This window comes from Enterobacter sp. CPE_E863 (assembly GCF_046521465.1).
GTDB classification, from domain to species: domain Bacteria; phylum Pseudomonadota; class Gammaproteobacteria; order Enterobacterales; family Enterobacteriaceae; genus Enterobacter; species Enterobacter adelaidei.
The window spans coordinates 3,845,984-3,901,266 of record NZ_JBKFZX010000001.1 but is presented as its reverse complement, the minus strand read 5'-3'; the positions used below and the strand labels follow the sequence as shown (position 1 = coordinate 3,901,266).

The window sequence follows — 55,283 nt, the reverse complement described above, 5'->3', positions numbered from 1 at the left end:
AGATCTTTTTCTTTATCCGTTCGCGTTTCAGCAACTGGAAAAAGCTTTCTGCAACCGCATTATCATGGCAGTTACCGCGACGGCTCATGCTGCCCTCCAGACCGTGTGATTTCAGGAACGACTGCCACTCATGGCTTGTGTACTGACTGCCCTGATCCGAATGAACCAGCACCTGTTTTTGGGGATTACGCCGCCATACAGCCATTAGCAGAGCGTTCAGGACAATGTCCTTTGTCATCCGGGATTGCATGGACCAGCCGATAATTTTGCGTGAGAACAGATCAACCACCACGGCAAGATACAGCCAGCCTTCGTGGGTCCTGAGTAGAGTAAGAGGCAGGGCGTAGTCGGACTATTTCCCTGCCTCTCCTCCCCGAACCGGACGTGCACCTTTCAGCGCATCCGGCTCTCCATTTAAATGCTGGCGAACGCCATTGCCACTTCTGTAAAGCGCGATGTATACGTGTTTCTGGTCTCTGTCCTCAGATAGGGATTACCTTCGGGTAGCCGCCAGCGGAACAGCTTCTTGCCTTGCCCCACCAACCGGTACAGTATTTCGCCGCTGAGCTTGCCGTGATTGGTTTTACCAAATAAAACCCACGTTTTGCTCTGACCCGGTTTCGGTGATTTACACCACCACCTCATCAGGGAAGCGATACCTGTACGGTATTTGCGGGCCAGCCAGTGAGCCAGCTTCCAGAACACGACACGGTCGATATAACTGAAGACTTTGGCCTTAAAATCAACGAACTTATAGAACATGGCCCAGCCTTTCAGTTTTCGGTTGAGTTGTTCAGCCATATCGACTTTGCTTTCACTGTAGTTGCCTGATAACAGTGCTGTCAGCGATGCGGCGAAGTTTCTGGCTTTCTCCTGCGGGATCGTTGAGACCACTCGCATCTCGCCATAACGACTGCGTTTGCGAATGATCCTGTGCCCCAGAAAGATAAAGCCGTCATTAACATGGGTGATTTTAGTCTTATCCATGTTCAGCCTGAGTTTCAGACTGCCTTCGAGCACACCCCGACACTCCTCCCTGATGGCTTCCGCCTGTGCTTTGGTGCCTTTGACGATGAGGACAAAATCATCGGCATAGCGGCAGTACGCCACCGCGGGTTTCCACTGCCAGTTTTCTCTGACCGCCGTACTTCGGCCCCGTTGGATACTGTTATTCCAGTACCACCGATCTTTTCTGGCTTTCCCGCTCAGGTAGCGCTCATGCAGGTATTGATCGAACTCATTCAGCATGATGTTCGATAATAGCGGCGATATAACACCGCCCTGTGGTACACCTTCACTGGCCGCCCGAAAGAGACCGACATCGATATGTCCCGCCTTGATGGTTTTCCACAGCAGAGTCATGAAACGTGCGTCACTGATCCTGCGGCGTACAGCCTTCATCAGCAGTCGATGATGTACGGTGTCGAAGTAACTGGACAGGTCGCCTTCAATCACCCAGCGTCCCCGGGTTTCACCACAGTCTGTGAGCTGTAATTTCACCGTGCGGATCGCGTGGTGGACACTGCGCTCAGGCCGGAAGCCATATGAGAGCGTATGAAAATCACTCTCCCATATCGGCTCCATCGCCATCAGCATGGCCCGCTGAACAATACGATCCCGCAACGCGGGGATACCCAGTGGTCGCAGTTTGCCGTTGCTTTTAGGGATGTAAACCCGTCTGGCGGGCAAGGGCTGGTAGTGGCCTGAGAGTAATTCATCCCTGAGGATTTGCAGCTCAACAGCCAGTCTGGCCTGTAGCATTGTTTTATTCACGCCATCAACGCCGGGGGTATGGGCCCCCTTTGATGAAAGCGTGATCCGCGCCGCTTCAGCCAGCCATTCTGGTTGTGTTATCAGACGCAGCAGCCGTTGAATCCGTAGGGACGGATCGGTGGCTGCCCATGTGGCAAGCTTGCGTTGCATTTCGCTGATTATCAAAGGTCTTCACCTCGTTAGGTCAGTTAATTCACGTCGCAAACACATTCAAACTGCTTCCCTTCGCCATGTAATGGGCTTTCCCCATCGCGGACTACTACGGAAGCTCCGCCAGCCAGCGCGTCATCGGAGCCATGCCCCCTTAACATCCGTCGCTGACCTTCCCCGGTTTACCTGCCTGGACTCAGGCATACTGAGGAGGCTGCCCGTCGCACTCTTTATCCTTGCTTGCCGCAAGTTGGCAGAAGTCAGCAACGCAAGCGTGATAGACGCTGCTGCCCCGGTGTTTCGCATACATGTCAAAACACCTTCGACCGGCAGTGCTTACGTATCACTGCCAGTTCCTCCTGCACGGCCTGTCAGATCACGTAGGCCGTGGTGACGTTTTCAACCCACAGAGGCGGATTAACGGGTTCATGTTCTTCAGCCTTTCAGTACTTAACCTTGAGGATCATCTCGGCTTAGTGATCTCGCCTCAATCCCCGTTGTCAGCGGGTTACATCACCCTGCGGGCATGCCGCAGGTCACTGCCGCTCAGGTTGCCGAACAGGAGGCGCTGAACCGTGCCCTTCTGGAAAAACTGAACGAGCGTGAACGCGAAATAGATCACCTGCAGGCGCAACTGGATAAGCTGCGCCGGATGAACTTCGGCAGCCGCTCCGAAAAAGTCTCCCGCCGTATCGCGCAGATGGAAGCCGACCTTAAGCAGTTGCAGAAAGAAAGCGATACCCTTACCGGCCGGGTGGATGACCCGGCCGTGCAGCGCCCGCTGCGGCAGACCCGTACCCGCAAACCGTTCCCTGAATCACTTCCCCGTGACGAAAAACGGCTGCTGCCGGCAGCGTCATGCTGCCCGGAATGTGGTGGTGCGCTGAGTTACCTGGGTGAAGATGCCGCCGAACAGCTGGAGCTGATGCGCAGCGCCTTCCGGGTTATCCGGACAGTACGTGAAAAGCATGCCTGTACTCAGTGCGATGCCATCGTGCAGGCCCCCGCGCCTTCACGGCCCATCGAGCGGGGTATCGCAGGACCGGGGCTGCTGGCCCGCGTGCTGAGTTCAAAGTATGCAGAGCACACCCCGCTGTACCGCCAGTCTGAAATATACGGCCGCCAGGGTGTGGAGCTGAGCCGCTCACTGCTGTCGGGCTGGGTGGATGCGTGTTGCCGGCTACTGTCACCGCTGGAAGGGGCGCTTCAGGACTATGTGCTGACTGACGGTAAGCTCCATGCTGATGACACGCCTGTCCCGGTGCTGTTGCCAGGTAATAAGAAAACGAAGACCGGGCGGTTATGGACCTACGTTCGTGACGACCGTAACGCCGGGTCAGAGCTGGCGCCGGCAGTGTGGTTCGCTTACAGCCCGGACAGAAAAGGTATCCACCCGCAGAGCCATCTCGCTGGCTTCAGCGGTGTTCTGCAGGCGGATGCGTACGCCGGGTTCAACGAACTGTACCGCAATGGACAGATAACGGAAGCTGCCTGCTGGGCTCATGCCCGCCGCAAGATCCACGATGTGCACGTTCGCACCCCGTCAGCGCTGACGGAGGAAGCCCTGAAACGGATCGGTGAGTTATATGCCATCGAGGCGGAAATAAGGGGGATGCCGGCGAAGCGACGCCTTGCAGAACGTCAGCAAAAAGCTAAACCGCGGCTGAAATCCCTGGAAAGCTGGCTGCGTGAAAAGGTGAAAACGCTGTCGCGACACTCAGAACTGGCGAAAGCGTTAACGTACGTACTGAACCAGTGGCCGGCGCTGGCTTACTATACTGACGACGGCTGGGCCGAGGCAGATAACAACATAGCTGAGAATGCGCTACGGATGGTCAGCCTGGGCCGCAAAAACTACCTGTTCTTCGGTTCGGATCATGGAGGAGAGCGGGGAGCGCTGCTGTACAGCCTGATCGGGACATGCAAACTGAACGGAGTGGAGCCAGAAAGCTACCTCCGTTATGTCCTTGACGTCATTGCTGACTGGCCGATAAACCGGGTCAGCGAACTACTCCCCTGGCGCGTAGCACTGCCAACTGAATAACACATCCCCGTCAATACGGTTCTCGCTGCACGCTTACTAAAGTTATGTGAGTGATGACCGATAAGGATGTCTGTCTGAAGAAAACTGTCTCCAGGGAGAAAATATGTTCTTGCATAACGTAAAGATTCGCTCGAAATTATTTATCGCGTTTGGTTTGTTTGTTGTACTGATGATGGTGAGTTCGGGCCTTTCGCTGTTGAGTCTGGATCGTAGTAACAGTGGGATGCAGAACATCATTACCACTGACTATCCGATTACGGTAAAAGCCAATCTGCTCATTGATAATTTTCAGGAGATTGTCAGTACTCAACAATTGATGTTATTGGATGAGGAAGGTAAATGGACTCAGGCGTCCCAGAAAAAGCTCGATACCATCAGCCAGCAAATTTCTGCTCTGCTGGATGCGCTGAGTGCAGCGCCTCTCAATGATGCATCCAAAAAAATTATTGCGGAAATCCGCGATGTGCGTGAGCAGTATGTGGCTTCCCGATTCCGCATTCTGCAGGCGCTGCAGAATCACGATCGCTCTGGTGCGATGCACGAGATGATGACCCGCACAGTGAATGTGCAGCAGGCTTATAAAGCAAAAGTGCAGGAATTGATCGCCATTGAAAATGCCAAGATGCAGAAGGCGGGCGCTCAGGTGGAATACGATTTCCACACCAATCGCGCACTGTTGATTACTCTGGCGCTGATAAGCATTGCTGCCGGTTGTGTGATGGGTTGGTATATTGTGCGCTCAATTACCCGACCCCTTAACGAAGCCGTACAGTTTGCCGAGGCGATTGCGCAGGGCGATCTCACTCGCAACATCAGTATGGAACGAAAGGATGAGACCGGTGTGCTGCTGCAAGCGCTGATGGCAATGAAAACCCGACTGTTAGAGATTGTCGAGGAAGTGCAAAACGGCTCCGAGAATATCTCTGCTGCGGCGGCACAGATTGTCGCGGGTAATCAGGATTTGGCTGCGCGTACCGAAGAACAGGCAAGCTCGGTAGAACAGACCGCAGCGTCGATGGAACAAATTACTGCGACGGTCAAAACGACGGCAGACCATACCCATGAAGCGACGAAGCTGTCTACCGGAGCGGCGACGGTCGTGAAAAACAACGGTGAGATGATGAATCAGGTGACGCAGAAAATACGCGTGATTAATGAAACCTCTAACCGTATGTCAGAAATTATCAACCTGATAGATTCGATTGCTTTTCAAACCAATATTTTGGCGCTGAATGCGGCTGTCGAAGCAGCGCGCGCTGGTGAGCACGGGCGTGGTTTTGCGGTAGTTGCCGGAGAAGTGCGTCAACTGGCGCAAAAAAGCGCATCGTCTGCCAGCGAGATCCGCAATCTGATTGAAGACTCCACCAGTCATACCCGGGAAGGGCTGGCGTTGGTTGAAAAAGCCAACGCGTTGATCAATGGAATGGTCACTAACGTTGAAGATATGGATGTGATATTACGGGAAATCGCTCAGGCCAGCCGCGAGCAGACGGACGGTATTTCGCAGATTAACAGTGCGATTGGCCTGATCGACACCACCACGCAACAGAACTCCTGTCTGGTAGAAGAGTCCGTTGCGGCAGCGGCGTCATTAAACGAACAGGCATTACACTTAAAAGAGATGATCAAAGTGTTCCGCGTGCGTAAAGAAGACGCGCAGCCTGCTTAATCAAGCTGGGTGATGTCCAGCGATGCGCGATCGATAATACCGATGATCTTCTTGATTTGCGCTTCGCTGGTGTCACCGTGATTGACCCGCAGATCCAGCACGGCTTTAAAATTCTCCAGTGCTCTTTTCATCTGTGGATTCTTGCGTAATTCAAAGCCGACACTGCGTGCTTTAATACGTTCGTGGATATGTTCCAGATGTTCCTGGTTCTCTTCCAGCCATTGCAGGCCTTGCTCCGTGATTGTTATTTGCTTACGTCCACCTTCCTCGTCACGGATAGCAATAAGCGACTGATCCTGCAAGAAATCCAGTGTCGGATAAATCACGCCCGGGCTTGGGGTGTAATTACCCTGAGTCAATGTTTCAATCGCTTTGATTAGCTCATAACCGTGACTGGCATCGCGGGTCAAAATATCCAGAATCACCAGACGTAATTCGCCGTGGCCGAAGAAGCGCTGACGTCGACCGCCACCACCGCCGCGCCCGTGTCGGTGTCCGCAGCCATGCTCATGGTGGTGTTCTTTGTCACAGCCTTCGTGACGACGTTCTTCACCTTTGCAGCAACCTTCGTGGTGTTCTCTGTGGTGATCTTCGTGGCGATGTCCTTCGCTTTTACTGCAGCCTTCGTGCTGGTGTTCTGCATGTTTGCAGCAACCTTCATGATGATCCTGCATCATTCATCTCCTGATGTTATTTAGATATATCTAATTTATATCTAAATTTTTTATGTTTGCAAGTCTACTCGTAAATATTAATCTAGTTGATTGATTTGTATGTTTTTATTTTTACTCATGACGTTTGAGATGGTCCATCCTAACCCTATCAAAAAAGTTCTTGCAATATTCTCAATTAGCAATCATTATCATTTGAGATTTGTTTAGATATATCTAATCTCTGTCACGAAGGCGAAAAAATGACAAATAACACTTCACGCTATCCACAGCGCGTTCGCAATGAGCTGCGCTTCCGTGAACTGACCGTCCTGCGCGTTGAACGTATCAGCGCAGGTTTTCAACGCATTGTATTGGGCGGTGATGCTCTGGATGGTTTTAGCTCACAGGGTTTTGACGACCATACCAAGGTCTTTTTCCCGGAACCGGGCAGTCACTTTGTACCACCCGTAGTGACGGATGAGGGGATTGTCTGGCCAGAGGGTGTGCGTCCGGTATCCCGTGATTACACGCCGTTGTATGACCAGGCACGCCATGAACTGGCGCTGGATTTTTATATCCACGACGGCGGAGTGGCGTGTACGTGGGCGATGAATGCGCGTGAAGGTGACAAATTGACGATTGGCGGACCACGTGGCTCGCTGGTGGTGCCAGAGGATTATGCGTACCAGGTTTATGTGTGTGATGAATCTGGAATGCCTGCGCTACGTCGTCGGCTGGAGGCGATCGGTCGTTTAGCGGTACGTCCAAACGTGACGGCGCTGGTCAGCGTACGCGATACAGCGTATCAGGACTATTTTGCTCATCTCGACGGTTTTACAATTCAGTGGTTTGTCGGCCATGACGAACAGGCAGTGAATGAGCAGCTTTCACAACTGACCGTGCCTGCACAGGATTATTTCATTTGGATAACTGGTGAAGGAAAAGTGGTGAAAAACCTGAGCACCCGCTTTGCTACTGAGGCTTTCGATCAGCAGTTGGTGCGTGCAGCGGCTTACTGGCATCAACGTCGGAACGTTAATTAATAATGTGACGGTGAAACGCCAAACGCCTGGCGGAATGCATAACTAAACGCTGCGGTGCTTGAATACCCCACATCGAGCGCCACGGCGGTTACGCTTTTATTTTTCTTCAGCATGAGTACGGACTCCAGAATTCGCATTTTTTGCTTCCAGACGCTGAAGGGTAATCCGGTTTCTTTTTTGAAATGGCGCGAAAAGGTACGGGCAGACATACCCAAATGTTGTGCCCAATACTCAACTGAATGTTCCAGCGCCGGAGACGCTTGTATTGTTCGGCACACTTTGGTTAATTCGCGATCCTGTGGCCACGGTAAGGCTTTGTTGAATAAATCAGATTTCGGGTAAGTCTCCCCGTAGCGGGTTGTGTTTTCAGGCAATACGCACGCTTTCAGGCATACCTGCTTTCGTCATTTTGTTCAGCGCTCGTACCAGGGCCATAGCCTCCGCAACCTGACCATCGTAGTCACGCAGCGTCAGTGAACCCCCGAACAGCTGTTTTACCCGGTACATCGCCGTTTCCGCTATCGAGCGACGGTTGTAATCTGTTGTCCATTTCCACCGCGCATTACTCCCGGTCATTCGCTGATTAGCCACTGCACGGTTACGGTCTGCATATTCACCGGGCCAGTAACCCGCACCTTTTCGGGGAGGGATAAGCGCGCTGATTTTCTTACGCCGCAGTTCATCGTGACAGAGCCGGGTGTCGTAAGCGCCGTCTGCCGATGCTGCCCTGATTTTTCTGTGAGTCTGCCGGATAAGACCCGGGAAGGCTTCTGAGTCCGTCACATTGTTCAGCGACAGGTCTGCACAGATGATTTCATGTGTGTTGCTGTCAACTGCCAGATGCAACTTTCGCCATATACGACGGCGTTCTTTGCCGTGTTTTTTGACTTTCCATTCGCCTTCACCAAAGACCTTCAGCCCGGTGGAATCAATCACCAGATGCGCGATTTCACCCCGGGTGAACGTTTTGAAACTGACATTAACCGACTTTGCGCGCTTGCTGACACTGGTGTAATCCGGGCAGCGCAACGGAACATTCATCAGTGTAAAAATGGAATCAATAAAACCCTGTGCAGCCCGCAGGGTCAACCTGAACACGCGTTTAATGACCAGAACGGTGGTGATGGCGAGATCAGAATAGCGCTGAGGTCTTCCCCGTGATGAAGGCGTTGTCGACTCATACCAGTCCTGAATAGCTTCATCATCCAGCCAGAAAGTTATGGAGCCACGGTTGATGAGGGCTTTATTGTAGGTGGGCCAGTTGGTGATTTTGAACTTTTGCTTTGCCACGGAACGGTCTGCGTTGTCGGGAAGATGCGTGATCTGATCCTTCAACTCAGCAAAAGTTCGATTTATTCAACAAAGCCGTATCCGCAATAAGTATCTTAATTTCTGAACAAGGCTACTGATTTTATTGATATAAATTGATAGCATCATTGTGTGGAAAATATCATAAGGAAGTAAAATGAAAGCTGGGTCTTATTTTTATTCTTTAAAATTAGTTTCTGATAAATTGAAGATAGATCCTGAGTTGATCGTTGATGAGTGGCTTCAACATAGGGTTTCATTGTATATGAAATTGAATTCTTTGCCCTGTAGAATTATTCGGTATATTGGTGCCGATTCTTTTTTGTTGAAATACGAGATTTTAAAAATAAAAAATGGAATGGATTATTATCAACATGAGTTAATGCCGGAATTCAAAGTTAGACAATTCCATCCAACCAAGAATACCGACATTGATGCCAGGTTAATAAATAATGACCTTGGAATATCCCGTTTTACATATAGTGGTTATGCGTATGGTTATTGGAGATTGAAACCAACAAAAACAGCCCATTTTTTAAAAGAAAAAATTATATCACCAGGCCTAAATATTGTGTTAAGTGATAATGAAGTCCTTGAGAGTATCACTATTCATGGGCGAGATGATAGTGATTATTTAATTTTGTCCAATGAGGCGTCAGAAATTTTAGTTGAGGTGTATGTTGATAGTAAATCTTTTGATTTTTTGCAGAATTATTATTTATTAAGTGATGAAGTGGAAGTTTCTAAAGACAGCATTGATTATAATTATTGTGATATAAAAAAGTCAGTGGATTCAATTCCGTTTATTGAACACTATAGAGCGGCGCTATATATTTTTATACATGAATGGTGGGGGGCGGGATCATCTGAGGAAGTAGTGATTAATAAATTGGTCACACATCTTGAAATGAGTCATCAACTAAAAGTTAAGCATTCAACTGTTAAACGATGGGCTGAAAAACCGCAAATAAATGCAAAATATAGAAGCATGTCTGATCAGAAAAAAGTTTTGTCCATTTTAATTTCTGAGTACTGTAGTACGAAAAACATTAAAAAAGAACCTATGGCAGTTGCATCTTTGTTGAATGAATTTATTCACTCTGAGAAATATTGTTTTAACTGTGAAGTCACTTTTAGTGAACTAGAGGTAGCCACATGGATAATTTAATCATAATACATAAAAATTTTGTCTTACTAAGTGGCTATTAACTGCTTAGTAAGACAAGAATGACTTTCTTGAGTTGTAAATCTGATACATGCTTCTTTTACCAAAACAATGGAGGCAGTATGAAAACAACATTCAAGTATCCAACATCAAGCGAACGCTTGCAGATCCTGCGCAACTATGGCGAACCCCATGATCGCCTCGTACGTGAAAAAGAACGTCAGTGCATCACATCGATATCTCGTTCAACGGCTTGGAAACTGGAGCAAGTTGGTCAGTTTCCGTTGCGTAAGTCTATTGGGTTGAAGTCCTGTGGTTGGTTGTTAAGCGATCTGCTTTGCTGGATTAACGAACGTTAGGATCCAGAGGTTTTGTGCTTTTATTTTTTTGTTTTTTTCTGAATGCTCCGTGTTCATCCTGCTATTTCTGCAATTAATAGCGGAATGGCAACTTGAGCGAAACTTTTTAACGTTAATTTTATTAGAGGTATTGCATGTTTAACGCTCGTCCTTTTCCTATTGATTCGTTTCCTCAGATTATCAGAAATGCGGTTTATGAAGTGGAACAGCACACGCAGGCTCCTCAGGCTTTGATTGCCGCATCGGTACTGGGAGTTATTTCGCTTGCATGCCAGAACCGTATTGATGTGTGCCGACTGAATAATTTGCGCAGTCCGGTATCACTTTTCTTACTGACGCTGGCGGAATCTGGTGAACGCAAAAGTACTGTGGACAAACTACTGATGAAGCCATTGTATCAACTGGAAGAAGAATGGTTTGAAAAATATAACCATGACTTGGTTGTCTGGAGGAATGAAGAAACGGTTTTTAACATTGAAAAGAAAGCCCTGATGTCAAAACTGAAGTCAGATATTCGCAAGAATAAAGATCACTCGGCAACGAATGAACGTCTGAAAGAGTTTCTGGAGTCGCATCTTAGAGCACCAGTGAGGTTCAAGCAGATATTTAACGACGCTACACCTGCGGCTATTAAGGATTACCTCTGTGGCTACTGGCGTTCTATCGGTATTATGTCTGATGAGGCTGGTACCATTTTTAATGGTTATACGCTGAACGAACTCCCTTTTATCAACAAAATGTGGGATGGTGCAACTTTTTCCATGGATAGGAAAAGCGAACCAGAGAAATTAATCAAAAATGCCAGACTGACGTTAGGTTTGATGGTTCAGCCTGATATATTTAAAGGTTATCTGCAACGTAAAGGTGATGCAGCTAAAGGTATCGGATTCTTCGCACGGTGCTTGATATGTCAGCCTGATTCAAAGCAAGGTTCCAGAATAATCTCCAGCCCAGTTATTTCAAGTGAACATTTGCCGATATTCCATCAGCGACTGATGGAGATAGTTAACGAAAATATTGCTAGAGATAATCAAAATGAACGTCTTTGTCTGCGCTTCTTGGTAGAAGCGGAAAATCGCTGGATAGAATTTTATAACAAGGTGGAGTCAGATATGGGCTTACTTGGCACCTTAACAGACTTTAAAGACTATGCATCTAAGGTCGCAGAAAATACGGCAAGAGTGGCCGCTCTTCTGCATTTTTTTAATGGCAATGATGGAGATATACCTCTTTCTGCAGTCGAAGATGCTGTGAGGATATCGACCTGGTATCTAAATGAGTACATCCACTTATTTTCTAAGCCTCAAGAATTTACTCTGGCAATCTCGGAGGCGGATGAGCTTTATTGGTGGATAAAAAACCATTGTAATCGCCTTGTAGTACCTTACATTACTAAAAATACCATCCTCCAATATGGACCTAATAAATTCAGGAGTCGTAGTAAAGCAAATGAATTGCTGAGTGCTTTGTTCTCTCAAAATAAAATCCTTGTAGGGAAGAGGGGGAAAACTACATTAATAGCTATCGCTGGTTTGAACCCCGCAACTTCATTCTAAGTAAATGTTTTAATTCAGGAGTAAAAATGAACCATGAGCCCACCTCAGTTAAGGGTTTATTATCATGATAGGTAATATATATTAGATTCATCACTTACTTCAATATCATAAAACTGGATGCTATATGACATACGATAGTGAATACGGATCACACGTATCCCTATATCGGGATAGAATCAAACAGGTTATTGATGACTCTCTCAATGAACATCCTAATTCAATGATTCTACGTGTTGATCTGCATGACCCAATTGATACAGAAAATATGGATAACCCATTCTTTCAACCCAGGGTTGACTCTGGTGCTATATCTCGCTTTACTAGTGCGTTAAAAGCAAAGCTTGAACACGATAAGCATATTAAAACTCAACGAAAAGACTGGCCTGAGAGTCGACATTCTACCTTACGTTACGCATGGGTTAGAGAATATACCAAAAATGGAAAGCGGCATTATCATTTAATACTGTGCTTCAATCAGGATGCTTATTATCATGTAGGTGATTACGATTTAAACCGTAACACTCTAAGAACAATGATAACAACAGCTTGGTACAGTGCACTTGGCATCCCGCTTGATGACTCTGGGAAGTTAGTTAATTACCCGTCAAATGGCAAATACCTTCTCAATCGTAAAAGGAACAACTTCGAGCAAACTTACAACGATTTGATGAACAGGGTGGATTACATGACCAAAGTAAGGACTAAAATAGTCGGTGATGGAGACCGTAATTTCGGTTGCAGTCGCGGGTAATTTATTTTTTACAGCAATGGCCTTTCTTATGGATGGAAAGGCCAATATTCTTCAGTTAAAATTATTAGCTGCTTGGGGTGTGCATATCGGACGAAAAGATAGCATCCAGAATTTCAGTCGATTTCAGTAACTTTTCAAGTGCTGTTCTTAGTGGGGAAAATACCTCATGCTCCACTGGAAATTCAGGTAATGCTGCCAACTTACTGATTTAGTGTATGATGGTGATTTTAAGGTGCTTGCGTGGCTTCCATTTCCATCAGATGTCCTTCCTGCTCCGCTACTGAAGGCGTGGTGCGTAACGGCAAAAGCACTGCCGGACATCAGCGCTATCTCTGCTCTCATTGCCGTAAAACATGGCAACTACAGTTCACTTACACCGCCTCTCAGCCCGGTACGCACCAGAAAATCATTGATATGGCCATGAATGGCGTCGGATGTCGCGCCAGTGCACGCATTATGGGCGTTGGCCTCAACACGGTTTTACGTCACTTAAAAACTCAGGCCGCAGTCGGTAACCTCGCGCATACAACCGGGCAGTGATGTGATTGTCTGCGCTGAAATGGACGAACAGTGGGGCTACGTCGGTGCTAAATCACGTCAGCGCTGGCTGTTTTACGCGTATGACAGGATACGGAGGACGGTTGTGGCGCACGTCTTCGGTGAACGCACTCTGGCCACACTGGAGCGTCTTCTGAGCCTGCTGTCGGCCTTTGAGGTCGTGGTATGGATGACGGATGGCTGGCCGCTGTATGAATCACGCCTGAAGGGAAAGCTGCACGTTATCAGCAAGCGTTACACTCAGCGCATTGAGCGACATAACCTGAATCTGAGACAACATCTGGCAAGGCTGGGACGGAAGTCACTGTCGTTCTCAAAATCGGTGGAGCTGCATGACAAGGTCATCGGGCATTATCTGAACATAAAACACTATCAGTAAGTTGGAGTCATTACCATGTTTCTATAACGTTAGATTAATGCCTAACAACTATAAAACCTTACTGCCCAATGCCCTATCGCCCCTCGGACAATTTGCCCTTATCCACTGATCGGGCTTGAGGATGAGGGGGGCAGAATAACCTAACGACTTAGGGGCCGGGATCACAGGCGGCAGCTGTTTAACGCTTACCTTAATTCAAATTATTTTCAGACATATATCATTCTTCTGAACATACCCGACTAACGGCGGAATCTCACGATTCTGCCGTTTTTGTATTATTTTTCAGAGGAGTAGTAATGAACAATTCTGAAGGTTTGAAGCCGTTTCAGCAGTCGCTTGATGGTCTGCCACAATGGGTATCTGAACGTATATTGCAGCAGATAAATCAGTTAACCCGCTACGAGCCAGTGATCGGCATTATGGGTAAATCCGGAGCCGGGAAATCCAGCCTGTGTAATGTCCTGTTTGCCAGTGAGGTATCGCCAGTCAGCGATGTTGCTGCCTGTACCCGTGAGCCACTGCGCTTTCGGCTGCAGGTTGGTGAGCGGTTTATGACGCTGGTGGACCTGCCCGGTGTGGGTGAAAGTGGCGCTCGCGATACCGAGTATGCTGCGCTGTACCGCGAACAGCTTCCTCGCCTCGACCTGGTGCTGTGGCTCATTAAAGCCGATGACCGCGCACTGGCAGTGGATGAGCACTTTTATCATCAGGTAATTGGGGAGGCATACCGGCATAAAGTACTGTTTGTGATCAGCCAGTCGGATAAGGCCGAACCCACCAGCGGTGAGGGACTATTGTCCACGGCGCAGAAGCAGAATATCAGCCGCAAAATCTGTCTGCTGCATGAGCTGTTCCAGCCCGTACATCCGGTGTGTGCTGTGTCGGTCCGTCTACAATGGGGGCTACGGGTGGTGGCCGAACGAATGATTAAGTGCCTGCCACGTGAGGCCACCAGCCCGGTAGTGTCGCAACTCCAGTCTTCCTTTCGCACGACGGTAGTCCGGGAGCAGGCTCGTAGCGACTTTGGTGAAACCGTCGGTGCTGTACTCGATAGCATCAGTGCCTTTCCCCTGATACCCGCCCCGGTGCGGGCCGTCATTCAGGCCGTGCGCACCACCGTGGTGTCAGTGGCCCGCGCCGTCTGGGATTTCTTCTTCTGAATATTTAACCCATTCCTGTTATTTCCCTGACCCTGTCGCCGATGCGACGGGGATCCCTTTTATTTGTTTTCCCGTTATGAGGAGTCTGCTTATGACCCGTCTGGCTTCGCGCTTTGGCGCAGCAAACCTTATTCGTCGCGACCGCCCGTTAACCCGCGAAGAGCTGTTTCGCGTGGTGCCCAGTGTATTCAGTGAGGACAAACACGCATCCCGTAGTGAGCGTTATACCTATATACCCACCATATCCCTGCTGGACAGCCTGCAGCGCGAAGGCTTCCAGCCGTTCTTTGCCTGTCAGACCCGGGTACGCGACCTGGGTCGACGCGAGCACACAAAACACATGCTACGCCTTCGTCGGGAGGGGCAGATTACCGGTAAACAGGTACCAGAAATTATCCTGCTCAACTCCCATGATGGCACCAGTTCGTACCAGATGTTGCCGGGTTTATTTCGTGCGGTTTGTCAGAACGGGCTCGTCTGCGGTGAGTCATTTGGCGAGGTGCGTGTGCCGCACAAAGGCGATGTAGTGAGTCAGGTGATTGAGGGGGCCTATGAAGTGCTGGGCATTTTTGACCGTGTGGAGGAGAAGCGGGATGCGATGCAGTCGTTGCTGTTGCCACCACCTGCGCAGCAGGCACTGGCAAAAGCCGCGCTGACGTACCGCTTTGGTGAGGACCACCAGCCGGTGACTGAGTCGCAGATCCTCTCCCCGCGCCGCTGGCAGGATGAGAGTAGCGACCTGTGGACCACGTACCAGCGAATTCAGGAGAACCTGATTAAGGGTGGGCTCAGTGGCCGTAATGCCAAAGGAGGACGGTCACATACCCGTGCCGTTCGCGGTATCGACGGGGACGTGAAACTTAACCGGGCACTGTGGGTGATGGCGGAAGCGATGCTCACGCAACTGCAGTGACCGTTTAATGTTGCCGCTTTGTTAATATCGGACACCACCTGTCCGCATCGCACCGTGCTGGCGGTCCTCACTCACTGAGGAATGGCCTGTAACCCCCGCTGCCTCTGGCTTTTGCAGAAATGAAAAATAGTTTCTGTGATGTCCATACCCTGTCCGACCCCCTCTTTAAAGTAATCACATCATTTTCAGTCAGTTAACTTTCACGGAGAACGTCTCATGACACAGGCAGAACGCCGCCATGACCGGCTGGCTGTCAGGCTGTCACTGATAATCAGCCGTCTGGTGGCAGGGGAAACGCTGAGTGTGCGTAAGCTGGCCGCTGAGTTTGGTGTGTCGGTGCGCACGCTGCGGCGTGATTTTCGTGAGCGGCTGATGTATCTGGACCTGGAGTATCAGTCCGGATATTGCCGCTTACGTACTGCGGGCAGTGAGACGCAGATGGTGCCCGACGTGCTTATCTTTGCCCACCGCAGCGGGATGGCCGGTCTTTTCCCTGGCTTTAACCGTCGTCTGGTAAACGCACTGCTGATGTGCGATGAGTCTCCCTGCGTAATCGCACCCGCCAGTCCGGCTCCTTCGCTATCAGGCGCATTGTCTTTCTGGCGACTGATTCAGGCCATTACCGGGCGCAGGCGGGTGACGCTGATTGCCGAGGGGCAGCGCTGTGAGCGGCTGGCACCCTGCCGGTTACTTATCCACCAGCAGGCCTGGTATCTGGTGGCAGAGCACGACGGACATATCGCCGTATTCACCCTGGATGAAATCCATCTGGTTCAACCCCTGCAGGAGTCTTTTCGCCGCAACGACAGTCTGTGCAGTCTGGTTGAAGACCCGGTGTTTATTCAGGCCTTACCCCATTTTCGCTTTATCCAGCAGTCGCTGCTTGCGTTTGTTCCGGCCGACAGCCCACCGGAATAGTGCAGGTCTATCTCAACTCATCCGCAGGGAGAGCCTATGCCATTTATTGCCATTATCGCCATTGTTGTCATCGTCATCATTCTGAACAAAACCGGGGTGTCCGACAGCCTCACGGCCCTGACCCTTGCCACCGTTGCCGCACTGCTGACGGGCGGAGGGGCAGCCGGTGCGGCCAGTGTCGCACTGACACCGTTCGTCGGCGTGCCGGTGGGTATTTTCGTGGGCATTTATGTCTTTGCCAAAGTGGTTCGTCTGATTTCAGGAAAAAAATAATGAAACGTAAAACACTGTCTCTGCTGGTGCTGGTTGCCATCACGCTGTTTCTCAGCGCATGCGATAACAGAAGTGATGACCTGAAGGCCATCAGCAAATTTAAGGATCTCACCCCACCGCGTTTCAGTGATGTGGTCAGCCACCAGGATGATGTCAGCGAAGAATGGTCACAGGTTGACTACTTATCCGGTCCCACCTTGCAGGTTTTACGTACCCACCAGTCGCCCGATGGCTGCGAGGGTGGCAGTTACTACTACCTCGTGGATATGCAGGAAAAAACCGTCCAGCCACTGATGAATGCGCTGTGTATTGCCGATAACATCAAACTGGAATACCAGGAGGTGACGGACCCGTATACCAAAGAAAGATACTTTGAGTACGCCCATGACGGCAAACTGATGGGTCGACTGCTGATACCCTCAAACCCTGAGAACCAGGAATAAAAATAACGATAAAGGAGAGAGAAATGACAATACGTTCACTAAGTCGATTTATGCTGGCGGGTGTACTGCTCGCGAGCTTTAATGCCTCTGCGATCCCGGGGTTCTGGCAGCAGGGTTACGGTCAGGGCAATACGGAATACAGTGTGACCGAAGCCAGCGGGAAGACGTTTACCATCAACTGCACAGGGAACCCGGACCAGAATGGTTTCTATCAGCATTCTGTTTTTCTTACCCTTGCCGATGACAAGACGGTCAGTTCGCACGATGACGACACCACTATCACCGTAGTGATGGATCACCAGCAATATATTATTCCGTCCAGCCTGGGCTGGCGTAACGGCGATAATGCCTGGTTTGACTTCATCAGCAATATCTCTGAGGCCGGGCAGTTCGACGTCTACGTCAATGACCACAAAGCAGGGAGCTTCACGGCAGACCGGAAGAACGCAGAGAAAGTTCTGTCCACTCTCGGAGACTGCAGTAACGACTGATAGCAGTATCTTCCCCAGCAAATCCACCCCGACAGCCAGCAGGCTGCCGGGGTTTTCTTTTATCAGGAGTCCGAAAATGTCCCAATCCGTGTTGCTGCCACCGGGGCCTTTCACCCGGAGACAAGCGCAAGCGGTCACTACCACTTACAGCAATATCACACTCGAAGACGACCAGGGCAGTCACTTCCGCCTGGTGGTTCGAGACACTGAAGGCCGGATGCTCTGGCGGGCATGGAACTTTGAACCGGATGCCGGTGAAGGTCTTAACCGCTATATCCGCACCTCAGGCATCCATACAGGCACCTCCACCCGCTGAGCCCGAAGCATTTACCCGCGACATTTCACCTTCCCGAATACCCTTTATTCCCCATTCGCCAGCCATCGCCGCTGGCGTTTTTGATTAACGGAGAAATATCCATGACAACGCAGACACAGCAAGACCTCGCCCCCGCGAACCAACCTGAATTTGAACTGACCGTCACGCCGGTCCCCGATGAACAGCGTATCGATTTCTGGTCACAGTACTTTGGCGCTATCCCGCAGTGGCTACTCCTGGAGCCGCATATCTTCGCCTGGATGGACCGCTTCTGCGAGGGCTACAGCGGCGGCATCTGGTCGTTCTACACCCTCAGCAATGGCGGCGCGTTTATGGCCCCTGATGCTGACAATGACGATAAATGGCATCTGTTCAACGGCATGAACGGCAATGGTGCGGAAATGAGCGCGGAAGCCGCAGGTATCGCTGTCTGCCTGATTGAATACAGCCATCACGCCTGTCGCACCGAATGCGATGCCATGACAGAGCACTATTACCGCCTGCGGGAGTATGCTCTGCGGCATCCTGAAGCTCACGCCATTTTGCGTATCATCGACTGACCGGAGGCACAACGGATGAAACAGCTTTCCTTTTTACCCGGCGAGATGACGCCACAGGACCGGCGTCTCATTCAGCGGGCGCTCAGGGCTCTGGACCGCCACCTGCATGAGCCCGGGGTGGCCTTCACCTCCTCACATGCTGTCCGTGAATGGCTGCGACTGCATATGGCCGCACTTGAGCGAGAAGAGTTCCGGGTGTTGTACTTGGACAACCAGAACCAGCTTATCGCCCATGAAACGCTCTTTACCGGCACGATTAACCGCACCGAGGTGCATCCCCGGGAAGTGGTCAAACGTGCTCTGCACTTCAACGCGGCTGCGGTGATATTGGCGCATAACCATCCTTCCGGCGAGACAGCTCCCAGCCAGGCTGACAAAGCCCTCACGCAGCGACTGGTGCAGGCACTTCAGCTGGTGGATATCCGCGTTCCTGACCACCTGATTGTCGGCGGCAGGCAAATCTATTCGTTTGCAGAACACGGCCTGTTGTGAGGTATGACATGAAAATTATCAGTAAACGCCGGGCAATGACGATATACCGCCAGCATCCTGAGTCCCGGATCTTTCGCTACTGCAGTGGAAAATATCAGTGGCACGGTAGCGTCTGTCATTACACCGGTAGGGATGTGCCGGATATCACCGGAGTCCTCGCGGTATACGCCGAACGACGCCAGGACCGTAACGGGCCCTATACCTGCCTGATGAGCATCACCCTGAACTGACAATAAAAGGAGAGCCGCCATGACCCACACCATCTGGGGCCTGCAGCGGAATATCACGCCGCGCCTGGGAGCCCGTCTGGTGCAGGAGGGGAACCGGCTGCATTATCTGGCTGACCGGGCCAGTATCACCGGCAAGTTCAGTGACACCGAATGCCGGAAGCTGGATGAAACATTCCCGCACTTTATCCGCCAGATGGAATCGATGCTGACCACTGGTGAAATGAATCCCCGCAATGCCCACTGTGTCACCCTGTTCCACAACGGTTTCACCTGTGAAGCCGACACCCTTGGCAGTTGCGGTTACGTGTACATCGCCATTTATCCCACCCAGCGCTAATAACTTTCACGAGAGCAAACATGAAAACTTTACCTGCAACAACTCAGCGGGCGGTGAAGCCCTGCCTGTCACCCGTGGCTGTCTGGCAAATGCTACTGACACGCCTGCTGGAACAGCACTATGGTCTCACCCTCAACGACACACCGTTCAGTGAGGAACGTGTTATACAGGAACATATCGATGCCGGGATCTCGCTGGCTGATGCCGTGAATTTTCTGGTGGAAAAATACGAACTGGTGCGTATCGACAGGAAGGGATTTAACTGGCAGGAACAATCCCCTTATCTCCGGGCTGTAGACATTCTGCGAGCGCGGCAGGCAACTGGCTTGTTGCGGCAAAGCCGTAAAAATTCGGTACGGTGAATATTACAGGCAGTGCTACTGGCTTTCATCACTATCCGGGGATGCTGGCAGCGAGATGAAGAGGGCAGGGTAGCAATTCCTTACCTGACCCATTACCTGACCCAAATCGCATCCAAAGAAAAAGGAGTCAGACGATTTCTCATCTAACTCCTTGTTTTGTTTGGTGGCCCCTGTTGGGTTTGAACCAACGACCAAGCGATTATGAGTCGCCTGCTCTAACCACTGAGCTAAGGGGCCGTGGCGGTGAATTATAAAGTAACTCCCCTCAGCAATCCAGCCATTCAAACCTGCCTGCTGTTTTTATAAACAACGCATAATCAATCCTTTATACTTCCATAACGATGTATCAGTGGGAGTAAAGATGATCAACGACATTCTGGCCCCTGGGCTGCGGGTGGTGTTCTGCGGAATTAACCCTGGCAAGTCCTCGGCGCACACCGGTTTTCACTTCGCCCATCCGGGGAATCGTTTCTGGAAGGTTATCCATCAGGCGGGGTTTACTGACCGTTTGCTCAAGCCCGAAGAAGAGCAACACCTTCTGGATACGCGCTGCGGTATCACCATGCTGGTCGAGCGTCCTACGGTGCAGGCAACGGAGGTCAACCTGCATGAACTGCGCAGCGGCGGTCGGGAGCTGATCAAGAAAATAGATGATTATCAGCCGGCAGCTCTGGCAATCCTCGGTAAGCAGGCCTACGAGCAGGCGTTCAGCCAGCGTGGAACGAAGTGGGGCAAGCAGAGCATCATGATTGGCGTTACGCAGGTGTGGGTGTTGCCGAACCCGAGCGGGCTCAACAGAGCAACACTGGATAAGCTGGTAGAGGCTTATCGGGAGCTGGATGAGGCGTTGATGGTGCGGGGGCTTTAGGGGCCTCTCCGGCCTGATGCCCTCGCCCTGAGAGGGAATAAACAAAAAAAAAGCTCCCCGAAGGGAGCTTTTTCACTGTCAGGACTGATTAGTCGTCCAGGAAGCTACGCAGTACTTCAGAGCGGCTTGGATGGCGCAGTTTACGCAGCGCCTTCGCTTCGATCTGACGGATACGTTCGCGGGTAACGTCAAACTGTTTACCCACTTCTTCCAGCGTGTGGTCGGTGTTCATGTCGATACCGAAACGCATACGCAGAACTTTTGCTTCACGGGCGGTCAGGCCAGCCAGAACGTCGTGCGTCGCGGCACGCAGGCTCTCGGTGGTGGCAGAGTCCAGCGGCAGCTCGAGGGTGGTATCCTCGATGAAATCACCCAGATGCGAATCTTCATCATCACCGATTGGTGTTTCCATGGAGATTGGCTCTTTGGCGATCTTCAGCACTTTACGGATTTTGTCTTCTGGCATCAGCATGCGCTCAGCCAGCTCTTCCGGCGTCGGTTCGCGACCCATCTCCTGCAGCATCTGGCGAGAAATACGGTTGAGCTTGTTGATGGTCTCAATCATATGCACCGGAATACGGATGGTGCGCGCCTGATCCGCGATAGAGCGGGTGATCGCCTGACGGATCCACCAGGTTGCATAGGTGGAGAACTTGTAGCCACGACGATATTCAAACTTATCTACCGCTTTCATCAGACCGATGTTGCCTTCCTGAATCAGATCCAGGAACTGCAGACCACGGTTGGTGTATTTCTTAGCGATAGAGATAACCAGACGCAAGTTCGCTTCAACCATCTCTTTCTTCGCACGGCGGGCTTTCGCTTCACCGATGGACATACGACGGTTGATGTCTTTAACCTGTTCGATGGTCAGGCCGGTCTCTTCTTCAATCTGTTGCAGCTTCTGCAGGCCACGATGCACATCGTCCTTCACGTCGTGCAGTTTTTCAGACCACGGCTTGTTCATCGCGATAGCGGCGTTGAACCAGGTTTCGCTGGTTTCGTTGCCGGTGAAGAGGGTGATGAAGTTCTTCTTCGGCATTTTGCACTGCTCAACGCACAGCTTCATGATGATGCGTTCCTGGGTACGTACGCGATCCATCATCACGCGCATGCTGTTAACCAGGTAGTCGAACTGTTTTGGCACCAGGCGGAACTGTTTGAACACTTCAGACAGTTTCAGGATCTCTTCCTGAGCGGCGGCATGGCTGCGGCCTTTCGCTTTGATGGTGTCACGCGTCACTTCGTACTGGGTACGCAGCTCGGCAAACTTCTCACGCGCCAGTTCAGGGTCGATGCTGTTGTCATCGTCGCTGCTGTCGTCGTCGCCGTCTTCCTCATCTTCGTCTTCGTCGTCATCCATCTCTTCCTGAGACAGTTCAGAACCGACGTGAGTGGCGGTGGGTGCCATATCTTCTTCGGCGTTAGGGTCGACAAAACCGGTGATCAGGTCAGACAGGCGCGCTTCTTCCGCTTCAACGCGATCGTACTGCTCCAGCAGATAGGTGATCGCTTCCGGGTATTCGGCAACAGAGCACTGAACCTGGTTGATCCCGTCTTCGATGCGTTTTGCGATGTCAATTTCGCCTTCGCGGGTCAACAGTTCAACGGTACCCATTTCGCGCATGTACATGCGGACCGGGTCAGTGGTACGCCCGATTTCAGATTCCACGCTGGACAGTACCTGTGCAGCAGCTTCTTCCGCATCTTCGTCAGTGTTGTTGGAGGTTTCAGCCAGCAACAGATCATCGGCATCCGGTGCTTCTTCCATCACCTGAATGCCCATGTCATTGATCATTTGGATGATGTCTTCGATTTGATCTGAATCGACGATATCTTCCGGCAGATGGTCATTGACCTCGGCATAGGTCAGATAGCCTTGCTCCTTACCGCGTTGGACAAGAAGTTTCAGCTGTGACTGCGGGTTTTGCTCCATAAGACGGTATCCACACTTAATTCGTTTGATTGGTGTCGGCGATGGGGCTGCCAACCTTTAAAGCGAGGGCGTACTTATATTTTTGCCGCTGCCTCTCAGTGCGGCTGCCGGGGGCTTCCCGATCGATATTCGGCACTTAAGCCGTTAAATTCTTTTATTTCTTCGCCAGTTCCTGGTTAATCATCCAGAGTTCCCGGCGTTCTTCGCTGCTTAAGCCGTGTGTGCGCTCGCGAGCAATCAACTCTTCCTGGCGCAGCTCAAGCATCGAATCAAACATATGGTTGAGTGAGTCGGTGAACGTTTTTTCTGCAATATCCTTATCTGCTATATCGTCCCACATCGACAGTTTTTCAAGGGTTACGGCCTCTTTTGTGCCGCGATAATGTTCTAAAAGTTGTCCGGTGGTCAGACCTGGTTGCGACAAACAAATGTTGACCAATTCTGAAAATAAGCCAAGTCCGGGCAATTTTTCGTGGTTCAAACCCGCCAGCGACGGCACTTGCGGAGCAAGTTCGGGGTTTTGCACCAGTAACCCTATCAGTATACGCATGGTTGTGCGTTTTAGCTGAGGCGCGGGGCGAACCGCACCATTTTCAGCCTGTTTTGGCATTAAACGTTCAAGCTGGCTGTCATCCAGAATGCCAAGCTTGTTGCCTAACTCCTGACGCAGATAGATACGCAGCGTTTCGCCCGGCACCTGGCTGATTAACGGCAGTGCCAGCGTACTGAGCTGCGCGCGTCCGTCAGGGGTACTCAAATCCACCTGCGGCATCAGGCTGTTAAACAAAAACGTGGAGAGCGGCTGAGCCTGCTCCATCCGCGCTTCAAACGCCGCTTTGCCCTCTTTACGCACCAGCGTATCCGGGTCTTCACCGTCGGGCAGAAACATAAAGCGCAATTGACGCCCGTCGGTCATGTAAGGAAGTGCCGTTTCCAGCGCGCGCCAGGCGGCATCCCGTCCTGCGCGGTCACCGTCGTAACAGCAGATGACGTTGTTGGTCACCCTGAACAGCAACTGAATATGATCGGCCGTGGTGGACGTCCCTAACGACGCAACGGCGTAGTTAATGTCGTACTGCGCCAGGGCAACGACATCCATATAGCCTTCGACGACCAGAAGACGCGGAGGTTCCGCATTATCTTGCTGCGCCTCATAAAGGCCATACAGCTGACGGCCTTTATGGAAAATATCGGTTTCCGGGGAGTTGAGGTATTTCGGCAGGGCATCACCCAATACGCGACCACCAAAACCTATTACCCGTCCACGCTTGTCGCGAATCGGGAACATCACCCGTTCGCGGAAGCGGTCGTAGCTTCGTCCCTGGTCATTGGTGACCAGCATGCCTGCATCGATGAGGGATTTACGATCTTCGCTATTGCCGCCAAAACGCTTTAACACGTTATCCCAGCCGGGCGGGGCGTAACCAATAGCGAAACGCGCAATGACATCGTCGCTCAGTCCGCGCTTGTTCAGATACTGACGCGCAGGCTCAGCCGCAGAGTGCTTAAGAGACTGTTGGTAAAACGAATTCAGGCCATCCATCAGCTGATACAGCGTTTGCCGTTGATGGCGCTCTATCTGGCTTGGCCCACTGCCTGCTTCATACGGCACTTCAAGGTTATGCATTGCCGCCAGTTCTTCGACGGTTTCAACGAACTCGAGCTTGTCGTAGTTCATTAAAAAATCAACGGCGTTACCGTGAGCACCACAGCCGAAGCAATGGTAAAACTGCTTTTCACCGTTTACGGTGAAGGAGGGGGTTTTTTCGTTATGGAACGGACAGCACGCATGGTAGTTCTTGCCCTGCTTTTTCAGCTTTACCCGCGCGTCGATGAGATCGACGATGTCGGTTCTGGCGAGCAGGTCATTGATGAAAACGCGTGGGATTCTTCCGGCCATATGCCCCAAAAATTTAAGCGACTTATAAACGAAAACAAGCCGCGCATTCCTTCCGGAAGCACGGCCTTACGACTATTACTCTGTCTGTCAATTGAGGGCTGAGGCCCTCAACCAATTAGTACAGACGAGTACGGCGTGCGTTTTCGCGAGCCAGTTTCTTCGCGTGACGTTTCACTGCAGAAGCTTTAGCGCGCTTACGTTCGGTCGTTGGTTTTTCATAGAACTCACGACGACGAACTTCAGCCAGAACACCTGCTTTCTCGCATGAACGTTTGAAGCGACGCAGTGCTACGTCGAACGGCTCGTTTTCACGTACTTTAATTACCGGCATGTAACTCTCACCTTTAATAAATTCGGTTTGCCGCTGGCATCAACGCCAGCTTATTTCAAAATGGTGCGGAATTTTACTGCAAATGCTGCTGCTTTGTAAAGCACCGATGCGATTTTGAAAGGGACTTTAATAAGGGTGAGGAGTATACACGAGCCTTCTTCCTGGGGCGAACAAAGTTTTACATCAACCCGCCCAGGCTCTACACTGCGCGGTATTGAAACGAGGTAAAACAAGTCATGCGTGTACTGGGTATTGAAACATCCTGCGATGAAACCGGCATCGCCATTTACGACGACGAGAAAGGGCTTCTGGCCAACCAACTGTATAGTCAGGTGAAATTACATGCTGACTACGGCGGCGTCGTGCCAGAACTGGCCTCTCGTGACCACGTGCGTAAAACGGTTCCCCTGATTCAGGCGGCACTGAAAGAGGCCGGGTTGAGTTCAACAGATATTGATGCCGTAGCGTATACCGCAGGCCCGGGTCTGGTCGGTGCCCTGCTGGTGGGTGCAACGGTTGGGCGTTCGCTGGCCTTTGCATGGGATGTGCCGGCCATTCCGGTTCACCATATGGAAGGGCATCTGCTGGCGCCGATGCTGGAAGATAACCCACCTGAGTTTCCGTTTGTGGCACTGCTGGTTTCTGGCGGTCATACCCAGCTGATTAGCGTGACGGGCATTGGCAAGTATGAGCTGCTGGGCGAGTCGATCGACGACGCCGCCGGTGAAGCGTTCGATAAAACCGCCAAGCTGCTGGGGCTCGATTATCCTGGCGGCCCAATGCTTTCTAAGATGGCGTCGCAGGGTACGGAAGGGCGCTTTGTCTTCCCGCGTCCGATGACCGACCGTCCGGGGCTGGACTTCAGCTTCTCTGGCCTGAAAACCTTCGCAGCCAATACCATTCGTAATAACGATGATAGCGAGCAGACCCGCGCCGATATCGCCCGCGCGTTCGAAGATGCGGTAGTCGATACGCTGATGATCAAGTGCAAACGCGCGCTGGATCAGACCGGTTTTAAGCGTCTGGTGATGGCTGGCGGCGTCAGCGCCAACCGTACGCTGCGGGCGAAGCTCGCAGAGATGATGCAAAAGCGTCGTGGTGAAGTGTTCTACGCGCGTCCGGAATTTTGTACCGACAACGGTGCGATGATTGCCTACGCCGGGATGGTACGTCTCAACGCCGGTGCAACGTCCGATCTGAGCGTCTCCGTGCGTCCGCGCTGGCCGCTGGCGGAACTGCCTGAGGCGTAACCCCCTCAGCCTAACCCTCTCCCCATAGGGGAGAGGGAAATTTACGACTACACCCGCAACATCCCTTTCTCTTCTAAAAAACCAATAATCGTCGCTAACCCGTCACCTGCCTTCAGGTTGGTAAAGGCCCACGGACGTTCACCGCGCATGCGGTTGGTGTCGCGCTCCATCACCTCCAGCGAAGCACCCACGTACGGCGCGAGATCGGTTTTGTTGATCACCAGGAAATCGGATTTGGTGATCCCCGGCCCACCCTTGCGCGGTATCTTCTCCCCCTCGGCCACGTCGATCACGTAGATCGTCAGATCCGCCAGTTCGGGACTGAAGGTCGCACTCAGGTTATCGCCGCCACTTTCAACGAAGATCAGATCCAGATTACCGAATTTCTCGCTTAATGCTTCTACAGCGGCCAGGTTCATTGAGGCATCTTCACGGATGGCGGTATGCGGGCAGCCACCGGTCTCCACGCCCACGATGCGTTCCGGCTCCAGCGCACCCGCTTCGGTCAGGATGCGCTGATCCTCTTTGGTGTAGATATCGTTCGTCACCACCGCCAGGTGATAGGTGTCGCGCATCGCTTTGCACAGTGCTTCCAGCAACGCCGTTTTGCCCGACCCTACCGGGCCGCCGACGCCCACGCGCAGGGGATGTTTGTAATCAGCCATGTTCACTCCTCAGGAACGGAATAACCGTGAATATTGTGTTTCGTGGCGCGCAGAGGCGATAGCGGACAGCGGCGTCGCTGCACCTATCTCGTCATCACTGCGCAAAAATGCCTGTTCAAGCCCGTCGGCAAAATGGTTGCTCAGGTCGATAATCAGCTGCTGGGCGGCCTGTTGCCCAAACGGCACCAGCTTGACGCCCGCCATGACCGCGCTCTCTATCCAGCTGTAGCCGAGACTCAGCGCCAGCTCGCGCACGCCGATGCCCCAGCGCACGCCGAGCCACGCCATGCCGCAGAGCTGGCTTTGTGTAAACAGCGGCAGCCATTCGGGCGGACAGTCAGGCTCCCAGCTTTTGATGAGGCGCGTAAAGGCCGCCCCGCGGTTGCGCTCCTCTTCACGTAACTCGCGCGTTTCCCGGCAGGCGAGCAGATACGCTGTCCAGCGTTTGGCTGTGACGAGATCCTGTTGCTCACAGGCCTGATACAGGCGGATAAACAGCGGCAGATCGACACAGAAAAAACTCTGCTCCATCTGCTGCGTCTGCCAGCGTTTGAAGGCATCGGTACTCGTGACCCAACCGGCTTCAACAGCCCATTCCAGCCCCTGTGACCAGGTAAATGACCCGACCGGCAGGCTGCTGCTGGAAAGCTGCATCAGGCGCAGCCACTGGCGGGCGTGCTCCATTAGCTCATCAGCGCCAGCAGGGCGGAGACAATCAGTCCGCCGCCGAAGGTTTTACGCAGCCCATCGTGACGGCGCAGCAGCAACCCTGCGGCGAAACTGGCGCACAGTACGGTGGCGCTGGCAAACATAAACCCGCTGGTGAACAGCCAGAAGCTGTGGCCGGACATCTCCACACCGTGCGCCCAGCCGTGGAACATCGCCAGGGCAGGGACTGCCAGCAGCAGACGGTTTTCGGTTTTAAACATCATCACGCCGCAGACCGCCAGCGAGGCGATAATCAGCATCTCCATGCCGCTAAAGCCACCCAGCAGACTGCCCGCAATGGCGCCGACAAGCATCATGCCGAGGGTGGCAAAGGGCAGTAACAACTTGCGGCCGCTCAGGGCGGAGAGCACGCCAGCGCCTGTCAGCATCAGCAGATGATCGAGGCCGGTCAGCGGGTGGAAAAATCCGGCCTGGAAGCTATCGGCACCGTGTCCCGGATGTGCCAGCGCAGGCAGGGAAAAAGCCAGCAGTAAAAGGGGTGAGTACTTGCGCATGATTAATCCTTAATGTGAATGAGCGTGAGAGTGGCTATGACTATGGGCCTCGCTGGTGTAGGCCCCTGCTTCGGGTTCAAATGGCAGGCTGGCAAACGTCACCTCAAGCCCGAACTGGCGCAGCATATCGTCGAGGACGTGATCGTGATGATAGCGCAGCTCGCCGGGCATGATTTGCAGCGGCACGTGACGGTTGCCCAGGTGATAGCAGGCGCGGGCGAGCAGGAACGGATCGGCGCAGCGCACCACAGAGACGGACTCCGGAGCGGCAATCACTTCAATGACTTCGCTGCCGTCTTCGTTGCAGAGCAGGTCACCGCCGCGCAACAGTAAACCGCGCGGCAGCATCAACCCGGCTTCGCGCCCGTCGTTCAGCGCCACGCGGGCGCGGCTTTTCACCCGCACGTCAATCGGCAGCGTGACGCTGGCGGTGACGGGGTGGGCATGGTCCAGGCGTTGGGTTAAATAGATCATCATCACTCCTCAAAACAGGAAATAGCGTTGCGCCATCGGCAGAACGTCAGCCGGTTCGCTGGTAATCAGTTCGCCGTCGACGCGCACTTCATAGGTCTGCGAATCAACGGTGATATTTGGCTGAAGGCCGTTGTGGATCATGTCCACTTTTTTCACCGTCCGGCAGCCTTTCACCACCGCGATGGCGCTCTGCAGGTTGAGCTGCTGCGGGATGCCGTTCGCACTGGCGGCTTGCGAGATAAACGTCAGCCGCGTGGCGTGGCGCGCGGCACCGAGTGCGCCAAACATCGGGCGGTAATGGACCGGCTGCGGCGTGGGGATAGAGGCGTTGATATCCCCCATCGGCGCGCAGGCGATCATCCCACCTTTGACGATGGTGGCGGGTTTGACGCCAAAAAACGCCGGGGACCAGACCACCAGATCCGCCAGTTTTCCCGCCTCAATCGAACCCACTTCATGGGCGATACCGTGGGTCAGCGCCGGGTTGATGGTGTATTTGGCAACATAGCGCTTCACGCGGAAGTTGTCGTTATCGCCGGTCTCTTCCGGCAGGGGGCCGCGCTGCACCTTCATGCGGTGTGCCACTTGCCAGGTGCGGATAATCACTTCCCCCACGCGGCCCATCGCCTGAGAGTCTGACGAGATGAGGGAGAATGCGCCGATATCGTGCAGCACATCTTCAGCGGCGATGGTTTCACGGCGAATACGTGATTCCGCAAAGGCGACGTCCTCAGCAATATCCGGATCGAGGTGATGGCAGACCATCAGCATGTCGAGATGCTCGTCGATGGTGTTCACCGTGTAGGGCAGCGTCGGGTTGGTGGAGGAGGGCAGAATATTCGGGTGCGCGCAGGCGGTGATGATATCCGGCGCGTGGCCGCCGCCCGCGCCTTCGGTGTGGAAGGTGTGGATGGTACGCCCGCCAATCGCCGCCAGCGTATCTTCGACAAACCCGGATTCGTTCAGCGTGTCGCTGTGCAGCGCCACCTGAATATCCATCTCGTCTGCGACCTCCAGAGAACAGTTGATGGCGGCAGGCGTGGCACCCCAGTCTTCGTGGATTTTAAGCCCGATAGCACCGGCGGCGATCTGCTCGCGCAGAGCGTCCGGGTTTGAGCCGTTACCCTTGCCGAGCAGACCAATATTCACCGGCAGCGTATCTGCGGCCTGTAACATGCGGGCGATATACCACGGCCCCGGCGTGCAGGTCGTGGCGTTGGTGCCTGCTGCAGGCCCGATACCGCCGCCGATCATGGTCGTGACGCCGGAGACCAGCGCCTCTTCCGCCTGCTGCGGGCAGATCCAGTGAATGTGGGTGTCGATCCCGCCGGCGGTGACGATCTTCCCCTCGGCGGCAATTACTTCCGTTGCCGCGCCAATCGGGATCGTCACGCCGGGCTGAATATCCGGGTTACCGGCTTTACCGACGGCAAAGATCCGCCCGTTCTTCACACCGATATCGGCTTTCACGATCCCCCAGTGATCAACTATCAGCGCGTTGGTGAGAACCAGATCCACGCATTGATCCGTTGTCATTTGTCCTTGACCCATGCCGTCGCGGATCACTTTTCCGCCGCCGAATTTTACCTCTTCACCGTAAACAGTGAGATCCTCTTCCACTTCGATCCACAGATCGCTGTCGGCCAGCCGCACTTTATCGCCCGTGGTGGGGCCGAACATGTCGGCGTAGGCCTGACGTGAAATTTCAGCCATTGCTCACCTCTCCCATCACCTCACCGCGAAAACCGACAATGCGCTTCGCGCCGCTGATCTGAACCAGCGTCACTTCGCGCTTTTGGCCGGGTTCGAAACGTACGGCGGTCCCGGCCGGAATATTCAGCCGGTAGCCTTTGGTTATCGCCCGGTCGAACTTCAGCGCCGGGTTGACCTCGTAAAAGTGGTAGTGCGATCCCACCTGGATCGGCCTGTCACCGTGGTTTTCGACGATCACACTCTGCGTTGCTCGCCCTACGTTGATGGCAATATTTCCGGGCTGGATCTGGTATTCACCTGGGATCATCACGCGCTCCTTAGACGATCGGGTTATGGACAGTGACGAGCTTTGAACCGTCGGGGAAGGTGGCTTCTACCTGAATGTCGGGGATCATCTCGGGTACACCTTCCATCACCTGGTCGCGTGTGAGGACATGGCGGCCCGCCTCCATCAGTGAGGCGACGGTTTCGCCATCGCGCGCACCTTCCATAATAAAGGCGCTGATCAACGCGACGGATTCCGGATAATTGAGCTTTACCCCGCGTGCAAGGCGGCGTTCGGCAACCAGCGCGGCGGTGAACAGCAACAGCTTGTCTTTTTCTCTGGGGGTCAGTTCCATAACGTTTCTCTTATGTCTGCCAGATACGCGGCGAACAGGCAGTTTTGTGGGATAAAAGCGGGCGAAGCGACTGCCAGATATCGCGCATCACTCGCTGACAAATCAGGTTATCGTGAGAGAGAAAGCGCACCGACAGCAGATCGTCAGTAAGGGTTGCCCCGGCAACGTTTTCCAGTGGTGTAAGCAGTTCACGTACTCTGTCGAGATGCTCTTCCCTGGCCGGATAGAACAGCAGCGTGCCGACCCACGGATGCCCGGCAACGGGCGTGAGATCGCCATCGCTAAGATGCTGACGCTCAATCAGGCGAGGTTCGTCTTCAATCCAGATTTCAAGGCGGCTCTCCAGCCTGCCGTGGCTGAAGGTCTCACCGATCACCGGGCGCCCCAGACAGTACAGCTCCCAGGCCATCAATGTACTGGAGGCCTTCAGGTGGAAAACGGAGCGCAGCGCGGCGTTCGCGCCGGGAAAGATAATGGTGTCCTGCGGCAACCACTCCAGCGTGGCGTCTTCATCGAGATAAAAGTGCTGGCTCAGACGAGCCTGCGGGCCACTGCTGCGATAGAACTTACTGGCACCGGGCATGGTGATGAGCGCATGGCTTTTGGCGTCCAGCCGAACGGAAATGTCCAGCGTATCGCCACCCACAATTCCGCCGGGTGGATGCAGCAGGTAAAGGTGGCAGGTATCCCCTTCCGGGTAAAACGGACGCTGAACCGTAAGCGGCCCGAGGTGATGAGCGGAATGCAGGAGGGTTTTCTCAGGCGTGTGACAAAACTGCAGGGCAAGCGACGCTTGCCAGCCTTTATACGTAGTATCAGTGACCTGAGCTGCTATCATGCTGCATCCATTTGCTCACCATCGGGATACGTTTCAGTATGCCCTGGCGGAAATGAAGGCTGTCATATGAGTCGCTTATGGATACGTTATCTGCTGCGGGTGTCGCGCGATTACTCAGGCTCTTTTTTCTTTCTCTTGAGCTTTGTCCAAATTTTGGTCTCCTGGCGACGCCACAGGCGCTGGATATTGTCGTGATGACGCAGCAGGATAAGGCAAGAGAGCATCGACACCGGGAAGGTGAATTGAGGTTTGAACCACCAGACGTAAAACGGGGCGATCAGCGCGCTGACAATGGCACCCAGTGACGAGTAGCCGCTCAGAAGAATGGTCAGCAGCCAGGTGCCGGCCATGACGCCGGTTAAGTCCCAGCCGATAGGCGCAATGGCACCAAAGGCGGTTGCAACGCCTTTGCCACCTTTAAATCCGAAGAATACAGGCCAGATGTGGCCGACACAGGCAGCGATGGCAATGAGCCCCAGCCAGAACGGCGTGACGCCCAGCGCATATGCGCCCCAGACGGGTAGCATCCCTTTCAGTACATCAAAAATCAAAACCGCTACGGCTGCACCCTTGCCGCCAATTCGTAGTACGTTGGTCGCCCCCGGGTTCCCGGAACCACTTTCACGCGGGTCAGGTAACCCTGCAATGCGGCAGACCAGAATGGCGCTGGAGATTGAGCCGCAAAGATAGGCGAGGAGGATCATTCCAGGCGCGATTGCACTCATAACGCTGTTCCGTTTTGAAAATGTATCTGTATTCTCAGCATCTGTGGATAATACGCATAATTCGCCGGAAGTGGTATCCGGTTTAGCCAAAAAGCAGGCAGGTCGTGATGGATATTGTATTTATAGAGCAACTTTCGGTAATCACCACTATTGGTGTTTACGACTGGGAACAGACCATTGAGCAGAAGCTGGTGTTCGATATCGAAATGGGCTGGGATAACCGTAAGTCAGCAAAAAGTGATGACGTGAATGACTGTCTGAGCTATGCCGATATCAGTGAAACGGTCATCGCCCACGTTGAAGGGCAACGTTTTGCGCTGGTCGAACGGGTGGCTGAAGAAGTCGCAGAATTGCTGCTGAAAAAATTCAATTCACCGTGGGTGCGCATTAAGTTAAGTAAACCAGGAGCAGTGGCGCGCGCCACCAATGTTGGCGTTATTATTGAGCGTGGCACAAATCTGAAAGGCAAGATTTAACGTCATAATAGCTAAACCATTTTAGGTTATACCGGTCTTAACGCTGTATCTTTCTCGGTTGTCCGAATGGGGCACCGTTTTTTTATATCTTCTTAGGGGTTTATAGATGAGCGATATGCACTCGCTGCTGGTGGCGGCAATACTGGGTGTGGTCGAAGGATTGACGGAGTTTTTGCCGGTTTCCAGTACGGGCCATATGATTATCGTTGGCCATCTGCTGGGCTTTGAAGGCGATACCGCTAAAACGTTTGAAGTGGTCATCCAACTGGGTTCTATTCTGGCGGTAGTGGTGATGTTCTGGCGTCGTCTGTTTGGTCTGATCGGCATCCACTTTGGCCGTCCGCCTCAGCATGAAGGTATGGGTAAAGGCCGACTGTCACTGATCCATATTCTGCTCGGGATGATCCCTGCGGTGGTGCTGGGTCTGGTGTTCCACGACGCCATTAAATCGCTGTTTAACCCGATTAACGTGATGTACGCGTTGGTCGTGGGTGGTTTCCTGCTGATCGCGGCGGAAGTGCTGAAGCCGAAAACCCCGCGTGCGGAAGGTCTGGATGACATGACCTACCGCCAGGCGTTTATGATTGGTTGCTTCCAGTGCCTGGCACTGTGGCCGGGCTTCTCACGTTCAGGCGCGACTATTTCTGGCGGGATGCTGATGGGCGTAAGCCGTTATGCGGCCTCTGAGTTTTCGTTCCTGCTGGCAGTACCAATGATGATGGGCGCCACTGCACTCGACGTCTACAAAAGCATTGGGTTCCTCACCACGGGTGACATTCCGATGTTCGCCGTTGGTTTCATCACCGCCTTTATCGTGGCGCTGATTGCCATTAAAACTTTCCTGCAGTTGATTAAGCGTATCTCGTTTATTCCGTTCGCAATCTATCGCTTTATCGTGGCGGCAGCGGTTTACGTGGTCTTCTTCTGACCGATAGCCCTCAGTCTTTCGGCTGAGGGCAATGCTTTTCTTTCCAGTCTGTCACCGCCTGAATCCGACGTCTGGTGAGTTCTTCACGGATCTCAGGTCCTTTAAAGCCCGCTTCGACAACATCCTTCGTTGGCACCGCTTTCGCGACTTCCCAGGCTTTACGCAATAAACGTCCCTGCGGGTAATCACACGCTTCAAACCCGGTGCGCCCACGTACGTCAGCTTCACTGGTCAGGGCGATTTGCTCCACGCGGTGAGGTTTGCGCCAGGCGTCGATGTTATCGAACAGCTTGACGATGGTGGCCGGTTTCAGGATGGGGAAGGTGTGGATCAGGTCGTGGAACTCGGCCACCAGTTTCGCCAGATCGCGGATCTCATTCGGGACGCGCAGACGCTGACAAAGCCCCTCGACCAGCTTCACGCCTGCCGGGCCATGCCCGTGATGACGCGGCCAGAACTCTTTTGGCGTTAAGCCTTTGCCCAGATCGTGGCACAGGGTGGAAAAACGGATGTCGACCTCGGGGCTGAGCATAGCCGCCATACTGAGCGTCATCAGGGTATGAACGCCGGTATCAATTTCCGGGTGCCATTTCGCCGGTGCAGGGACACCAAACAGCGCGTCGATTTCCGGGAACAGCACCTTCAGCGCGCCGCAGTCGCGCAGAACCTGGAAAAAGACCTGCGGGTTGCGCGTAGTGAGGGCATTTTCCGTCTCTTTCCAGACGCGCTCTGGCGTCAGGTGTTCAAGTTCACCCGCCTCGGTCATGGCGGTCATCAGCGCCATTGTCTCATCGGCAATACGGAAACTCAGGTGGGCATAACGCGCGGCAAAACGCGCCACGCGCAGAACGCGGAGCGGATCTTCAGAAAACGCCGGGGAGACGTGACGTAAAAGGCGGTTACGCAGATCGTCCTGACCGCCATAAGCGTCAATGATGTGCCCCTGCTCATCCTGTGCCAGCGCGTTGATGGTGAGATCGCGACGCAGGAGATCTTGCTCCAGCGTGACGTCCGGCGCGGCATAACAGGTGAAACCCGTGTAGCCAGAACCGGATTTCCGCTCGGTACGCGCGAGGGCGTACTCTTCCCGGCTTTTTGGGTGCAGGAATACGGGAAAATCGCGGCCTACCTGCTGGTAGCCCGCGTCGAGCATCTCTTCGGGGGTGGCACCGACCACCACCCAGTCTTTATCTTTGACCGGCAGACCTAACAACGCATCACGTACCGCACCACCGACCAGATAACTCTTCACGCCCTACACTCCCGTTTTCTCTTTTTCCAGGATCATACGTAAGTCTGGCAGAGAAGACGAGTTAGTTCATCCAGCGGTCTTTACGCTTACGGCTTGGGATCAGATGCGGCAGCACCAGACCGAGCACCAGACCCACGCCCAGCACGCCACCGCCATACATAAACCACTGCATGATGATGGTGCGCTGTTTGTCGTCGAGCTGCAGATTGGCGGCATTCACTTTCTTCTGCGCGACAATCAGCTCGTTTTTGAGTTTTTGGTTCTCTTCTTTCAGACCGTTGATCACACCGTCACTCTGCGCCACTTTCTGCTGCATTTCTGCGGTGCGTTGGTTCCAGGTTCCGTCGATGTTATTCAGCTTGTCGGTCAGGGTTTTCACCTGGTTTTCCAGATCCGGTACGCGGGTGCGCAGACTTGGCACGGTGCTCAGCTCTTTCAGCGGGATCCAGGACGTACGGCCGGTACTGTCGCGAACCTGGCCATAGTTGGTGTCCGCGTTGGTCTGTAACAGGGTGACTTCCTCGCCGGCATTTACCGTGCCCACGAGGCGATAATTATCTCCGGGGCCACTGCGTACCCAGGTGTTCAGTTCGTCAGAAACGTAACGCTTCTCTTCAGCGTGCACGGTGGTTGCGGCGCTAAAAGCGAGTAAAGTAAGTCCAATCAGGCGTAATTTAAGCATCATTAGTCGTTATTTTCATAAATAGTGGAACGATAGTAGTGGCAACAGTGTCTCTACGCAAAGCATTCGTCAGCAATCAGAATCATCTGTGTCACGACTCTACACATTTACGCCCGTCAAATTGCTCATTGCATGGCAATTTGGCGCAAAATACTATGTACTGACAAACAAATGGCGAGGAAGTTCGTCCTCATTGACGCGTCTGTGACGCCCGCAAAAGTACAAGGCTATGGCACAAGAAATTGAATTAAAGTTTATCGTCGAAAAAGACAGCTTTGACGCTCTTAGTCAGCATCTGCACACGCTTTCCGGCGAACACCATGCACCGGTACAACTGCTTAATATCTATTACGAAACGCCAGACAACTGGCTGCGCCGCCACGATATGGGGCTACGTATCCGTGGCGCGAACGGACGCTACGAGATGACGATGAAAATTGCCGGTCGCGTGGTTGGCGGTTTACATCAGCGCCCGGAATACAATATCGACATCAGTAAGCCAGAACTTGAGCTGGAACGTTTCCCGACAGAAGTTTGGCCTGAGGGTAAACTGCCAGAAACCTTATCCGCAGACGTACAGCCCCTGTTCAGTACTGATTTCTGGCGCGAAAAATGGCTGGTGACGGAAGGCAAGAGCCGCATTGAAATCGCGCTGGATTTAGGTGAGGTGAAGGCGGGTGAGTTCCAGGAGCCGATCTGCGAACTGGAGCTTGAACTGCTGGAAGGGGATGCGAATGATGTGCTGAAGCTGGCGCGCAAGCTGGTGAACCAGTCCGGGTTGCGTCAGGGAAGCCTGAGTAAAGCCGCGCGAGGTTACCACCTGGCGGTCGGAAATGCGCCACGCGTGGTGAAAGAGACGACGATTTTGCACGTTGCGCCGAAAGCCAGCGTAGAGCAGGGTCTGGAAGCCGCGCTGGAGCTGGCGCTCTCGCAGTGGCAGTACCATGAAGAGCTGTGGGCGCGGAATGTGAAAAACGCGAAATCCCACGTGCTGGCGGCGATTGCCATGGTGCGCCATACCCTGACGCTGTTTGGCGGTATTGTTCCTCGCAAAGCGAGCGCTCACTTACGTGACCTGCTGACGCAAATCGAAACGCTGATGCTGTCCGACGTATCGGCACAAACAGCGATCTATAGCCCGCAAACGGCGACGGCAAAACTGGCACTGACCGAGTTTCTGGTCACGCGTGGCTGGCGTACCTTCCTGGATGCGAAAGCGCAGACCAAAATCGCGGAGAACTTCAAACGTTTCGCGGATATTCATCTCTCTCGTCATGCCGCCGAGCTGAAGAGCACCTTTGCTTACCCGCTGGGTGACCAGTATGGCGATCAGCTTCCTCGTCTTTCGCGCAATATCGACAGCATGCTGCTGCTTTCCGGTGCCTATGACGGCGTGAAGGCTCAGGCCTGGCTGGAGAACTGGCAGGGGCTGAAGCATGCCATTGAAACCCGTCAGCATATTGAGATTGAGCATTTCCGTAACGAGGCCATTTCGCAGGAGCCGTTCTGGCTGCACAGCGGAAAACGTTAACTCTGGCAAGGAACCCCAATCATGCCGCTTTCTTCGCAGTTACAGCAGCAGTGGCAGACCGTTTGCGAACGTCTGCCTGAGTCATTACCGACGTCATCATTAAGCGAGCAGGCGAAGAGCGTGCTCACTTTCAGTGATTTTGTGCAGGAAAGTATCACCGCCAACCCGGACTGGCTGGTGGAGCTTGAAAATTCACCGCCACAGGCAGAAGAGTGGCGGCATTATGCTGACTGGTTGCAAACCGCGCTTGCTGAAGTTGCGGATGAAGCAACGCTGATGCGCGTCCTGCGCCAGTTCCGTCGCCGGGTAATGGTGCGTATTGCCTGGGCGCAATCTCTGGCGCTGGTCAGCGAAGAGAGCACGTTACAGCAGCTAAGTGAGCTGGCACAGACGTTGATTGTTGCTGCGCGAGACTGGCTCTACGCCGCCTGCTGTAAAGAGTGGGGAACACCGTGCAGCGAGGAAGGGGTTCCTCAGCCACTGTTGATTCTGGGGATGGGTAAGCTGGGCGGTTGCGAGCTTAACTTCTCCTCCGATATCGATCTGATTTTTGCCTGGCCGGAGAACGGCTCTACGCGCGGCGGACGTCGTGAGCTGGACAACGCCCAGTTCTTTACCCGACTCGGCCAGCGTCTGATTAAGGCCCTGGATCAGCCGACGCAGGATGGTTTCGTCTACCGCGTGGACATGCGTCTGCGTCCCTTTGGCGACAGCGGCCCGCTGGTGTTGAGCTTTGCCGCACTGGAAGATTATTACCAGGAGCAAGGGCGCGACTGGGAGCGTTATGCCATGGTCAAAGCGCGGATCATGGGCGACAGCGACGATGCCTACGCCAACGAGCTGCGCGCCATGCTGCGCCCGTTCGTGTTCCGCCGTTACATTGACTTCAGCGTGATCCAGTCCCTGAGAAACATGAAAGGGATGATTGCCCGAGAAGTGCGCCGCCGTGGGCTGAAAGACAATATTAAGCTCGGTGCAGGCGGTATCCGCGAAATCGAATTTATCGTCCAGGTCTTCCAGCTTATTCGCGGCGGGCGTGAGCCTACGCTGCAGTCCCGTTCACTGCTGCCGACGCTGAGCGCCATCGAGCAGCTTCACCTGTTACCGGACGGTGACGCGCAAACCCTGCGTGAGGCCTATCTGTTCCTGCGTCGTCTGGAGAACCTGCTGCAAAGTATCAACGACGAACAGACCCAGACCCTGCCAGCGGATGATCTGAACCGGGCGCGTCTTGCCTGGGGGATGCGCGCAGATGACTGGTCAATGCTGACCGAACGGCTGGATGCGCATATGGCAGGAGTACGCCGTATCTTTAACGACCTGATTGGCGATGACGAAAGTGAATCGCAGGACGATGCGCTTTCCGAGCACTGGCGCGAGCTATGGCAGGATGCGCTTCAGGAAGATGACACTACGCCAGTGCTGGCACACCTGAGTGACGACGCCCGCCATCGTGTGGTGGCACTGATTGCTGATTTTCGTCTTGAACTGAATAAACGTGCGATTGGGCCACGTGGTCGGCAGGTACTTGATCATTTGATGCCGCATCTGCTGAGCGAGGTTTGCTCCCGCGCGGATGCGCCGGTGCCGTTGTCACGCATGATGCCGCTGCTGAGTGGGATTATCACGCGTACCACGTACCTTGAACTATTGAGCGAGTTTCCAGGGGCGCTTAAACATCTGATTACGCTCTGCGCTGCGTCGCCAATGGTAGCCAACAAGCTGGCGCGTTATCCGCTGTTGCTCGACGAACTGCTCGACCCGAATACGCTCTACCAGCCGACGGCGACGGACGCCTACCGGGACGAGCTGCGCCAGTATCTGCTGCGGGTGCCGGAAGAGGACGAAGAGCAGCAGCTGGAGGCGTTGCGTCAGTTTAAGCAGGCACAGATGCTGCGTGTGGCAGCGGCAGATATCGCCGGAACGCTGCCGGTGATGAAAGTGAGCGATCACTTAACCTGGCTTGCGGAAGCGATCATCGACGCGGTCGTGCATCAGGCCTGGGTGCAGATGGTGGCTCGCTACGGCCAGCCGAAACACCTGGCCGACCGTGAGGGTCGTGGTTTTGCGGTGGTGGGGTACGGCAAGCTCGGCGGCTGGGAGCTGGGCTATAGCTCCGATCTGGATTTAATCTTCCTGCACGATTGCCCGGTCGACGTGATGACTGACGGCGAACGTGAGATTGACGGGCGCCAGTTCTATCTGCGTCTGGCCCAGCGCATTATGCACCTGTTCAGCACCCGTACCTCATCCGGCATTTTGTACGAAGTGGATGCACGTCTGCGACCCTCCGGCGCGGCGGGCATGCTGGTCACCTCGACGGAGTCCTTTGCTGATTACCAGAAGAACGAAGCCTGGACGTGGGAGCATCAGGCGCTGGTGCGTGCCCGCGTGGTGTACGGCGATCCGCAGCTTAAAACGCAGTTTGACGTCATCCGTAAGGATGTCATGACGACGGTGCGAGAGGGTGTCACGTTGCAAACTGAAGTGCGGGAAATGCGCGAGAAAATGCGCGCGCATCTGGGCAATAAACATCGCGATCGCTTTGATATCAAAGCCGATGAGGGGGGGATTACCGATATTGAGTTTATTACCCAGTACCTGGTGCTGCTGCACGCGCACGATAAACCGAAGCTGACACGCTGGTCGGACAATGTACGCATTCTGGAACTGCTCGCGCAAAACGACATTATGGACGAGCAGGAGGCACAGGCGTTAACCCGCGCCTATACCACGCTACGCGATGAGCTGCACCACCTGGCACTGCAGGAACAGCCGGGGCATGTGGCGCTGGACTGTTTCAGCAGTGAACGCGCTCAGGTGACGGCAAGCTGGCAGAAGTGGCTGGTGGAACCGTGCGTAACAAAACAAGTGTGATATTATCGCGCGCAAATTGTGAATCTTTCTGGAGTCAGGAATGAAAGTAACACTGCCAGAGTTTGAACGTGCTGGAGTTATGGTTGTCGGGGATGTGATGCTGGATCGCTACTGGTATGGGCCAACCAGCCGCATCTCTCCGGAAGCGCCGGTACCGGTGGTTAAGGTCGACACCATTGAAGAGCGTCCCGGCGGCGCGGCAAACGTGGCGATGAACATTGCCTCTCTGGGCGCGCATTCGCGTCTGGTGGGCTTGACCGGCATCGACGATGCGGCGCGTGCGCTGAGCAAGTCACTGGCGGACGTGAACGTGAAGTGTGACTTCGTTTCTGTACCGACCCACCCGACGATCACCAAACTGCGCGTGCTGTCGCGCAACCAGCAGTTAATCCGCCTCGACTTTGAAGAAGGGTTCGAGGGAGTTGACCCTGAGCCGCTGCACGAGCGTATTAATCAGGCGCTGGGTAATATTGGTGCGCTGGTGCTGTCCGACTATGCCAAAGGTGCGCTGGCGAGCGTGCAGACGATGATTCAGCTCGCGCGTAAAGCCAACGTGCCGGTGCTGATCGACCCGAAAGGCACCGATTTTGAGCGCTATCGCGGCGCAACGCTGCTGACGCCAAACCTCTCTGAGTTTGAAGCGGTGGCGGGTAAGTGCAAAACGGAAGCAGAAATTGTCGAACGTGGCATGAAGATCATTGCTGATTTCGAGCTGTCTGCACTGCTGGTGACCCGTTCAGAGCAGGGGATGACCCTGATTCAACCAGGCAAAGCACCCCTGCATATGCCCACTCAGGCGCAGGAAGTGTATGACGTGACCGGTGCTGGCGATACGGTGATTGGCGTGCTGGCGGCGACGCTTGCAGCCGGGAATTCCCTTGAAGAAGCCTGTTACTTTGCTAACGCAGCGGCGGGTGTCGTCGTCGGCAAACTCGGTACTTCAACCGTTTCGCCTATTGAGCTGGAAAATGCCGTGCGTGGCCGTGCAGACACCGGTTTCGGTGTGATGAGCGAAGACGAACTGAAAGCCGCCGTTGCCGCAGCGCGTAAGCGCGGTGAGAAAGTGGTGATGACCAACGGCGTGTTTGACATTCTGCATGCGGGCCACGTCTCTTATCTGGCGAATGCGCGCAAGCTGGGCGATCGCCTGATTGTGGCGGTGAACAGTGATGCGTCAACGAAGCGTCTGAAGGGTGAAACGCGTCCGGTGAACCCGCTGGAACAGCGTATGATCGTTCTCGGTGCGCTGGAAGCCGTGGACTGGGTGGTGTCGTTTGAAGAAGACACGCCGCAGCGTCTGATTGCCGGTATTCTGCCGGACCTGCTGGTGAAAGGTGGCGATTACAAGCCGGATCAAATTGCGGGCAGCGAAGAGGTCTGGGCCAACGGCGGCGAAGTGATGGTGCTCAACTTTGAGGACGGGTGTTCAACCACCAACATCATTAAGAAGATCCAGAAAGACAGTCAGTAAAAAAACGGGCCAATTGGCCCGTTTTTTTTCTCCCTCTCCCACAGGGAGAGGGTTGGGGTGAGGGCATCAGGCCGCTCTTACTCCTGCTCATCCACCGGTGGAATGGCCGGTGCCGGCTTCACTTCTTCCTGCGTATTGCGGTTTTCCAGCTCGGTCAGACGCTGTTCCAGCAACGCCAGCTTCTCGCGGGTACGCAGCAGAACCTGGGTCTGCACGTCAAACTCTTCGCGGCTGACTAGATCAAGGCGAACCAACTGCGCCTGCAGCGTCTGGCGGATTTTCTTTTCTACGTCATCACCAAATTCACGAATGCCTTTCGGCATGGATTCGTGTACCTGACGCGCAATTTGCTCAATTTTTTTCGGGTCAATCATTGTCGTTTCCCTTGATGAAAAGGTGTCAGTGCCTATTGTAGCGCGTCATGCCGCGGGTTAAACAAAATTGTTTGATGCTTATGCATTGCCCAGGGTAATCAATAGCGTTATAGTTATCTCGCTTATTCTCAGGGCGGGGCGAAATTCCCCACCGGCGGTAAATCAGCTTCACGCTGAAAGCCCGCGAGCGCTTTGGGTGAACACTCAAAGGTCAGCAGATCCGGTGTAATTCCGGGGCCGACGGTTAGAGTCCGGATGGGAGAGAGTAACGATCCAGTCGGGCATGGGCCCGCTCACGTTATCTTTTTGCCGCTTATACGGCGCTCCTAAGACTGCCCTGATTCTGGTAACCATAATGTTAATGAGGTTTTTTTACCATGAATCAGACGCTACTTTCCTCTTTTGGCACTTCAACTCAACGTGTTGAACATGCACTGGATGCACTGCGCGAAGGCCGCGGTGTGATGGTGCTTGACGATGAAAACCGTGAAAACGAAGGCGACATGATTTTCGCCGCCGAAAACATGACCGTTGAGCAGATGGCGCTGACCATCCGTCACGGTAGCGGCATCGTATGCCTGTGTATTACCGAAGACCGTCGTAAGCAGCTCGAACTGCCAATGATGGTTGAGAACAACACCAGCGCCTTTGGTACCGGTTTTACCGTGACCATTGAAGCGGCGCATGGCGTGACCACCGGTGTGTCTGCGGCTGACCGTCTGACCACCGTACGTGCCGCGATTGCTGATGATGCGAAGCCCTCCGATCTGCATCGTCCAGGCCACGTCTTCCCTCTGCGCGCGCAGGCTGGCGGCGTCCTGACCCGCGGTGGCCACACCGAAGCGACTATCGATCTGGTGACGCTGGCAGGCTTCAAACCTGCAGGTGTTTTGTGTGAACTGACCAACGATGACGGCACCATGGCGCGCGCGCCGGAGTGCATCACCTTTGCCCGTCTGCACAATATGCCGGTAGTCACGATTGAAGATCTGGTCGAGTACCGCCAGGCGCACGAGCGCAAAGCCAGCTGAAACCGCTGAAGTGAAAAAGCCGGGGAAACCCGGCTTTTTTATGTTTAGTGGTAGTTAATTTTAAACAGCACTACGGTTTCGAATGGTCCGGACTGGATCGCTTTTCCCGGCACCGGCGTCAGCTCAGCGGTATAGGTCTGTTCGTACTGCAACGTACTGCCGGTAAAATCGGCATACTCTTCGTATCGGTTAAAGGTGTAGGGCTGCGTTCCGTTCAGGATGCGTAATTTCAGGCCGTTACCGATGAGCAGGGCGGTATCTTCATCGCTCAGCGTCTCGTTCGTATAGAACGACGAATCCATTTTGAATCCATCGGAACACTCGGCGTCCTGTATCTTGGTCGTTCTGACCGAGAACGTGCGCGTTCGCTTTCCCTGATTCATCATGTCGCGGGCGCTGAACGTACCAAAATCAATCTCCTGATTTTCCGGATAGATGCTGAAGGTCGCCCCGCAGTCCAGCACGGTGATATTGTTCAGGCCATTAATATGATACTTAAGGTTTTTCGCGTCGGACATCTGGTTGACGCCGCCCTTGCCGTCGAACTGCACCACGATATAGTCCCCAAGCGTGCTGACGTAGCCGTGCGGCGGCATGACCTTGATTCTGACGTACAGACGAAAGCGCACGATGAACGTGCGTGAGGTGTGAATGTCGTTTGCATTGCCGGAGCAGATGCGGTTCTCCCAGCCCATTTGCTGGATTTGGGCAGGTGTATAGATAGTGATCTGTTTGTTATCAAGGCACTGGGACGTATCGACCCCGTTGGGTTGTCCTGTCGCATCGTAGTCGATCCCTTCATAAGTTACGCCGAGATCGTAGTAGGGATCGGACGCCGACGGGTAGGGGTTAACCCAGGCATAGATGTCCTCTTTTTCAAAATTACTGGTGGCATTGTGGTCGCAGGTCACAGGAACTTTGATTTCGTCAGATTCCCATATTTTCTCCCCCACCTGCGCGTTGCTGGGAATGGCAAAAGGCGAGATTGTTTTTGTCTCCTCCACAGGCCCGCCGGAAACGCCGAGATAACAATCAAGCGCCAGCGCCTCCCTGAATGGCAGAAGGGCAAGTAGCAGCAAAAACAGAAAATTAGCGAGCTTGCGCATTGTTTTGACCCTTCCGCTCGCTGAGCTGGCATTGAGCCTTACCCACACAGGTAACGTCCACTTTTTTCAGCGCGCCGTAATCATCAATGTAACCCACGCTGTAGTAGCTCCCGTGGTAGTCGCCGGTAGAGGTGGACGCTGTGGCAAACGGAGCAATCATCAGGCTGTCGAAGCCCGGCAGCTGGGTTTTCGCATTTTTACTCAGCCACGCGAGGGTAATGTAATAGGGCGTGGGGTTGTGCACGCTGAGCCCCGTTGCGGTGGCGGTAATTTCCATGCGCATTTCGCTTTGATCACCCGGCTTTTTGGTGATGGCTTTTGGCCGCCAGAACAGCTTAATGAGACTCTGCATGGCCACCTGCATAACGCTGCGCGCTTCGCTGGCGCTGCTTGTGGGCGGAACTTCGCGCAGGTTGAAGTAAAACAGCGACTCTCTGTCCTTCGGCAACTGCCCAACCGCCGCCTGCTTCACAATTCTGACCTGCGATGACGCGCCCGCTTCAATGCGCTGAATGGGCGGCAGCGCCATGAAGTGGCTGTCCTCTTTGCGCCCGTTTTCGTCTTCAATCCAGGAAAGCGCCAGGTAGGGTAAGGTTTTGCTCTGGTTATCGACTTTCAGGCTGCTTGCCTTGTCCCCTTCGGGAAAAACGATCCGCGTACGGTCCAGGTTAATGGCGGCATGCGCGTTCAATGCGGTGCCGAGCAACATCAGGCTCAGGGCCTTAAGTGGGGTGGGTTTCATCATGGTTTCTTACTGGCAAGGCAGCATGAGCTGCATACTGTTTTCAAGGTGAGAAGGTAACGAGAAGCGACACTGATGGTTGTTTCCCCACGTGACCAGGAACTGTTGCTCAGGCTGGACGGCGCCCAGCCAGACGCGACCCTCCTCGGCGACCATACCTACCTGCTGGCCGTTATCCTGCAGGCTGACCAGGGCGCCGAGCGGCGGTGTCCCGGAAGGCGTTCGCAAAATGCCGGCAATATCGTTACCGGCTCGGGTCGCGATTTGACGATAGCCGATGGCGCCTTCTGTCCAGGTGGCAGTGACCACCCGCGTATCAACGTCAACGCCGTCAGGCAAATTGTTCATGTTGACCCGCACGCTGGCCGGGGTATAGCTGGAAAACGACGGCAGAACACCGATACCCGACGCGTTGGTTTCGTCATGCGATACGTTCAGCGGGATATGGCCCACGCCGTCGGTGCTGACCATGACGCGTGGCTCATTGCCGTAGCTGCGACGGTGCAGGGCAAACCCTTTCGCCGTCCCGGTAAACGAGCCGTTCCAGCTGGCGCTCATTGAGTTGTACTCATTCGCCTTATAGCTGCCCGAGACGTTGAGATCCCCCAGCGAAGAATAGTGCTGATAGTTTCCGCTGAACTGTGCGCCCGCATCGGCTTTTTCGCTCTCGGTGCCTGCAGAGACGCCCCAGGTATTGTTCCGGTCAGAGGTATCGTACCAGGAGACGCTCTGGCTCAGGCTGTCGCCGTTGCGAAGATCGTAGTTCAGGCGATGGTCAGGATCGAGCGGCACGCTCAGCGAGAGATAAAACTGGTTGTCGTCCTTTTCATCATCTTCGTAATGGGTTCTGCTCAACGACAGGGTCAGGCCAAGGTTTTTCCAGCGGCCAAGGTCGAAGTTATAGCCTGCGGTGACGCTGCCGGTCGTGGAAGGCGAGTCATCCCACCATGTTTGGCGCAGCATGCTTAGATAAAGGTTTAGCGAGAGGGCCGATATGTACTGACTGGCGGTGACGCTGAGAGTCTGTTTTTCCGTCTGGCTGTCGCTGTAGTCGTCATCCAGATAGCGCGCATAGCTCAGGAACTGACGGTCCGAGTATCGGTAGCTCGCCAGCGTAAGCTGGCTACCGGTGGTGTCGAATCGTTTACTGTAGTTAAAACGGTAGCTGTAGCCCGTCTGCGGATCCTCACCCGGCAGCTGGCTGGTGGCCCGGGTGATATCAAACGAGAGCGCCCCCAGATACGCCATGTTTTGTCCCAGCCCGGCGGCCAGGGCGCGGTAGTGGTCACCATCGGCCAGCGTTCCGCCATAGAGTGAGGTTTGCGACAGCATGCCCCAGGAAAACTCGCCGCTCATGAAGGTGCTGTCCTCAACGTCATGCGATGCGTCCTTTCGCGGCTTGCCTGCTGCCAGCTTGTAGCGAACCTGTCCCTGACGCGTCAGGAAGGGAACGGATTCGGCAGAGACCTGGAACGTACTCACCCGGCCATCTTCTTCCGTTACCTTCACGTCGAGCGTGCCCTGCACCGACTGGTTGAGATCCTGAATGATGAACGGGCCCGGCGGGACTTTTGTTTGATAGATGACCCTGTCGGCGAGGCTTACGGTGACCGTCGCGTTGGTTTGGGCAATGCCGGAGATTTGTGGCGCATAGCCGCGCAGTGACCACGGCAGCATGCGCTCATCGCTGATAAGCGACGCGCCGGTGTAGGTGAAGGCGTCGAAGATCGACGACTGGAAATCCGTTTCGCCGAGCGTCAGCTTTGCGCCCATGGTGGGGAGGGGGCGGAACATATAAACGCGCGAGAAGCGCCCGTTATGCTCTGAACCGCCGTCCGCGTGCGTCTGGTTGTATTGATAATCGCTGCGCAGCCGCCAGGCGCCGACGTTCGCGCCCGCCGTGCCGTAAGTGTTGGCATTATCTGAACTGCTGCCGCTGTTGGGCTGGTAGTGGCTGGCAAAAAGATTGTAGTCCAGGAGGACGCCCGCCACGCCGTTATCCCAGGTTGACGGGGGCATCCAGTCGGCAGAACGGTACTGCAACCACGCCTGGGGAATGGACACGTTTAGCGTCTGGCTTGCTTGTTCAAAGGTAAAATGAACGTCCGGCAGCGGGGCGAAGTCTATACAGCCCTCTTTTTCAGTTAGCGATTCCCGTATTTTATCCTGCAGGCCGAACGTGTCGGCCAGCTCGGCGGGAATACAGACCTGGACTGCATCATTCACTTTTTTCCACGTTAACTGCCAGCCGTTTGCTAAGGGGATGTCATTAATCGAAACCGTAACAAAATAACGTCCGGGTACGACGGAGGCGCGATCTTTAAACTGTGTTAAGTCGACGCTGTTGCGCTGATCTTTATCGATGGCATTAATATTAAATTCGGTACCAGAGGCGACTTTCGTCATTAACAGGGCGGTAATGATGATTATGCATGTTGATTTATGTTTCATCATCCTGTTGCCCAAAGTAAATATAAAATGCCGACTGGCATAACGAGCCAGTCGGTAGATAACGAGGTAAATTTGAATTATTTATACGCCAGCACATAGTTTGCGGTGGCTTCAACCTGACCCGGCGTTGCCGTTTTGCCGCTCAGTACTTCCATCTGCGCCTTAAAGTGCAGCGTCTGGGTGGTGGAGCCTGCCAGCAGGGTAACTTCACTGGCGCTACCCAGGGTGATGTTCGCTTCCGCATTATCCAGCAGGCGGACGCCCACGTTCTGCGCGCCGTTGGCATACGTGTTGGTCATCAGACTGGTATCCGTTGTATCCGTGGCGGAGCTGGTGAACGTGACGTCAACTTTGGTGATTGGGGTATCGGTTTCATCGCCTGGATCGTCCAGTTGGCAGTTTTCCAGGTTGATATCTACCGCCACGGGTGACGATTTTTTATTGGCATTAATAACTGCGGTCGTAATTTCACCCAAATCGACTTCTTTATCAACGCTGTCTGGTGCAATATTGCATGGTGCATCAATCACCACACCTTTGAATTTGATCTTACCGGAACCTTGTTCTGCAGCAAACGCCGACCCAGAAATAAGCGTGGCCATTGCCACGGCTAAAAGCGCTTTTTTTCCTGTAAACATGAAAATATCCTTTTTCAGTTGAATTCATATCCTGAATATTAATCAGAATATTGCCAGGGAAGTATACCGATCTCCGACGAGGCAATGCGATTAACCAAGCTTAAAAATCATTTTAGATCTAATTAAAATATAAATGCGGGTTATTGTAAGTGGATGAATTTCAAGAAGTGTAAATTATAATTCCGGATGCATTGTTTAATGTTATTACGCACAATAATGTTCAGTAAAAAACTTTATTTTTTTATAAGTAAGGATGCGGGACATATATTCCTTAAAAAGTTATTTCTTTAACAAATAATAGGCACCTCCGTTTCAGGAGGCGCCCGTCACGTCAGCCAATGCCTGCGGCCTGAAGTAAGACCAGACTTAACCCCATCACCGACATTCCGCACAGGACGCCATAGCTTGGGTTGTTGTTTGGATCGATCTCTTTTGCCAGCGGCATCAGCTCGTCAACCGACAGCGCAACCATAATCCCCGCAACCGCGGCCATAATGGCAGCCATGACTACCGGCGAAACCAGGCTACCGAGGATGAGCCAGGCCAGCACGCCGCCAAGAATTTCCGCCATGCCGGATATCCCGGCCCAGAAGATTGCCGTGCGCTTTGAGCTCGTGGCGGCATAGACCGGACCGGCCACCGCGAGTCCTTCAGGAATATTGTGCAACGCCACCGCCAGGGCGATGCCGAGGCCCATTTCCAGGTTACTGCTGGCGGTGACATACGTCGCCACGCCTTCCGGGAAGTTGTGCAGGCTTATGCCGAGCGTCAGCAAAATGGCGGTGCGCTTAATGTTACGCGGCGCGGGCGCTACGTTTTTTTGCATTAAGTCCTGAGGGTGCGCGTGGGGCAACATGCGATCGAGCGCGAAATATCCCAGCAGGCCAACGACAAACATGCCGTAGCCCAGCAGCGGAGATATACCTTCTGTTCCCAACGCGGCAGGCAGCATCTCCATCAGGGAGATGAGTAGCATGATCCCGGCTGCAAAGCCCAGTGAGAAGGCCAATACGCGATTAGAGGGTTTCTGACCAAGAACACCGAGGATCGCACCGATGAAGGTCGCAGCGCCCGCAAGTATCGTCAGGATCAAAGGTACTGACATTCATTACTCCTTTTGATAATGATTCTCATTAATATAAATGATTCTTTGTCAGCAAAGCGAGCAGAGTGGTTCTGCTTTACATATTCCTTACATTCAAATTTCCTGATGATGATCTTCACGCTTATCAGCGTTCATCTTTGCCGGATTGCGCGTAATGTAGCACCATTAAATTGACACCTTCTGTAAGGATATCATCATGACTTCTTCCCGTATGCCAGCCCTGTTTTTAGGCCACGGCAGCCCAATGAACGTTCTGGAAGACAACGTCTATACCCGCGCATGGCGTAGCCTGGGCGAGACGCTGCCGCGTCCAAAAGCGATTGTGGTGGTATCCGCGCACTGGTTCACCCGGGGCACGGGCGTGACCGCCATGGAAGCGCCTAAGACAATTCATGATTTTGGCGGCTTCCCGCAGGCGCTGTATGACACGCACTATCCGGCCCCCGGCTCACCTGAGCTGGCACAGCATCTGGTGGAGCTGCTTGCTCCTGTTCCGGTGGCGCTGGATAAAGAAGCCTGGGGTTTTGACCATGGCTCCTGGGGCGTGCTGATTAAAATGTATCCTGATGCAGATATCCCGATGGTGCAGTTGAGCATCGACAGCACCAAACCGGCTGCCTGGCATCTGGAGATGGGTCGTAAGCTTGCAACCCTGCGTGATGAAGGCATCATGCTGGTGGCAAGCGGTAACGTGGTTCACAACCTGCGAACGGCACGCTGGCACGGCGAGAACACGCCCTATCCGTGGGCGACCTCTTTTAATGATTACGTCAAAGCGAATCTGACCTGGCAAGGCCCGGCTGAGGAGCATCCGTTAGTGAACTATCTGGATCACGAAGGCGGTTCGCTCTCTAACCCGACGCCGGAACACTTCCTGCCGCTATTGTACGTTCTAGGTGCGTGGGATGGTCAGGAGCCGGTTACGATCCCGGTCGACGGTATTGAGATGGGGAGCCTGAGTATGCTTTCGGTGCAGGTGGGGTAATAAAAGCAAAACGGCAACCTCAGGTTGCCGTTTTTAGTGTTTGCACCCTCTCTCTGTGGGAGAGGGGCTGGGTGAGGGCATCAGGCCGCGGTCTATTCAACAAAAATATGCGGATAGAATCGTGACAGATCCTGCGTGATCAGGGCGCGATCTTCGCGGATGCCAATCCCGGCTGGCCGATCGTTGATGAGCCAGCTGCCAATCAGCGTGTAGCTGTCGCCAAATTTCGGCAGTTGATAAAATTCCTGGACGATCATCCCTTCTTCGCCGTAAGGCCCTTCAACCGCTTCCAGCGTTTTGCCGTTTTCGATAATCGACACGTTCGCCCCTTCACGGGAGAAGATCGGCTTCACGACGTATTTCTCCATTTGCGGATAATCATCTTCCGCAAAATACGCAGGCAGCAGGTTAGGATGGTTCGGGAACATTTCCCACAGCAACGGCAGCAGGGCTTTGTTGGAGATAATGCTCTTCCATGCGGGTTCCAGCCAGCGTACGCCTGCATCTTCCAGCTTCGTGGAGAACATTTCGCGCAACATATATTCCCACGGGTAGAGCTTGAACAGGTTGCTAATCACCTGATCCTGCAGGTCGGTAAACTGACCTTTCTCACCCAGACCGATATCTTCGATATAGAGGAATTCGGTTGCCACTTCCGCTTCGGCGGCGCAGTCCTGCAGATACTGAACCGTCCCGCGATCTTCTTCCGTGTCGCGGCAACAGGCGAGGTGCAGCAGGTTGAAGCCAAATTGTTCGCGCAGCTCGGCAAAACGCTCTATCAGCTTTTCCTGCAGGCTGTTGAACTGATCGCTTCCTTCCGGCAGGTTTCCGGCATTGGCCTGGTCTTCCAGCCAGATCCACTGGAAGAACGCCGCTTCGTATAAAGAAGTGGGCGTGTCGGCGTTATTTTCAAGAAGCTTAGGTTCACCCACGCCGTCCCATGCCAGGTCAAGGCGAGAGTAAAGCGAAGGCTGATTCGTTTTCCACGACTGACGGACAAAGCTCCAGGTGTGCTTTGGAATGCGGAATTTTGCCATCAGCTCGTCGCTGTCGATGACTTTATCCACCACCTTGAGGCACATCTGGTGCAGCTCGGCCGTCACTTCTTCCAGTTTCTCAACTTGGGCGAGCGTGAGTTTGTAATAGGCATCTTCACACCAGTACGGCTCGCCGTACATGGTGTGGAAGTTAAAACCGTATTCGGTGGCTTTTTCGCGCCAGTCCGGGCGCTCGGTGATACTGACTCGCTCCATGATCAGCCGCCCATTGAGCGAGTAGAGGAGCCTGTCGCGCTACGCTGCATGCTGGTCTGCTTCGCTACGGATTCACCAAACCCGCCACGGGTGATGGTGCTGGTGGTCGCAGGCTTCGGCGCCATCGCCGTTTTCGGGACGGTCACAGTGCGGCCTGGGGTTGCTGCGCCGTAGCCTTTGCCGCTGGCGTCGGTGTATTGACCATAAGCCGGGCTGGCCGGGTTTTTCGAGCTAAACAGCGGTTGCTGCTGATAACCCGCACCGCCACCCATCAGACGGCCCATCATATAACCTGCCATCAGCGGCATCCAGAAACTGCCGCTGGACTGCGCCTGTGCCTGATTTTCTGGCGCAGTGCCCGCCTGAGCAGGCGTCTGCTGGCACTGACCTTCACCGAACTCAGCCACACAATCTGCGCGTGAAGCATATTTCGGTGCGGTACGTTCTGCTTCTTTCAGGGCGTTGTTATAAGCAGTCTTACATTCAGCGGCGTTACCGGTTGCCGTTGAGCAGTCTTCCGCATTTTGATACAGCGAAACCGTTTCATCGGTTTTCTCACAACCAGCCAGCATAAAGACAGCCGTAACTGCCAGCGCAACAGGGGTGAGGTGACGCGCGTTCCAGCTCTTGCGGAACGATGCGTGATTTATGGATTTTGTCCGTTTCATCTTTGTCTTCCAGGACCCAGTGGTAATAACGCTCAGGATAGAGGATGAGTGGTTGAAAATGAAGCGAAGAGGGGGGGAATCAGGGGGATCTTTACGTTGGCTTACGTTCGGGTGTGATTCAGATGCGCCCTCTCCCCGTGGGAGAGGGCCTGATGACAATCTTAGTTACGGAACGGGTTATTACCTTTGCTGGCGGACGTGGTCGTACGCGCGGCGGCAGGCTGTGCAGCAGGGGCGTTGCTGTTAGCGTTGAAGTTATCTACGGCGGCAACCTGATCAGGGTTCTCAGGTGCAACGCTGTCCGGCGACGTTGAGACCGGTTTGCCCAGTGCGCTGTTCAGCATCTGCAGGTCTTGCTCGTTCAGCGTACCCAGAGCCTGTTTGATGTTCAACTGGTTAATCAGGTACTGGTAACGTGCGCTGGAGAGCTGTTGTTTCGCGTTGTACAGCGTGGTGGTTGCGTCCAGCACGTCAACGATAGTACGTGTACCCACGGAGTAGCCCGCTTCCATCGCATCCAGGGAGCTCTGTGCAGACACAACGGCCTGTTTATAGGCGTTGATGCTGCTGATTGAGGCGTTCACGTTGTTGAAGGATGAACGTACGGTCTGCACCACGTTGCGGTGGGCACTTTCCAGCTGCTCGCTCGCGCCAACAAAGTTGTACTGCGCCTGTTTCACCTGCGAGTTGACCTGGCCGCCCTGATACAGTGGCAGGGAGAAGTTCAGACCCACTTTGTTCTGACCCATATTGCTGTCGTCATACTGGGCTGAGTTCGTTTTGGAGCCGCTGTAGGTCGTATCTGAAATACCGGTAGATGCACTGAGGCTCAGGGTAGGCAGGTGGCCATCCTGTGCCTGACGAATCTGTTCGCGGGCCAGATCCTGGCTCAGACGCGCCTGCAGCAAGGTCAGGTTACGGTTTTCCGCTTCTTTCAACAGGGCGTTGACCGCCTGCGGTTTATCCGTTTTGAAGCTGTCCACGTTCAGAGACGCCAGCTCAGGGTAGTAATTCCCGGTGACCTGACGCAGTGATTCCAGTGCGTTGTCGAGGTTGTTACGCGCGGTCACTTCGTTGGCCAGTACGCTGTCGTACTGTGAACGGGCGTTCTGCACGTCAGTGATCGCAACCAGACCTACGTTGAAACGCTGTGTGGTTTGATCTAACTGGCGGTAAATGGCCTGTTTCTGCGCTTCGGTGTAGGAGAGCGAGTCAATCGCGCTCAGCACGTTGAAATAAGCTGTGGCGGTGTTCAGAATCAGCGTTTGCTGGTCAGTCTGATAGGTCACATCCTGGATGCCTGCGCTCTTTTCCTGCAGGGTCAGGGCACGCCATTTGGACATATCAAACAGCGTTTGTGTCAATTGCAGTGAGGCGCTGGTAGCATTGGAGTTGACGCCGTTAGCGTCGCGGAAACCGTTGCTGTAGGTATAATCTGCACCTAAACCTAACTGTGGCAGCAATGGGCTACGCGCTTCGTTAATCTTTTCAAACGCAGCATCACGATCGGCCGCTGATTTACGTAAATCAGGGTTGCCCAGACGTGCCTGCTGATAGACCTGTAACAGGTTTTCCGCCTGGCTCATTGCACTGAAGCCCGTCAGGCTCAGGCCGATAAGGATGGGGAGCAATTTCTTCATTTGCATTCCTTGTTGTGAAGCAGTATTAGCGCTGATCTAATTAAAAAATAATTGCCGATTCTAACAGAATCTTCCATACCAAAAGGTTGGCGTTACGTGCCATCTGGCGGTAATTTGCACCAATCTAACATATAGCCTTGCAAACGGCAGCCAAACAGCCTTGAAATTCACAATTTCATCACCATTGCTACCAGGACTCGACTCATGCAGAAACCAGAAAAGTTGCCCGTGACATTCGCCAAAAACGATGTAGAAATTATTGCACGAGAAATGCTTTATAGCGGTTTTTTTTCGATGGAACTTTACCGTTTCAGGCATCGCCTGTTTAACGGTGAAATGAGCGGCGAAATCAGACGCGAAATTTTTGAGCGCGGGCATGCGGCAGTCTTGCTACCCTTTGACCCAGTGCGCGACGAAGTTGTGCTGGTGGAACAGATCCGAATTGCGGCTTACGACGTCAGCGAGAGCCCGTGGTTACTGGAGATGGTAGCCGGGATGATCGAAGAGGGCGAATCGGTCGAAGACGTTGCCCGCCGTGAGGCACTGGAAGAAGCAGGATTGGTGGTGGGACGTACAAAACCGGTGCTGAGCTATCTGGCAAGCCCGGGGGGCACCAGCGAGCGCCTTTCCATTATGGTAGGCGAAGTGGATGCCACGACGGCGGAAGGGATCCACGGTCTGGCAGATGAAAACGAAGATATTCGGGTTCATGTGGTGAGCCGGGAACAGGCTTATCAGTGGGTAGAAGAGGGGAAAATCGACAACGCAGCGTCTGTCATCGCCCTGCAATGGCTGCAACTGCATTATCAGACATTACGAAACGAGTGGAAAAAATGAAGCGTTATACACCTGACTTCCCAGAAATGATGCGCCTGTGCGAAACCAATTTCGCACAATTGCGCCGCCTGCTGCCGAAAAATGACGCACCCGGCGAAACGGTAAGCTATCAGGTGAGCAACGCGCAGTATCGGTTAACGATAACAGAATCAACGCGCTACACTACGCTGGTGGAGATTGAGCAAACGGCACCCAGTATTAGCTACTGGAGCCTGCCGTCGATGACGGTGCGCCTCTATCACGATGCAATGGTCGCTGAAGTGTGTTCAAGTCAGCAGATCTTTCGCTTCAAGGCACGGTATGATTACCCGAATAAAAAGTTGCATCAACGCGACGAAAAGCATCAAATTAACCAGTTTTTAGCTGACTGGCTAAGATATTGTTTAGCACATGGAGCAATGGCGATTCCGGTTTGTTAGCGTCATAAACCTACCTAAGGACACCATTTGGAAAGCCTGTTGAACCTGACTGTTGCTGGTGGGGCGCCAGTCAGGATATTACAAATCACCGATACCCACCTTTTTGCCGAAAAGCATGAAACTCTGCTGGGGGTCAACACCTGGGAGAGCTATCAGGCGGTACTTAGCGCCATTCACGCTGAAAATCGTGCATGCGATCTGATTGTCGCAACGGGCGATCTGGCGCAGGACCAATCCTCCGCGGCCTACCAGCATTTTGCTGAAGGCATCGCGAGCTTCAGTGTGCCTTGCGTCTGGCTACCTGGAAACCACGATTTCCAGCCGGCTATGTACAATGCCCTCCAGGATGCGGGTATTTCTCCGGCAAAATG

At 53.6% G+C, this 55,283-nt stretch carries 58 protein-coding genes, 1 tRNA gene, 2 pseudogenes and 1 riboswitch (2 of these 62 running past the window's edge); of the genes and pseudogenes, 32 read left to right on the top strand and 29 right to left on the bottom strand.

Going from position 1 to position 55,283, the window contains the following annotated elements; translation table 11 throughout:
* Both ACLHV8_RS19190 and ltrA read right to left on the bottom strand, forming a co-directional pair.
* Positions 1-334 (bottom strand): annotated as a pseudogene (locus ACLHV8_RS19190) (IS3 family transposase); its annotated part reaches 143 nt to the left of the window's first position; the annotation flags it as partial.
* 80 nt (positions 335-414) lie between these two features.
* Complete coding sequence (gene ltrA, locus ACLHV8_RS19185; protein WP_001189109.1) at positions 415-1,923, bottom strand: group II intron reverse transcriptase/maturase; 1,509 nt, start codon at positions 1,921-1,923, stop codon at positions 415-417.
* A gap of 526 nt (positions 1,924-2,449) precedes the next feature.
* On the opposite strand from ltrA, the gene ACLHV8_RS19180 reads away from it, so the two are divergent.
* Both ACLHV8_RS19180 and ACLHV8_RS19175 read left to right on the top strand, forming a co-directional pair.
* A complete protein-coding gene (locus tag ACLHV8_RS19180) occupies positions 2,450-3,967 on the top strand; it encodes an IS66-like element ISKpn24 family transposase (RefSeq protein WP_063448351.1) in 1,518 nt (505 codons plus the stop codon).
* A 103-nt stretch (positions 3,968-4,070) separates the two neighbouring features.
* The gene (locus ACLHV8_RS19175; RefSeq protein WP_049120612.1) at positions 4,071-5,636 is read left to right on the top strand and encodes a methyl-accepting chemotaxis protein; all 1,566 of its coding nucleotides are present in this window, start codon (positions 4,071-4,073) and stop codon (positions 5,634-5,636) included.
* Here ACLHV8_RS19175 and ACLHV8_RS19170 read toward each other — a convergent pair.
* A complete protein-coding gene (locus ACLHV8_RS19170) occupies positions 5,633-6,310 on the bottom strand; it encodes a PadR family transcriptional regulator (RefSeq protein ID WP_049120613.1) in 678 nt (225 codons plus the stop codon). The two genes, ACLHV8_RS19175 and ACLHV8_RS19170, sit on opposite strands and share 4 nt — an antisense overlap.
* A 239-nt stretch (positions 6,311-6,549) precedes the next feature.
* Here ACLHV8_RS19170 and ACLHV8_RS19165 point away from each other — a divergent pair, with 239 nt between their 5' ends.
* Positions 6,550-7,332, top strand: coding sequence for a siderophore-interacting protein (locus tag ACLHV8_RS19165; protein WP_049120614.1), 783 nt, complete (start codon positions 6,550-6,552; stop codon positions 7,330-7,332).
* On the opposite strand, the pseudogene ACLHV8_RS19160 reads toward ACLHV8_RS19165, so the two are convergent.
* Both ACLHV8_RS19160 and ACLHV8_RS19155 read right to left on the bottom strand, forming a co-directional pair.
* Positions 7,329-7,643, bottom strand: a pseudogene (locus ACLHV8_RS19160) (helix-turn-helix domain-containing protein); the annotation flags it as partial. The gene ACLHV8_RS19165 and the pseudogene ACLHV8_RS19160 overlap by 4 nt on opposite strands.
* A 55-nt stretch (positions 7,644-7,698) precedes the next feature.
* Positions 7,699-8,667, bottom strand: a complete 969-nt coding sequence (locus ACLHV8_RS19155; protein WP_160863459.1) for an IS5 family transposase — start codon at positions 8,665-8,667, stop codon at positions 7,699-7,701.
* A 130-nt stretch (positions 8,668-8,797) separates the two neighbouring features.
* On the opposite strand from ACLHV8_RS19155, the gene ACLHV8_RS19150 reads away from it, so the two are divergent.
* The 17 genes from ACLHV8_RS19150 to ACLHV8_RS19070 all read left to right on the top strand — a co-directional run bounded on the left by ACLHV8_RS19150 (position 8,798) and on the right by ACLHV8_RS19070 (position 19,903).
* Positions 8,798-9,808: a hypothetical protein gene (locus ACLHV8_RS19150; protein WP_208595336.1), complete on the top strand. Its 1,011-nt coding sequence runs from the start codon at positions 8,798-8,800 to the stop codon at positions 9,806-9,808.
* Positions 9,809-9,927: 119 nt separating this feature from the next.
* The gene (locus ACLHV8_RS19145; protein ID WP_016243847.1) at positions 9,928-10,164 is read left to right on the top strand and encodes a helix-turn-helix transcriptional regulator; all 237 of its coding nucleotides are present in this window, start codon (positions 9,928-9,930) and stop codon (positions 10,162-10,164) included.
* A gap of 134 nt (positions 10,165-10,298) precedes the next feature.
* Positions 10,299-11,720, top strand: a complete 1,422-nt coding sequence (locus ACLHV8_RS19140) for a YfjI family protein (RefSeq protein WP_208595335.1) — start codon at positions 10,299-10,301, stop codon at positions 11,718-11,720.
* A gap of 124 nt (positions 11,721-11,844) precedes the next feature.
* On the top strand, positions 11,845-12,471 hold the full coding sequence (locus ACLHV8_RS19135; protein WP_016243845.1) for an inovirus Gp2 family protein: 627 nt from the start codon (positions 11,845-11,847) through the stop codon (positions 12,469-12,471).
* 240 nt (positions 12,472-12,711) lie between these two features.
* Positions 12,712-13,408, top strand: a protein-coding gene (locus tag ACLHV8_RS19130; protein WP_094110542.1) for an IS1 family transposase whose coding sequence is annotated in 2 segments (ribosomal slippage) — positions 12,712-12,965 and positions 12,964-13,408 — 699 coding nt in all. Because the reading frame shifts where the segments join, the coding sequence is not laid out codon by codon here.
* 296 nt (positions 13,409-13,704) lie between these two features.
* Positions 13,705-14,568: a GTPase family protein gene (locus tag ACLHV8_RS19125; RefSeq protein ID WP_049120332.1), complete on the top strand. Its 864-nt coding sequence runs from the start codon at positions 13,705-13,707 to the stop codon at positions 14,566-14,568.
* 91 nt (positions 14,569-14,659) lie between these two features.
* Positions 14,660-15,481, top strand: coding sequence for a DUF932 domain-containing protein (locus ACLHV8_RS19120; RefSeq protein WP_049120334.1), 822 nt, complete (start codon positions 14,660-14,662; stop codon positions 15,479-15,481).
* Positions 15,482-15,697: 216 nt separating this feature from the next.
* Positions 15,698-16,399, top strand: a complete 702-nt coding sequence (locus tag ACLHV8_RS19115) for a WYL domain-containing protein (RefSeq protein ID WP_049120335.1) — start codon at positions 15,698-15,700, stop codon at positions 16,397-16,399.
* Between the two features lie 36 nt (positions 16,400-16,435).
* Positions 16,436-16,672, top strand: coding sequence for a protein YpjK (gene ypjK, locus ACLHV8_RS19110; protein ID WP_001115854.1), 237 nt, complete (start codon positions 16,436-16,438; stop codon positions 16,670-16,672).
* On the top strand, positions 16,672-17,115 hold the full coding sequence (locus tag ACLHV8_RS19105) for a YfjS/YafY family lipoprotein (protein WP_049120338.1): 444 nt from the start codon (positions 16,672-16,674) through the stop codon (positions 17,113-17,115). The genes ypjK and ACLHV8_RS19105 overlap by 1 nt, the downstream gene beginning before the upstream one ends.
* Before the next feature lie 23 nt (positions 17,116-17,138).
* Positions 17,139-17,606 (top strand): protein YkfB, encoded by a 468-nt coding sequence (gene ykfB / locus ACLHV8_RS19100; RefSeq protein ID WP_016239439.1) that lies wholly within the window; start codon positions 17,139-17,141, stop codon positions 17,604-17,606.
* Between the two features lie 76 nt (positions 17,607-17,682).
* Positions 17,683-17,922, top strand: a complete 240-nt coding sequence (locus ACLHV8_RS19095) for a DUF905 domain-containing protein (RefSeq protein WP_049120340.1) — start codon at positions 17,683-17,685, stop codon at positions 17,920-17,922.
* 101 nt (positions 17,923-18,023) lie between these two features.
* Positions 18,024-18,482, top strand: a complete 459-nt coding sequence (locus tag ACLHV8_RS19090) for an antirestriction protein (protein WP_104678497.1) — start codon at positions 18,024-18,026, stop codon at positions 18,480-18,482.
* Positions 18,483-18,497: 15 nt separating this feature from the next.
* The gene (radC, locus tag ACLHV8_RS19085; RefSeq protein WP_032655090.1) at positions 18,498-18,974 is read left to right on the top strand and encodes a RadC family protein; all 477 of its coding nucleotides are present in this window, start codon (positions 18,498-18,500) and stop codon (positions 18,972-18,974) included.
* An 8-nt stretch (positions 18,975-18,982) separates the two neighbouring features.
* Positions 18,983-19,204 carry a DUF987 domain-containing protein gene (locus ACLHV8_RS19080; protein ID WP_007893437.1) on the top strand — a complete coding sequence of 74 codons (222 nt, stop codon included), beginning with the start codon at positions 18,983-18,985 and terminating at the stop codon, positions 19,202-19,204.
* Between the two features lie 19 nt (positions 19,205-19,223).
* The gene (locus ACLHV8_RS19075; RefSeq protein ID WP_049120341.1) at positions 19,224-19,541 is read left to right on the top strand and encodes a type IV toxin-antitoxin system YeeU family antitoxin; all 318 of its coding nucleotides are present in this window, start codon (positions 19,224-19,226) and stop codon (positions 19,539-19,541) included.
* A gap of 20 nt (positions 19,542-19,561) precedes the next feature.
* A complete protein-coding gene (locus tag ACLHV8_RS19070) occupies positions 19,562-19,903 on the top strand; it encodes a TA system toxin CbtA family protein (protein WP_016243829.1) in 342 nt (113 codons plus the stop codon).
* A 161-nt stretch (positions 19,904-20,064) separates the two neighbouring features.
* Here ACLHV8_RS19070 and ACLHV8_RS19065 read toward each other — a convergent pair.
* Positions 20,065-20,140, bottom strand: a tRNA-Ile gene (locus ACLHV8_RS19065).
* Positions 20,141-20,264: 124 nt separating this feature from the next.
* Between ACLHV8_RS19065 and mug the strand changes: the two genes are divergently transcribed.
* Positions 20,265-20,771 (top strand): G/U mismatch-specific DNA glycosylase, encoded by a 507-nt coding sequence (mug, locus tag ACLHV8_RS19060; protein ID WP_028021370.1) that lies wholly within the window; start codon positions 20,265-20,267, stop codon positions 20,769-20,771.
* A gap of 88 nt (positions 20,772-20,859) precedes the next feature.
* Here the strand turns inward: mug and rpoD are convergent, their stop codons facing one another.
* The 3 genes from rpoD to rpsU form a co-directional block, all read right to left on the bottom strand.
* The gene (gene rpoD, locus ACLHV8_RS19055; protein ID WP_028017129.1) at positions 20,860-22,707 is read right to left on the bottom strand and encodes an RNA polymerase sigma factor RpoD; all 1,848 of its coding nucleotides are present in this window, start codon (positions 22,705-22,707) and stop codon (positions 20,860-20,862) included.
* A 154-nt stretch (positions 22,708-22,861) separates the two neighbouring features.
* Positions 22,862-24,607 carry a DNA primase gene (dnaG, locus tag ACLHV8_RS19050; protein ID WP_208595023.1) on the bottom strand — a complete coding sequence of 582 codons (1,746 nt, stop codon included), beginning with the start codon at positions 24,605-24,607 and terminating at the stop codon, positions 22,862-22,864.
* Positions 24,608-24,722: 115 nt separating this feature from the next.
* Positions 24,723-24,938 carry a 30S ribosomal protein S21 gene (rpsU, locus tag ACLHV8_RS19045; RefSeq protein WP_001144069.1) on the bottom strand — a complete coding sequence of 72 codons (216 nt, stop codon included), beginning with the start codon at positions 24,936-24,938 and terminating at the stop codon, positions 24,723-24,725.
* Between the two features lie 236 nt (positions 24,939-25,174).
* On the opposite strand from rpsU, the gene tsaD reads away from it, so the two are divergent.
* Positions 25,175-26,188 (top strand): tRNA (adenosine(37)-N6)-threonylcarbamoyltransferase complex transferase subunit TsaD, encoded by a 1,014-nt coding sequence (tsaD, locus tag ACLHV8_RS19040; protein ID WP_028017130.1) that lies wholly within the window; start codon positions 25,175-25,177, stop codon positions 26,186-26,188.
* Between the two features lie 47 nt (positions 26,189-26,235).
* On the opposite strand, the gene ureG is transcribed toward tsaD, so the two are convergent.
* The 9 genes from ureG to plsY all read right to left on the bottom strand — a co-directional run bounded on the left by ureG (position 26,236) and on the right by plsY (position 32,446).
* Positions 26,236-26,853 (bottom strand): urease accessory protein UreG, encoded by a 618-nt coding sequence (ureG, locus tag ACLHV8_RS19035; protein ID WP_208595022.1) that lies wholly within the window; start codon positions 26,851-26,853, stop codon positions 26,236-26,238.
* A 9-nt stretch (positions 26,854-26,862) separates the two neighbouring features.
* Entirely contained in the window at positions 26,863-27,537 is a 675-nt protein-coding gene (locus ACLHV8_RS19030; RefSeq protein WP_208595021.1) for an urease accessory protein UreF, read from the bottom strand.
* On the bottom strand, positions 27,537-28,076 hold the full coding sequence (locus tag ACLHV8_RS19025) for a HupE/UreJ family protein (RefSeq protein WP_208595020.1): 540 nt from the start codon (positions 28,074-28,076) through the stop codon (positions 27,537-27,539). The genes ACLHV8_RS19030 and ACLHV8_RS19025 overlap by 1 nt, the downstream gene beginning before the upstream one ends.
* A gap of 9 nt (positions 28,077-28,085) precedes the next feature.
* A complete protein-coding gene (gene ureE / locus ACLHV8_RS19020; protein WP_114978742.1) occupies positions 28,086-28,550 on the bottom strand; it encodes an urease accessory protein UreE in 465 nt (154 codons plus the stop codon).
* A 9-nt stretch (positions 28,551-28,559) separates the two neighbouring features.
* Entirely contained in the window at positions 28,560-30,263 is a 1,704-nt protein-coding gene (gene ureC / locus ACLHV8_RS19015; protein WP_410377009.1) for an urease subunit alpha, read from the bottom strand.
* The gene (locus ACLHV8_RS19010; RefSeq protein ID WP_049005073.1) at positions 30,256-30,570 is read right to left on the bottom strand and encodes an urease subunit beta; all 315 of its coding nucleotides are present in this window, start codon (positions 30,568-30,570) and stop codon (positions 30,256-30,258) included. The genes ureC and ACLHV8_RS19010 overlap by 8 nt, the downstream gene beginning before the upstream one ends.
* Positions 30,571-30,580: 10 nt before the next feature.
* Positions 30,581-30,883: an urease subunit gamma gene (locus ACLHV8_RS19005; protein WP_003862556.1), complete on the bottom strand. Its 303-nt coding sequence runs from the start codon at positions 30,881-30,883 to the stop codon at positions 30,581-30,583.
* 10 nt (positions 30,884-30,893) lie between these two features.
* On the bottom strand, positions 30,894-31,721 hold the full coding sequence (locus ACLHV8_RS19000) for an urease accessory protein UreD (protein ID WP_208595018.1): 828 nt from the start codon (positions 31,719-31,721) through the stop codon (positions 30,894-30,896).
* Positions 31,722-31,831: 110 nt separating this feature from the next.
* Entirely contained in the window at positions 31,832-32,446 is a 615-nt protein-coding gene (plsY, locus tag ACLHV8_RS18995) for a glycerol-3-phosphate 1-O-acyltransferase PlsY (protein ID WP_028017138.1), read from the bottom strand.
* Between the two features lie 107 nt (positions 32,447-32,553).
* On the opposite strand from plsY, the gene folB reads away from it, so the two are divergent.
* Both folB and bacA read left to right on the top strand, forming a co-directional pair.
* On the top strand, positions 32,554-32,922 hold the full coding sequence (gene folB, locus ACLHV8_RS18990; RefSeq protein ID WP_028017139.1) for a bifunctional dihydroneopterin aldolase/7,8-dihydroneopterin epimerase: 369 nt from the start codon (positions 32,554-32,556) through the stop codon (positions 32,920-32,922).
* A 106-nt stretch (positions 32,923-33,028) separates the two neighbouring features.
* Positions 33,029-33,850, top strand: coding sequence for an undecaprenyl-diphosphate phosphatase (gene bacA / locus ACLHV8_RS18985; RefSeq protein ID WP_032666809.1), 822 nt, complete (start codon positions 33,029-33,031; stop codon positions 33,848-33,850).
* Between the two features lie 10 nt (positions 33,851-33,860).
* Here the strand turns inward: bacA and ACLHV8_RS18980 are convergent, their stop codons facing one another.
* Entirely contained in the window at positions 33,861-35,102 is a 1,242-nt protein-coding gene (locus ACLHV8_RS18980) for a multifunctional CCA addition/repair protein (protein ID WP_208595017.1), read from the bottom strand.
* A gap of 61 nt (positions 35,103-35,163) precedes the next feature.
* Positions 35,164-35,784: a TIGR04211 family SH3 domain-containing protein gene (locus ACLHV8_RS18975; RefSeq protein WP_028017142.1), complete on the bottom strand. Its 621-nt coding sequence runs from the start codon at positions 35,782-35,784 to the stop codon at positions 35,164-35,166.
* Between the two features lie 229 nt (positions 35,785-36,013).
* On the opposite strand from ACLHV8_RS18975, the gene ACLHV8_RS18970 reads away from it, so the two are divergent.
* From ACLHV8_RS18970 to hldE, 3 genes are read left to right on the top strand one after another with little or no spacing between them, the layout of a single operon-like run.
* Positions 36,014-37,315 carry an inorganic triphosphatase gene (locus tag ACLHV8_RS18970; protein ID WP_208595016.1) on the top strand — a complete coding sequence of 434 codons (1,302 nt, stop codon included), beginning with the start codon at positions 36,014-36,016 and terminating at the stop codon, positions 37,313-37,315.
* 21 nt (positions 37,316-37,336) lie between these two features.
* Positions 37,337-40,192, top strand: coding sequence for a bifunctional [glutamate--ammonia ligase]-adenylyl-L-tyrosine phosphorylase/[glutamate--ammonia-ligase] adenylyltransferase (gene glnE / locus ACLHV8_RS18965; protein WP_208595015.1), 2,856 nt, complete (start codon positions 37,337-37,339; stop codon positions 40,190-40,192).
* A 40-nt stretch (positions 40,193-40,232) separates the two neighbouring features.
* Positions 40,233-41,663, top strand: a complete 1,431-nt coding sequence (gene hldE, locus ACLHV8_RS18960) for a bifunctional D-glycero-beta-D-manno-heptose-7-phosphate kinase/D-glycero-beta-D-manno-heptose 1-phosphate adenylyltransferase HldE (RefSeq protein ID WP_028017145.1) — start codon at positions 40,233-40,235, stop codon at positions 41,661-41,663.
* 77 nt (positions 41,664-41,740) lie between these two features.
* On the opposite strand, the gene ubiK is transcribed toward hldE, so the two are convergent.
* A complete protein-coding gene (gene ubiK, locus ACLHV8_RS18955) occupies positions 41,741-42,037 on the bottom strand; it encodes a ubiquinone biosynthesis accessory factor UbiK (RefSeq protein ID WP_049005067.1) in 297 nt (98 codons plus the stop codon).
* A 120-nt stretch (positions 42,038-42,157) separates the two neighbouring features.
* A riboswitch (FMN riboswitch) is annotated at positions 42,158-42,308 on the top strand.
* A 106-nt stretch (positions 42,309-42,414) separates the two neighbouring features.
* Here ubiK and ribB point away from each other — a divergent pair.
* Entirely contained in the window at positions 42,415-43,068 is a 654-nt protein-coding gene (gene ribB / locus ACLHV8_RS18950) for a 3,4-dihydroxy-2-butanone-4-phosphate synthase (RefSeq protein WP_028017147.1), read from the top strand.
* Positions 43,069-43,112: 44 nt separating this feature from the next.
* On the opposite strand, the gene ACLHV8_RS18945 is transcribed toward ribB, so the two are convergent.
* The 5 genes from ACLHV8_RS18945 to zupT form a co-directional block, all read right to left on the bottom strand.
* Positions 43,113-44,174 carry a type 1 fimbrial protein gene (locus tag ACLHV8_RS18945; protein WP_208595014.1) on the bottom strand — a complete coding sequence of 354 codons (1,062 nt, stop codon included), beginning with the start codon at positions 44,172-44,174 and terminating at the stop codon, positions 43,113-43,115.
* The gene (locus ACLHV8_RS18940) at positions 44,158-44,916 is read right to left on the bottom strand and encodes a molecular chaperone (protein WP_208595024.1); all 759 of its coding nucleotides are present in this window, start codon (positions 44,914-44,916) and stop codon (positions 44,158-44,160) included. Before ACLHV8_RS18940 ends, ACLHV8_RS18945 begins: the two co-directional genes overlap by 17 nt.
* A 9-nt stretch (positions 44,917-44,925) precedes the next feature.
* A complete protein-coding gene (locus ACLHV8_RS18935) occupies positions 44,926-47,370 on the bottom strand; it encodes a fimbria/pilus outer membrane usher protein (protein ID WP_208595013.1) in 2,445 nt (814 codons plus the stop codon).
* Between the two features lie 74 nt (positions 47,371-47,444).
* A complete protein-coding gene (locus ACLHV8_RS18930; RefSeq protein WP_208595012.1) occupies positions 47,445-48,005 on the bottom strand; it encodes a fimbrial protein in 561 nt (186 codons plus the stop codon).
* A 331-nt stretch (positions 48,006-48,336) separates the two neighbouring features.
* The gene (gene zupT, locus ACLHV8_RS18925) at positions 48,337-49,110 is read right to left on the bottom strand and encodes a zinc transporter ZupT (RefSeq protein WP_208595011.1); all 774 of its coding nucleotides are present in this window, start codon (positions 49,108-49,110) and stop codon (positions 48,337-48,339) included.
* A 196-nt stretch (positions 49,111-49,306) separates the two neighbouring features.
* On the opposite strand from zupT, the gene ygiD reads away from it, so the two are divergent.
* Entirely contained in the window at positions 49,307-50,095 is a 789-nt protein-coding gene (ygiD, locus tag ACLHV8_RS18920) for a 4,5-DOPA dioxygenase extradiol (protein ID WP_049005063.1), read from the top strand.
* Positions 50,096-50,187: 92 nt separating this feature from the next.
* Here ygiD and ACLHV8_RS18915 read toward each other — a convergent pair whose 3' ends face one another.
* The 3 genes from ACLHV8_RS18915 to tolC form a co-directional block, all read right to left on the bottom strand.
* Positions 50,188-51,348, bottom strand: coding sequence for a glutathionylspermidine synthase family protein (locus ACLHV8_RS18915; protein WP_208595010.1), 1,161 nt, complete (start codon positions 51,346-51,348; stop codon positions 50,188-50,190).
* 2 nt (positions 51,349-51,350) lie between these two features.
* Positions 51,351-52,016: a DUF1190 family protein gene (locus ACLHV8_RS18910; RefSeq protein WP_028017154.1), complete on the bottom strand. Its 666-nt coding sequence runs from the start codon at positions 52,014-52,016 to the stop codon at positions 51,351-51,353.
* 161 nt (positions 52,017-52,177) lie between these two features.
* A complete protein-coding gene (gene tolC, locus ACLHV8_RS18905; RefSeq protein ID WP_208595009.1) occupies positions 52,178-53,656 on the bottom strand; it encodes an outer membrane channel protein TolC in 1,479 nt (492 codons plus the stop codon).
* Between the two features lie 204 nt (positions 53,657-53,860).
* Between tolC and nudF the strand changes: the two genes are divergently transcribed.
* The 3 genes in view from nudF to cpdA are tightly spaced (at most 27 nt apart) and all read left to right on the top strand, a layout consistent with a single transcriptional unit that may run on beyond the window.
* Entirely contained in the window at positions 53,861-54,493 is a 633-nt protein-coding gene (nudF, locus tag ACLHV8_RS18900) for an ADP-ribose diphosphatase (RefSeq protein ID WP_028017156.1), read from the top strand.
* Positions 54,490-54,912, top strand: a complete 423-nt coding sequence (locus ACLHV8_RS18895) for a DUF1249 family protein (protein WP_014833293.1) — start codon at positions 54,490-54,492, stop codon at positions 54,910-54,912. The genes nudF and ACLHV8_RS18895 overlap by 4 nt, the downstream gene beginning before the upstream one ends.
* 27 nt (positions 54,913-54,939) lie before the next feature.
* A protein-coding gene (cpdA, locus tag ACLHV8_RS18890) for a 3',5'-cyclic-AMP phosphodiesterase (RefSeq protein WP_049005059.1) crosses the window boundary here: on the top strand, positions 54,940-55,283 show its start. 484 nt of this gene lie beyond the right edge of the window; the window shows 344 of its 828 coding nt (coding positions 1-344); its start codon is at positions 54,940-54,942; the stop codon falls past the right edge of the window.

What these genes read in the sequence shown, in the direction of transcription:
- ACLHV8_RS19125 (WP_049120332.1), top strand. Translation starts at nt 13,705, where the DNA reads ATGAACAATTCTGAAGGTTTGAAGCCGTTTCAGCAGTCGCTTGATGGT.
- rpoD (WP_028017129.1), bottom strand. Translation starts at nt 22,707, where the DNA reads ATGGAGCAAAACCCGCAGTCACAGCTGAAACTTCTTGTCCAACGCGGT.
- ACLHV8_RS19075 (WP_049120341.1), top strand. Translation starts at nt 19,224, where the DNA reads ATGACCCACACCATCTGGGGCCTGCAGCGGAATATCACGCCGCGCCTG.
- ACLHV8_RS18945 (WP_208595014.1), bottom strand. Translation starts at nt 44,174, where the DNA reads ATGCGCAAGCTCGCTAATTTTCTGTTTTTGCTGCTACTTGCCCTTCTG.
- ACLHV8_RS19090 (WP_104678497.1), top strand. Translation starts at nt 18,024, where the DNA reads ATGACAACGCAGACACAGCAAGACCTCGCCCCCGCGAACCAACCTGAA.
- ACLHV8_RS19175 (WP_049120612.1), top strand. Translation starts at nt 4,071, where the DNA reads ATGTTCTTGCATAACGTAAAGATTCGCTCGAAATTATTTATCGCGTTT.
- ltrA (WP_001189109.1), bottom strand. Translation starts at nt 1,923, where the DNA reads ATGCAACGCAAGCTTGCCACATGGGCAGCCACCGATCCGTCCCTACGG.
- rpsU (WP_001144069.1), bottom strand. Translation starts at nt 24,938, where the DNA reads ATGCCGGTAATTAAAGTACGTGAAAACGAGCCGTTCGACGTAGCACTG.
- bacA (WP_032666809.1), top strand. Translation starts at nt 33,029, where the DNA reads ATGAGCGATATGCACTCGCTGCTGGTGGCGGCAATACTGGGTGTGGTC.
- ygiD (WP_049005063.1), top strand. Translation starts at nt 49,307, where the DNA reads ATGACTTCTTCCCGTATGCCAGCCCTGTTTTTAGGCCACGGCAGCCCA.
- ypjK (WP_001115854.1), top strand. Translation starts at nt 16,436, where the DNA reads ATGCCATTTATTGCCATTATCGCCATTGTTGTCATCGTCATCATTCTG.
- ACLHV8_RS19105 (WP_049120338.1), top strand. Translation starts at nt 16,672, where the DNA reads ATGAAACGTAAAACACTGTCTCTGCTGGTGCTGGTTGCCATCACGCTG.
- ACLHV8_RS19145 (WP_016243847.1), top strand. Translation starts at nt 9,928, where the DNA reads ATGAAAACAACATTCAAGTATCCAACATCAAGCGAACGCTTGCAGATC.
- ACLHV8_RS19095 (WP_049120340.1), top strand. Translation starts at nt 17,683, where the DNA reads ATGTCCCAATCCGTGTTGCTGCCACCGGGGCCTTTCACCCGGAGACAA.
- ACLHV8_RS18915 (WP_208595010.1), bottom strand. Translation starts at nt 51,348, where the DNA reads ATGGAGCGAGTCAGTATCACCGAGCGCCCGGACTGGCGCGAAAAAGCC.
- radC (WP_032655090.1), top strand. Translation starts at nt 18,498, where the DNA reads ATGAAACAGCTTTCCTTTTTACCCGGCGAGATGACGCCACAGGACCGG.
- ACLHV8_RS19010 (WP_049005073.1), bottom strand. Translation starts at nt 30,570, where the DNA reads ATGATCCCAGGTGAATACCAGATCCAGCCCGGAAATATTGCCATCAAC.
- ACLHV8_RS19150 (WP_208595336.1), top strand. Translation starts at nt 8,798, where the DNA reads ATGAAAGCTGGGTCTTATTTTTATTCTTTAAAATTAGTTTCTGATAAA.
- glnE (WP_208595015.1), top strand. Translation starts at nt 37,337, where the DNA reads ATGCCGCTTTCTTCGCAGTTACAGCAGCAGTGGCAGACCGTTTGCGAA.
- ACLHV8_RS18975 (WP_028017142.1), bottom strand. Translation starts at nt 35,784, where the DNA reads ATGCTTAAATTACGCCTGATTGGACTTACTTTACTCGCTTTTAGCGCC.
- ACLHV8_RS19070 (WP_016243829.1), top strand. Translation starts at nt 19,562, where the DNA reads ATGAAAACTTTACCTGCAACAACTCAGCGGGCGGTGAAGCCCTGCCTG.
- ACLHV8_RS19140 (WP_208595335.1), top strand. Translation starts at nt 10,299, where the DNA reads ATGTTTAACGCTCGTCCTTTTCCTATTGATTCGTTTCCTCAGATTATC.
- ykfB (WP_016239439.1), top strand. Translation starts at nt 17,139, where the DNA reads ATGACAATACGTTCACTAAGTCGATTTATGCTGGCGGGTGTACTGCTC.
- ACLHV8_RS19000 (WP_208595018.1), bottom strand. Translation starts at nt 31,721, where the DNA reads ATGATAGCAGCTCAGGTCACTGATACTACGTATAAAGGCTGGCAAGCG.
- zupT (WP_208595011.1), bottom strand. Translation starts at nt 49,110, where the DNA reads ATGTCAGTACCTTTGATCCTGACGATACTTGCGGGCGCTGCGACCTTC.
- plsY (WP_028017138.1), bottom strand. Translation starts at nt 32,446, where the DNA reads ATGAGTGCAATCGCGCCTGGAATGATCCTCCTCGCCTATCTTTGCGGC.
- ACLHV8_RS18970 (WP_208595016.1), top strand. Translation starts at nt 36,014, where the DNA reads ATGGCACAAGAAATTGAATTAAAGTTTATCGTCGAAAAAGACAGCTTT.
- tsaD (WP_028017130.1), top strand. Translation starts at nt 25,175, where the DNA reads ATGCGTGTACTGGGTATTGAAACATCCTGCGATGAAACCGGCATCGCC.
- mug (WP_028021370.1), top strand. Translation starts at nt 20,265, where the DNA reads ATGATCAACGACATTCTGGCCCCTGGGCTGCGGGTGGTGTTCTGCGGA.
- ureE (WP_114978742.1), bottom strand. Translation starts at nt 28,550, where the DNA reads ATGATCTATTTAACCCAACGCCTGGACCATGCCCACCCCGTCACCGCC.
- ACLHV8_RS18940 (WP_208595024.1), bottom strand. Translation starts at nt 44,916, where the DNA reads ATGAAACCCACCCCACTTAAGGCCCTGAGCCTGATGTTGCTCGGCACC.
- ACLHV8_RS18910 (WP_028017154.1), bottom strand. Translation starts at nt 52,016, where the DNA reads ATGAAACGGACAAAATCCATAAATCACGCATCGTTCCGCAAGAGCTGG.
- ureG (WP_208595022.1), bottom strand. Translation starts at nt 26,853, where the DNA reads ATGGCTGATTACAAACATCCCCTGCGCGTGGGCGTCGGCGGCCCGGTA.
- ACLHV8_RS18895 (WP_014833293.1), top strand. Translation starts at nt 54,490, where the DNA reads ATGAAGCGTTATACACCTGACTTCCCAGAAATGATGCGCCTGTGCGAA.
- folB (WP_028017139.1), top strand. Translation starts at nt 32,554, where the DNA reads ATGGATATTGTATTTATAGAGCAACTTTCGGTAATCACCACTATTGGT.
- dnaG (WP_208595023.1), bottom strand. Translation starts at nt 24,607, where the DNA reads ATGGCCGGAAGAATCCCACGCGTTTTCATCAATGACCTGCTCGCCAGA.
- ribB (WP_028017147.1), top strand. Translation starts at nt 42,415, where the DNA reads ATGAATCAGACGCTACTTTCCTCTTTTGGCACTTCAACTCAACGTGTT.
- ubiK (WP_049005067.1), bottom strand. Translation starts at nt 42,037, where the DNA reads ATGATTGACCCGAAAAAAATTGAGCAAATTGCGCGTCAGGTACACGAA.
- ACLHV8_RS19135 (WP_016243845.1), top strand. Translation starts at nt 11,845, where the DNA reads ATGACATACGATAGTGAATACGGATCACACGTATCCCTATATCGGGAT.
- nudF (WP_028017156.1), top strand. Translation starts at nt 53,861, where the DNA reads ATGCAGAAACCAGAAAAGTTGCCCGTGACATTCGCCAAAAACGATGTA.
- ACLHV8_RS19120 (WP_049120334.1), top strand. Translation starts at nt 14,660, where the DNA reads ATGACCCGTCTGGCTTCGCGCTTTGGCGCAGCAAACCTTATTCGTCGC.
- ACLHV8_RS19180 (WP_063448351.1), top strand. Translation starts at nt 2,450, where the DNA reads ATGCCGCAGGTCACTGCCGCTCAGGTTGCCGAACAGGAGGCGCTGAAC.
- hldE (WP_028017145.1), top strand. Translation starts at nt 40,233, where the DNA reads ATGAAAGTAACACTGCCAGAGTTTGAACGTGCTGGAGTTATGGTTGTC.
- ACLHV8_RS19080 (WP_007893437.1), top strand. Translation starts at nt 18,983, where the DNA reads ATGAAAATTATCAGTAAACGCCGGGCAATGACGATATACCGCCAGCAT.
- ureC (WP_410377009.1), bottom strand. Translation starts at nt 30,263, where the DNA reads ATGGCTGAAATTTCACGTCAGGCCTACGCCGACATGTTCGGCCCCACC.
- ACLHV8_RS19170 (WP_049120613.1), bottom strand. Translation starts at nt 6,310, where the DNA reads ATGCAGGATCATCATGAAGGTTGCTGCAAACATGCAGAACACCAGCAC.
- ACLHV8_RS19115 (WP_049120335.1), top strand. Translation starts at nt 15,698, where the DNA reads ATGACACAGGCAGAACGCCGCCATGACCGGCTGGCTGTCAGGCTGTCA.
- ACLHV8_RS19165 (WP_049120614.1), top strand. Translation starts at nt 6,550, where the DNA reads ATGACAAATAACACTTCACGCTATCCACAGCGCGTTCGCAATGAGCTG.
- ACLHV8_RS19025 (WP_208595020.1), bottom strand. Translation starts at nt 28,076, where the DNA reads ATGCGCAAGTACTCACCCCTTTTACTGCTGGCTTTTTCCCTGCCTGCG.
- ACLHV8_RS19030 (WP_208595021.1), bottom strand. Translation starts at nt 27,537, where the DNA reads ATGGAGCACGCCCGCCAGTGGCTGCGCCTGATGCAGCTTTCCAGCAGC.
- ACLHV8_RS18930 (WP_208595012.1), bottom strand. Translation starts at nt 48,005, where the DNA reads ATGTTTACAGGAAAAAAAGCGCTTTTAGCCGTGGCAATGGCCACGCTT.
- ACLHV8_RS19005 (WP_003862556.1), bottom strand. Translation starts at nt 30,883, where the DNA reads ATGGAACTGACCCCCAGAGAAAAAGACAAGCTGTTGCTGTTCACCGCC.
- tolC (WP_208595009.1), bottom strand. Translation starts at nt 53,656, where the DNA reads ATGAAGAAATTGCTCCCCATCCTTATCGGCCTGAGCCTGACGGGCTTC.
- ACLHV8_RS18935 (WP_208595013.1), bottom strand. Translation starts at nt 47,370, where the DNA reads ATGATGAAACATAAATCAACATGCATAATCATCATTACCGCCCTGTTA.